The organism is Variovorax sp. V35 (genome assembly GCF_041154465.1).
Taxonomy (GTDB): domain Bacteria; phylum Pseudomonadota; class Gammaproteobacteria; order Burkholderiales; family Burkholderiaceae_C; genus Variovorax; species Variovorax boronicumulans.
Map to the genome: position 1 here is coordinate 1 of NZ_AP028666.1, position 56,292 is coordinate 56,292.

Sequence of the window (56,292 nt, forward strand, 5' to 3'; positions counted from 1 at the left end):
ATGTCGACTGACGGCATCGGCGAAAGCCTGTGGCAGGCCTGCGTCGACCAGCTCGCGCAGGAGCTGTCCGAGCAGCAGTTCAACACCTGGATCAAACCCCTCACCGCGCAGGTCGCCGACGACCTTTCGCGCATGACGGTGTTCGTCGCCAACCGCTTCAAGCTCGATTGGATCCGTGCTCAGTACGCGGGCAAGATCGCGGCCATGGCCGAGAAGATGTACGGCCAGCCGGTCACCATCGAGTTAGCGCTCGCTCCGCGAGAAACCCCCGTCCGCGTTGCGCCCATGGCCATCATGGCCGAAACGGATGTGCCGCGCGACGTGGCCGGCCCGGGCGAGGAACCGGCCGCCGCCGGCTTCAAGAACCGGCTCAATTCGGGGCTCACGTTCGACACCCTGGTCGAGGGCACGGCCAACCGCATGGCGCGCGCCGCGGCCATGCACGTGGCCGGCATGCCGGGGCACCTGTACAACCCGCTTTTCATCTACGGCGGCGTCGGCCTGGGCAAGACCCACCTGATGCACGCTGTGGGTAACCGGCTGCTGGCCGACCGGCCCGATTCCAAAGTTCTCTACATCCACGCCGAGCAGTTCGTGTCGGATGTGGTCAAGGCCTATCAGCGCAAGACTTTCGATGAGTTCAAGGAGCGCTACCACTCGCTCGATCTGCTGCTGATCGACGACGTGCAGTTCTTCGCCAACAAGGACCGCACGCAGGAAGAGTTCTTCAACGCCTTCGAGGCCCTGCTGGCCAAGAAGTCGCACATCGTGATGACCAGCGACACCTACCCCAAGGGGCTGGCCGACATCCACGAGCGGCTGGTGTCGCGCTTCGATTCGGGCCTCACGGTGGCGATCGAGCCGCCCGAGCTCGAAATGCGCGTGGCGATCCTGATCAACAAGGCCCGCGTCGAAGGCACCGAAATGCCCGAAGAAGTCGCCTTCTTCGTGGCCAAGAACGTGCGCTCCAACGTGCGCGAGCTCGAAGGCGCCCTGCGCAAGATCCTGGCGTACTCGCGCTTCAACCAGAAGGAGATCTCGATCGCCCTGGCGCGCGAGGCGCTGCGCGACCTGCTGTCGATCCAGAATCGGCAGATCTCGGTCGAAAATATCCAGAAGACGGTGGCCGACTACTACAAGATCAAGGTCGCCGACATGTACAGCAAGAAACGCCCGGCCAGCATTGCGCGGCCGCGGCAGATCGCGATGTACCTGGCCAAGGAGCTCACGCAGAAGAGCCTGCCGGAAATCGGCGAGCTGTTCGGCGGTCGCGACCACACGACGGTGCTCCACGCAGTGCGCAAGATTTCGGGCGAGCGCCAGCAGCTCACCGAACTCAACCAGCAGCTGCACGTCCTCGAACAGACCCTCAAAGGCTGAAGCCGAATGTCATCAAGAACGCCCCTCGCGACAGCGGAGAATGGCGTCCTGAAAGCTGATTCAAAGAGATAAGAGAAGAGGAAGAAGACATGATCGTTTTGAAGGCAACCCAAGACAAAGTTCTTGCCGCGCTGCAGTCGGTGGCCGGCATCGTGGAGCGGCGTCACACCCTGCCGATCCTGGCCAATGTGCTGATCCGCAAGACCGGCGGCCAGTTGCAGCTGACCACCAGCGACCTCGAGATCCAGATCCGCACCACCGCCGAGCTCGGTGGCGACGAAGGCAACTTCACGACCACCATCGGCGCGCGCAAGCTGATCGACATCCTGCGCACCATGCCGGCCGACCAGACCGTGAGCCTCGAGTCGAGCGCGAGCAAGCTCGTGCTCAAGGGCGGCAAGAGCCGCTTCACGCTGCAGTCGCTGCCCGCCGAGGATTTCCCGCTGGTGCAGGAAGCCGCCAATTTCGGCCCCGTGTTCAGCGTGCCGCAAAAGACGCTGAAAGACCTGCTCTCGCAGGTCTCGTTCGCGATGGCCGTGCACGACATCCGCTACTACCTGAACGGCATCCTGTTCGTGGCCGAAGGCAAGCAGCTGAGCCTGGTGGCCACCGACGGCCACCGCCTGGCGTTCTCCTCGGCCATGCTCGACGTCGAAGTGCCCCGCCAGGAAGTGATCCTGCCGCGCAAGACCGTGCTCGAAATGCAGCGCCTCCTGTCGGACGCCGAAGGCGCCATCGAGATGCAGTTCGCGAACAACCAGGCCAAGTTCAGCTTCGGCGGCATGGAGTTCGTCACCAAGCTGGTCGAGGGCAAGTTCCCCGACTACAACCGCGTGATTCCGAAGAACCACAAGAACACCGTCACGCTCGGCCGCGCGCCGCTCCTGGCCAGCCTGCAGCGCACCGCCATCCTGACCAGCGAGAAGTTCAAGGGCGTGCGCCTGAACATCGAGCCGGGCACGCTGCGCATCGCATCGAACAACGCCGAGCAGGAAGAAGCCCAGGACGAGCTCGACATCGACTACGGCGGCGACAGCATCGAGATCGGCTTCAACGTCACCTACCTGATCGACGCGCTGTCGAACATGGACCAGGACATGGTCAAGCTGGACCTGGCCGACTCCAACAGCTCGGCCTTGTTAACCATCCCCGAGAACGCATCTTTCAAGTACGTCGTGATGCCGATGCGCATCTAGACCCTGGAAAACACAGCGCCTTGCGCACACGACCCGCGGCCCCCCGCGGGTTTGCGCTTTCAAGAGGCGGCGAATTGAGCTTTTGAGAGCCCGAAAAATCACGGGAAACCCGTGAGAGACAGAGGAATATCCGAATGAGTGCAGAAGAGAACAAGCCCGACGTGCCGCACACCGAGCCGGTCTATACCCCCGAAATCCAGATCGTGGCGCCCGAAGGCGTCCCCGCCGACTCCAGCTACGGCGAAGGTGCGATCACGATCCTCGAAGGTCTGGAAGCCGTGCGCAAGCGCCCGGGCATGTACATCGGCGACACCTCCGACGGCACGGGCCTGCACCACCTCGTGTTCGAAGTGGTGGACAACTCCATCGACGAAGCGCTCGCGGGCCATTGCGACGACATCGTCGTCACGATCCACTCCGACAATTCGATCTCCGTCACCGACAACGGCCGCGGCATCCCGACCGGCGTGAAGATGGACGACAAGCACGAGCCCAAGCGCTCGGCCGCTGAAATCGCGCTCACCGAACTGCACGCCGGCGGCAAGTTCAACCAGAACAGCTACAAGGTCTCGGGCGGCCTGCACGGCGTGGGCGTCTCCTGCGTGAACGCGCTGAGCGTGAAGCTGCGCCTGATCGTGCGCCGCGAAGGCAAGATCCACGAGCTCGAATTCAGCCGCGGCTTCGTGCAGAACCGCCTGCTCGAAACCGTGAACGGCTTCGAAGTCTCGCCCATGAAGGTCATCGGCGACACCGACAAGCGCGGCACCGAAGTGCACTTCCTGCCCGACACGGAAATCTTCAAGGAAAACAACGATTTCCACTACGAGATCCTGAGCAAGCGCCTGCGCGAGCTGAGCTTCCTGAACAACGGCGTGCGCATCCGCCTGCTCGACGAGCGCACCGGCAAGGAAGACGACTTCTCCGGCGCCGGCGGCGTGCGCGGCTTCGTGGAGTTCATCAACAAGGGCAAGACCGTCCTGCACCCGAACTCGTTCTACGCCGCGGGCGAGAAGCCGGCCGACACCTACGGCGGCATCCCCGGCACCCACATCGGCGTCGAAGTGGCGATGCAGTGGAACAGCGGCTACAACGAGCAGGTGCTGTGTTTCACCAACAACATCCCCCAGCGTGACGGCGGCACCCACCTCACGGGCCTGCGCGCCGCGATGACCCGCGTCATCAACAAGTACATCGAAGAGAACGAATTCGCGAAAAAGGCGAAGGTCGAAGTCACCGGCGACGACATGCGCGAAGGTCTGTGCTGCGTGCTGAGCGTGAAGGTGCCCGAGCCCAAGTTCTCCAGCCAGACCAAGGACAAGCTGGTGTCCAGCGAAGTGCGCGCGCCGGTGGAAGACATCGTCGGGCGCCTGCTCACCGACTACCTGCAGGAACGCCCGAACGACGCCAAGATCATCTGCGGCAAGATCGTCGAAGCCGCGCGCGCCCGCGAAGCCGCCCGCAAGGCCCGCGAAATGACGCGCCGCAAGGGCGTGCTGGACGGCATGGGCCTGCCCGGCAAGCTGGCCGACTGCCAGGAAAAGGACCCCGCCCTGTGCGAGGTCTACCTGGTGGAGGGTGACTCCGCCGGCGGCTCCGCCAAGCAGGGCCGCGACCGGAAGTTCCAGGCCATCCTGCCGCTGCGCGGCAAGATCCTGAACGTCGAGAAAGCGCGTTACGAGAAGCTGCTCACCAGCAACGAAATTCTCACGATGATCACCGCGCTCGGTACCGGCATCGGCCGTGCCGGCGCGACCACGGCGGGCGGCGGCGCGGACGACTTCAACGTCGCCAAGCTGCGTTACCACCGCATCATCATCATGACCGACGCCGACGTGGACGGCGCCCACATCCGCACGCTGTTGCTCACCTTCTTCTACCGGCAGATGCCCGAGCTGGTCGAGCGCGGCCACATCTACATCGCGCAGCCGCCGCTGTACAAGGTGAAGGTCGGCAAGGAAGAGCAGTACCTCAAGGACGGCCCCGCGCTCGACGCCTTCCTGCTCAAGGTCGCACTGAAGGACGCGAGCATCGAAACCGGCGGCGCCGCCTCGACCACGCTGTCGGGCGACACCCTGGCCGAGCTGGCGCGCAAGCACCAGGTGGCCGAGGCCGTGATTGCGCGCCTGCGCAACTTCATGGACGCCGAAGCCCTGCGCGCCATCGCCGACGGCGTGGCGCTCGACCTCGACACGCCGGCCGCCGCCGAGGCCTCGGCCGTGGCCCTGCAGGCCAAGCTGCGCGAGCTCAACACGACCGGCGTGCCGGCCGAGGTGAGCAGCGAGTTCGACGCTCGCACCGACAAGCCGCTGCTGCGCATCAGCCGCCGCCACCACGGCAACATCAAGTCCAGCGTGATCTCGCAGGACTTCGTGCACGGCGCCGACTACGACGCGCTGGCGCAGGCTGCCAACACCTTCCGCGGCCTGCTGAGCGCCGAAGGCGCGCTGGTCAAGCGCGGCGAGGGCGAACGCGGCAAGGAAGAAAAGGTCGACGACTTCCGCCAGGCCATGAAGTGGCTGATCGGCGAAGCCGAACGCGCCACCTCGCGCCAGCGCTACAAGGGTCTGGGCGAGATGAACCCCGAGCAGCTGTGGGAAACCACCATGGACCCGACCGTGCGCCGCCTGCTGCGCGTGCAGATCGACGACGCGATCGAAGCCGACCGCGTGTTCACGATGCTGATGGGCGACGAGGTGGAACCGCGCCGCGAGTTCATCGAGCAGAACGCGCTGCGCGCGGCGAACATCGACGTCTGATCGATCGATGGCGCGGCACCGGCGGTGTCGCGCTGTTCACCAAAGGGGGCGCCTGCAAGCGCCCTTTTTTTTTGCCTCCTCCTACTGCTTGCGCTGCACGAACAGGTTGCGCTTCGCGTCCTCCGGGTACGCGAAGCTGATCTGCCCGTTGCGCACCACGCCCATCACCAGCATGTTGGGCGACAGCGCGTCCTTGTCGTTTTCCGAGAACGACTTGTCGTAGGTCGTGACCACGCCGTAGTAGGGCCGCTTGGGCTGCTCGAGCGCGGCCTTGATGAACGGGCCTTCGAGCTTGCCGCTGGGCACGTTGAACATCGCGTGGGCCAGCAGGTAGGTGGCGTCGTAGGCCTGCGCGGCGGCCATCGGCACCGGGATGCGCTTGGTGTTGAATTTGCGCGCGTAGTTGGAGAGAAACGACGAGCGGCGTTCGTTGCTCGGCTCGGCGATGAAGCTCTGCGCCATCAGCGCGCCTTCGGACGCTTCGCGGGCGCCCTCGATGAAGGATGGGAAGGACAGCGTCCAGGCGCCGACCTGCGGCACCTTCCAGCCAATGGCCTGCCGGCTGCGTGCGATCACGGCGTTCTCGGGGCCCACGGTGTAGCTGAAGATGACGTCCGCGCCGGCCGCCTTGGCCTCCGACAGCTCCTTCGTCAGGTCTTTCACCCCAAGCGGAAATCTCCCCACGTACACGGGCTTGAGGTGCTTGGCCGCCAGCGCCTTCTCGACATCCTTGGCGCCCGCCTCGCCGTAGCCGGTGCTGTCGTGCAACACGGCGACCCGTTTCCAGCCGCGCGCCAGCAGGTCGTCGACCACGAAAGGGGCCTGGATGCTGTCCTTGGGCGAGGTGCGAAACACATAGCTCGTGGCCGGCGGATAGGTCGACGTCAATGGCGAGCCGGTGGCGCAGGGCACGATCAACGGCAATTTCGCGTCATTGAAAACCGCCAATGAATTCATCGCCACGCCGGTGTTGCAGAAGCCGATGGTGGCGACCACTTTTTCATTGACGAGGGCCTGGGATTGCGAACGGCCGGTGTCCGGATTGGCTTGGTCGTCCTTGATCACCAGTTCGAGCGAGCGGCCCAGATACCCGCCCACGGCATTGATTTCGTCCACGGCCATCTTCACGCCGTTGAGCATGGGCAGGCCGAAATCGGCCGACGGCCCGGTGAAAGGGCCGATGACGCCGATGCGGATCGGCACCGGCTGCTCTGCGCTTGCCTGGATGGCCAGTCCCAAACCCATCAGCAAAAAAACGAATCGGCGATTTGAATGAAGCATTTGGTTTGCGCGCTTTGAAAGGAAGCGCCGAGCCTAATTTCTTTGCGCGCCCGCCAATAGCTAGGGAATGCCCAGTCAATTGCGCACCAATTCCGTCTTTTGTTGCCAATTCAGCACAGGCCGCGGGGCCGGCGACGGACCGAAAAGCGCTCGTTCGCGGCGCGCCCGCGAGCCCCGTCTCAGGGTTTCCGATGAAAGACTCCCGAAAAGCGGGACCGGCGCCCGTCACACGGGCGTCACCAGCTATGAAAACAATAGCATTCACCTGCGCAACGCAGAAGCTTCCTCGTAAACGCTATATCTAGCCCGACTCTTGCTAAGCAAAATTCCTGACGGATTTCCTGTCACGCAAGATCGAGGACACACAGAGCAATGAACCCCAAGCGTTTCCAACAGCCCGTGGCTGCACTGGTTCTGGGCGGCGCATCGATCGCCGCGGCCTTCCTCGTGGCCGTGTCGCCGGCCCATGCGTTCTCGAACCCGCCGATCCAAGTCGCGCAGGGCATCGAATACATGTGCGGCGGCGCCGCCAAGGGCGAAGCCGCCTTCCTGGAAATGGTGGCGCCCCGTTGGGCCGCGACCATCGACTTGCGCGTGAACGACGGCAAGGGCGCGCAGCAGGCGGGTTTCCCGGCCAAGGCGTCGATCCAGGTGCGCCAGAAGTACACGGGCCAGACGGTGATGCAAGTGCAGACCCAGGCGCCCTACATGCTCGCGCGACTCGAACCGGGCGCCTATGACGTCGACGTGACGCTGGGCGGGCTCACGCTCACGCAGCAACTGGTCGTGATCGCCGGCATTCCGGCGCGCGCCTCGTTCGTCTGGCCGTCGAACTTCGACATGGCCTCGGTCGCGCCACCGTTGCCCCAGGCGCTGGCACAAACCGCCGCGCGCTGACCCGACGCGGGCCGCTGCGGCCCGCGCGCAGTTAAGTCTTCCTTAAGTCGTGCCCGGCACAGTGCCTTCCTGCGTGGCGTGTCGCCACCACCGCCCGGAAAGGAAGGCTCCGATGTCTCTCACCACCAACCCCCTGTTTCTGTTCTCGCACGCCCGGCCCGTGGCTGCGGCGGCCGGCGCCGCCTTGCTGGTGCTGCTCGGCGGCGCGCTCTCGGCGCAGCCGGCCCAGGCCGCGATGAACCCGCCGATCCTCATGGCGCACGGCGTCGAGTACATGAGCGGCGGCATCGGCCAGGACGAGGCGCAGCTGATGGAAACCGTGTCGCCGCGCTGGCCCGCGAGCTTCGAATTCGCGATCAAGGACGGCCGCCGCGCCGATTTCGCGGCCGGCGTGCACGTCACCGTGCGCGACAGCCACGGCACGGCGCTGCTCGACAACGTGGTCTCGGGCGGACCGTTCATGGTGGCGCGGCTTGAGCCGGGCCGCTACGAAGTGGAGGCTCGCATCGGCGGCCAGACGCTGAAGCAAACGCTGCTGGTGTCGCCCGGTGCGCCGGCCAAGGCGCTCTTCGAATGGCCGGCGGGCACCGACATGGCATCGGCCGGCACGCGCACGGTGCGGTAAGCGCGGCGGCGCCGCGTCGCAGCCGACACCGAAACGTCACGCCCGAGGCGCCATAACGCCCGCTATCCGGTTGCCCTGCGCTATAGAAAAAATAGCGACCCAGGCAGCTTTCGACGCCTTGAATGCGCGGCATGCGCCTTGCAGATGACGTGTCCCGGGCAATGCCCGCGTCCCCCCAGTCCTCATGCCGATCCGTCCCCTGAGCGTCCTGACCGCGCTGCTGCACGTCTACATCGCGCTGCGCCTGCTGCCTGCGCTGGCGTCGCTCACGCCTGCGTGGCCGTTGGCGCTCGTGCTGCTGGCGGTGTCGGCGGTCACGATGCCGCTGCCCTTCGTGTCGCGCAGCCACCGCGCCGACCGCAAGGCGAAGCCCGCGGGCGAGACGCTGCACTGGATCGGCCTGATCAGCATGGGCTGGTTCTCCTCGCTGTTCGTGCTCACGCTGGTGCGCGACCTCGGCCTGCTGCTGGCCTGGCTGGCCAGCGCTATCGGCGGCCTGCAGGTGCCCTGGGACCGGGTGACGCCCTGGAGCGCGCTGTCGGTGCTGGCGCTGGCCACGGGCGTGTCGCTGGTCGGCTTCGTCAACGCGCGCCGCACGGCCGGCGTGAAGCAGGTCGACGTGCCCATTCGCGGCCTGCCCGCGGCGCTGGCCGGCTTCACGATCGCCCAGCTCAGCGACATCCACGTGGGCCCGACGATCCGCAACGGCTACATCCAGCGCATCGTCGACGCGGTGAACCGGCTCGGCGCCGACGCCATCGCGATCACCGGCGACCTGGTGGACGGCAGCGTGCCCGAGCTGCGCGAGCACATCGCGCCGCTGGCAGGGCTGCGCGCACGCCACGGCACCTTCGTGGTCACGGGCAACCACGAGTACTACGCGGGCGCGCACGCCTGGATCGACGAGCTGCGCCGCCTCGGCCTGAAGGTGCTGCTGAACGAGCACGTGGTGCTGCAGACGCGCAACGTGCGCGGCGCGCAGACCGACGAAGAGCTGTTCGAAAGCGCGCTGGTGCTGGCCGGCGTGACCGATTTCACCGCCGGCCACTTCGACGCCGCGCACGCGAGCGACCCGCACCTGGCGCTGTACGACGCGCCGCCGCTGGTGCACACGCGCGTGCTGCTGGCGCACCAGCCGCGCAGCGCGCCGGTGGCGGCCGCGGCCGGCTACCAGCTGCAGCTGTCGGGCCACACGCACGGCGGCCAGTTCTTCCCGTGGAACCTGTTCGTGCCGATGCAGCAGCCGTTCACGGCCGGCCTGCACAAGCTGCACGACATGTGGATCTACGTGAGCCGGGGCACCGGCTACTGGGGGCCGCCGAAGCGTTTCGGCGCGCCATCGGAAATCACGCTGGTGACGCTGGTCCCGGCGCCACCCTGAAACGCAGCGGCGTCAGGCCTGCAGTTCGGCCAGCAGTCGCCGCGCGTTCGACGTGGCGGCCGCGTGGATCGGCTTCAGGCCTTCGCGCGCAATGCGCACCGCCACCCCCGTGAGCTGACCCGCCGTGCTGGCACCGCGCGCCGTGGCCTGCACGAGCGCGTCGCCATGCGTGGCCGCCTGGGCCGGCGTGAAGCTGCCGGCCAGCGAGAAGAGCGCCGTGGCGCCCTGCAGCCATTGCTGCCATGCGCGCTGGGCCAGCGAGGCCTGGCTGCTGTGCCACTGCCGGGCCATCGCCAGGCCCGACTCGCTCGCCGCGGCGAGCTTTTCGTGGCCCATCAACTGGAACTCCGCGAGATCGGCGGCGCTGGGCGTGAGCCCGGCTTTCGCCATGCGCTCGGTGCGCATGCGGATCACCGTGCCGGACGACAGCAGGGTCTCGTGGGTCTTGAGGGCCAGGTCGACCCATTGCATCAGCGGGCTGGCCACGCGGGCGGTGGTACTGAAGGACGACATGGGAAGAGGGCACGTAGGGGAACAGAGGGCCACTATAGGCCTGCAAAGTGAAAATTGTTGCAGCGCAACAATTCCTGACCGTCATTTCACCGATCGATTGCTTTCTGCGGGCAATATTTAACGTTTGTTGTGGTTGTTGCCGGCATCTGCGCGCAAGCGCCGTGCACGCGCCTCGGTGACGAGGTAGGCGACCAGCGCCACGGCCAGCGGCAGCAGGTAGTACAGCGCGCGGTAAGCCAGCAGCGCCCCCAGCAGCCGGGTGCTGGGCACCTCGTGCGCCAGCAGTGCGACGAACACGGCCTCCAGCACGCCGAGCCCCGCCGGCACGTGCGTGACCACGCCCGCCACGGCCGCGACCAGCAGCACCGCGAGCACCTGCGGATATCCGACCTCGCCCTGCAGCAGCACCCAGATCACGCCGCCGATGAGCGACCAGTTGACGCACGACATCGCCAGCTGCAGCAAGGCCATCGGCAAGCTCGGCGTGCGCAGCGCATGGCCGCGCACGCGCCAGACGTGGCCATCGGAGAACGCGCACAGCGCCAGGTAGGCCAGCGACACCATGAGCAGCACCGCGCCGAGCATGCGCAGGCCGCCGCCGTCGATCTTCCAGTCGGGCGGCAGCGCCATCGGCCAGAAGCAGAACGCCGCACCCGCCACCACGAGGTAGCCGAGCCAGTTGGTCAGCATGCTGAAGCCCAGCACGCGCGTGATGGTCTCGTTGCCCAGCCCCAGGCGCGAATACAGCCGGTAGCGGAAGGCCACGCCGCCCACCAGCGAGCCGAAGTTGAGGTTGAAGGCGTAGCTGATGAAGGTCACGCCGACCACGGTGCCCGCGCCGAGCCGGTGCTTTGTGAGGTGGCGCCCCAGCAGGTCGTAGGTGCTGTAGAGCCCGAAGCTGGCGGCGGCCAGCGCGCCGGCCGCGAGCAGCGTGGGCGCCGGCAATGCGCGCAGCGCGGCGAACACCTCGGCCCAGTCGATGGTGCGCGCCTGCTTCAGCAGCAGCCAGGCGATGGCACCGAAGAAGGCCCAGATCGCCACGCGCCGCGCCCACGGCCACCAGGGCCGGTGCGTGAGGGCGAGGGACGCGCTCATGCCGTCTCCGTGCGCGCCGTGCCCTCGTCGCCGCGCTTCTTCTGCTGCGCCATGAGGTCGGTCGCCTCGGCCGGCGTCAGGCGCGGTGCGTGGCGCGGCAGGCGGTTCAGCCACGACGGGTACCAGCGCAAGAAGTGAAAGACGAAGAAGCTGCGCACCAGCCGCCAGCCGCTCCATTCGCTGGCCAGATCGTGCGTGCCGATCTGCTTGCAGCTGTGCTGCATGAGATGGTCCATGCGCTCCCACAGCACCTTGTTGAACGCGGTGTCGCGCACCACCACGTTGGCCTCGAGGTTGAGCGAGAGGCTCAGCGGGTCGAGGTTGCTCGAGCCCACAGTGCTCCAGCGGTCGTCCATGAGCGCGACCTTGCCGTGCAGCGGGCGGTCGCAGTACTCGTAGATGCGCACGCCCGCGTGCAGCAGGTGGTGGTACAGCATGCCGGCGGCCGTCTTCACGATGGGCATGTCGGGCTCGCCCTGCAGGATGAGCCGCACATCGACGCCGCGCCGTGCCGCGCGCCGCAGCTCCTTGATGAGCCGGTAGCCCGGAAAGAAATACGCGTTGGCGATCACGATGCGCTCGCGCGCGGCGCGGATCGCGGCGCGGTAGTGGCGCTCGATGTCGTTGGTGTGGCGGCGGTTGTCGCGCGTGACGAAGATCGCGTCGGCCTCGCCCGCCGCGGCCTGCAGCTGCGACACGGGCGGTGCCTGTTTCAGCCGTCGCCGGAACCAGCCCACGCCCTTGCCGCCGACTGCAATCGCGCGCAGCACGAACTGGTGGATCTCCGCCACGATCGGCCCGGCCAGCTCGACCGCGTAGTCCTGCTTGGCCTTGGGGCCGAAGTCGAGCAGGTGGTCGGCCGAGTAGTTGATGCCGCCCACGAAGGCGCGCTCGCCGTCCACCACCACGATCTTGCGGTGCATGCGGCGGAACACGTTGAGCCGCTGGCCCAGGAAGCGCTGGCCCGGGTCGAACACGCGCACCTTGACGCCGGCCGTGGCCAGGCTTTCGAGGTACTCGTGAGAGAGGTCGGGCGAGCCAAATCCGTCGATCATCAGGTCGACCTTCACGCCGCGCTGCGCCGCCGCGCGCATGGCCGCATGCAACGCCAGGCCCACCTTGTCCTCGAACAGGATGAAGGTCTCGATGATCACTTCGCGCCGCGCCGCGCCGATGGCTTCGAACACGCGCGGAAAGAATTCCTCGCCGTTCTCCAGCAGGTCGATGCGATTGCCGCCGGTCCAGTGGCCGGCGCGCTCGGTGGTGTCGCGCATGGGGGCCTCGCTGCTCACAGGTCGATGTCCGCCACCAGCGGGGCATGGTCCGACAGATGCGACCAGGGCCGGCGCGGCAGCACCACGGGCGCGTGCGCGCCCGCGTTGCGCACGTAGATGCGGTCCAGCGGCAGCAGCGGCAGGCGCGCCGGAAAGGTGCGCGCGGCGCGGCCGTGAGCATGCACGAACACTTCGCGCAGCGACGCGCCTTCGGCCAGCACGTCGTGCGCGCGGGCGCGCCAGTCGTTGAAGTCGCCCGCCACGATCAGCGGCGCATCGGCCGGTACTTCGTCGCGCACGATGTGGCACAGCAGCTCCAGCTGCTGCTGGCGGTGCGTCTCGGCCAGCCCGAGGTGCGCGCAGATCGCATGCACGTCGACCGTGCGCCCGGGCAGGCGCAGCACGCAGTGCAGCAGGCCGCGCTTCTCGGGGCCGCTCACCGACACGTCGTGGTTGCGGAAATGCACGATCGGAAACTTCGACAACACGGCGTTGCCGTGGTGCCCCTTCGGATACACCGCGTTGCGCCCGTAGGCGAACTGCGGCCACATGGTGTCGGCCAGGAATTCGTAGTGCGGCGCCTCGGGCCAGTTGTTCACGGTGCGCGAATGGCGCGCGTGCGTGCCCATCACCTCCTGCAGGAACACCACGTCGGCGCCCACCGTGCGCACCGCGTCGCGCAGCTCCGGAAGGATGAAGCGGCGGTTCAGCGCCGTGAAGCCCTTGTGGGTGTTCACGGTCATGACCTTGAGCGAGGCCGGTGCGGCGGCGACAGCGGCCTCGGGCAGCGGGGAAGTGATGGGGGAGGACATCGGTGTTCCCGTTGTACGTGGCCGCGCCCGCGCCGACTGTAGGAACGCGCCACCTTCTTCGCGTGCCTTTCACGCAAGGGCGGCGGGCTCCTACAGGCAGGCCTGCCGCACCCCCACACAGCGCCCGAAACGAGGCTCCTACGGTGGTTTCAAAGCCGATGCCGACGCGCTCGTGCTTTGTGCCTTTTTCCATCTGCAAAGGAGCTTTCCATGATGACCACCCTGCAACGCCTGACGATCCCCACCGCGCTGCTCGCCGCCCTGCTGGGCGCGGGCGTCGCCCAGGCCCAGAAACCGGCGCCCGTCGAACCGATGGCGGGCGACAGCTCGATGCCCGTCTCGCGCGAAGCCGTGAAGGCCGAGGCCCGCGCGCAGAACCGCAACAACGCCAACAGCGTGGTACCCAAGGGCGAGGCCAGCACCACCGTGAACCACCAGCCCAACGCGATGCCGTCGCCCACCGGCGAGCGTTCGCGCGCCGAGGTGCGCGCCGAGACGCAGCACGTGAAGCCGCGCTTCGGCCAGCCGGGTGAACGCCCGGCGGTGCCGACCAACCCGACCGAGAAGACGGGCACGCCGCAGTAACGTTGACTGCGCGCGCCCACGAAAAAGCCCGCGATGCTTCACGCATCGCGGGCTTTTTTCCTGCCCTTTCCTGGAGGCCGGCTCCCTTCAGCCGGCCACCTGGTCAGCCTCAGCTCTTGGCAGGGGCTGCACCGTGGTGGCCTTCATGCCCACCGCGATGGAAGCGATGGCCGTGGCCCGCGAACTTCGCGGTCTCGGCGTCGAAGGTCTTCTGCTGCTCGGGCGTCAGCGCGGCGTAGAAGGTCTTGGTCGCTTCGGCGCGCTTGGCGAACCGGGCGCTGCGCTCGGCCTGGCGGGCCTGCATGTGCTCCAGGCGCTGCGGCGTGGTCAGCTTGGCGAACTCGGCGCGGTCCATGCGCTGCGGGCGGGCGGCACCGGCCGGCGGCTGGCTGGCCTCGGTGAAGCTGCTCCACGCGCCTTCCTGGGCGCTGGTGAGCTTGAGCTTGTCCTTCAGCGCGGCCAGGCGCTTGGCACGGTGCTCCTTCATGCGCTCCATGCGCTGGGCCGGGTCCATGCGCTTGTGCTGCGCCTTGGGTGCGGCGGTGGCATCGGCGGGGGCCGTGGCGGCCGTGGGTGCAGCGGTCGACGGCGTGGTGGCGGCCGGCGCCTGAGCGAAGGCACCCGAAGAGGCGAGGGCGGCCGAACCCAGCAGGCTGGCCCAGACGATGCGTTGGCGAAGAGAGATCATGAGAGTCGCTTCCTTTCGAAGAAGTCCGCCACCAAAGGGCAGCGGGTGAGACGAAGTGTGGAGCGCCTCTGTAACGCGTCCGTGAGCCGAACGTGAGCGTGCGTAAAGAAGCATGAACCGCAGCGCGGGCCTGCCGCCTGCAGCGTGACTTATTTGGGCCGGGGCGCCTTCAACCCGCGGTCGGGCACCTGCAGCTTGCCGGCGCGCAGCGCGGCCACCGCGAGCACCACGGCGCGCGCGACGTTGCGCACCTCTTCCTGCACGTCGGCATCGGCATCCAGCGCCTCGTGGCTGGTGGCGTAGGGCGCGTAGTAGCCGATGTAGCGATCGAGCCGCGCCTGCGCGCCGGCGTCGACCAGGCCCATCCAGTCGAGCCAGTCCGTGAGGTTGCGGCGCAGGCCCTCGGGGCCGGCCACGTCGCCATGCACCACCACGCCGTAGACGCGGCCTTCCAGGTGCTTGGGGTAGCCCCAGCTCCAGCGCCTTGGCCTCGTCGGGCTTCTTGCCGTGCGTGCTGGTGGGGTCGGGGTTGCCGCCATCGGCGCACACGAGGCGGTCGATCATGAGCTTCAGCGGGCTCGCGGCCTGGTACCAGTGCGTGGGCGTGAGCACGATCACGCCGTGGGCGGCCACCCAGCGTTCGTAGATCTCGTTCATCCAGTCGCCGGTCTGGCGCAGCGCGTGGTTGGGGTAGCAGCTGCAGGGCCAGTGGCACAGCGGCATCGCGGTCGAGACGCAGCCCTTGCACGGGTGGATGTGGCGGCCGTAGTCCGAGGTGAGCCGGCTCAGGTCGAGCACGTCGACCTCGATGCCGCCGCCTTCGAGCACCTCGCGCGCGCACTGCGTGAGGCGCCAGGTCTTGGAGATTTCGCCGGGGCAGGTGCCGTCGTTGCGCGGCGAGCCGTTGACGAGCAGCACGCGCGAGCGCGTCTCGGGCCGGCCCCAGGCGTCCTGCGCCGCGTCGATGCGCGCGCGGGCGTCGAGCCAATCGACCGAGAGTTCGTAGTCGGGGTCGGCATAACCGGGCCCGGCGCGGCGCGTGACGGGCGCCTTGCGGCCTTCGTCGTAGGCTTTCCAGGCGATGTCTTCCAGGCGCCGCAACGCCTCGGACTCGGCCCGGAACGCCGGGTCGTGGAAGCTCTGCATGAAGCGGTCGTGGAACTCGGCGCGCTGCAGCATCGGCGGCGCCTGTCCCTTGCGTATCGTGGGAGGCATGACCGCAATCTAGGCCGCGCACCGGCCGGCGCGAACCGCACGCGACGCCGACTTGCGGTAGGCGAGCGACTACAGAGGCTTCGGGCTCAGCCCAGCTTGCCGTTCTGGAAGTCGTGCACCGCCTGCTTGATCTGCTCGGGCGTGTTCATCACGAAGGGCCCGTACTGCGCGATGGGCTCGTTCAGCGGACGGCCCGCGATGAGCAGCGCGCGCGCCGGGCTGTGGTTGCTGGCGCCGGCGCGCAGCACGGTGCCGTCGCTGCCGGGGTCGTTCGCCAGGATGGCCATGCGCCGCGTCGGCACCTCGCTGCCCGCGATCCACAGCGATTCGCGGAACACGTAGACCAGCGCGTTGTGGTCAGGCGGCAGCGGCTGCGCGAACTCGGCGCCGGGCGGCAGCGTGATGTCCAGGTACAGCGGGTGGGTGTGCGCGCGCTGCTCCGCGCCCACGACGCCGTGGCTGGTGCCGGCGATCACGCGCACATGCGCGCCGCCGGCGGTCGTGAACTCGGGGATCTCGCTGCTGCGGATGTCGCGGTACCAGGGCTCGCGCATCTTGTCCTTGGCGGGCAGGTTGAGCCACAGCTGGAAGCCTTCCATCAGGCCTTCTTCCTGCTCGGGCAGCTCGCTGTGCACGAGGCCGCGGCCGGCCGTCATCCATTGCACGCCGCCGTTCTCGAGCAGGCCTTCGTGGCCCGCGCTGTCGCGGTGGCGCATGCGCCCGGCGATCATGTAGGTGACCGTCTCGAAGCCCCGGTGCGGGTGGTTCGGAAAGCCGCCGATGTAGTCGCCCGGGTTGTCGCTGCCGAAGGCATCGAGCATCAGGTAGGGGTCGAGCCGCTTCTGCAGCGGCTGCTGCAGCACGCGGGTGAGTTTGACGCCGTCGCCGTCACTGGTGGAAACACCGGCCACGATGTGGTCGATGCCGCGCGGGGTGGCGACGGGATCGGTGGGGTGGTGGTGGGCGTGGACGTTCGTCATGCCGCCCATGGTGGCACCAAAGCCCCGACCGCGCCACCGGTGGGGGTGCCCGCCGCCCGGAGCCGTTCAGCTCAGCGCGGCCACTGCTGGCGCTGCCAATAGCAGTACTGCCAGCGCGTCTCGAAGCCCGCGCGGCGGTACAGCGCCAGCGCCGGCTGGTTCTGCGCATCGACCTGCAGGAACACCCGTTCGACGCCGCGTGCCAGCGCCGCCTGCGCCAGGCCGGCGAACACGCGCCCGGCCAGGCCGCGCCCGCGCTGCGACTGTTCGGTGCGCATGCCGTGCACGCTGGCCCAGCCGTGGCCGAAGGCCATGGCGCCGGCCGCCACGGTGGCGCCGTTTTCGCGCACGCTGGCAAAGAGCGAGCCCGTGGCGCGCGACAGCGAACGCACGCGGTGCACGCCGTCGACCGGGTCGAAGCCTTCGCCCAGGAACAGCGCGGCCCAGTCCGGATCGGGCGTCGCGTCGACGTCGGCCAGCCGCGCGTCCGCCGCGACGAGGTCGCGCATGCGCCGCGCCGAGCCGGTCTGCACGCAGGTCGGGCTGTCGGCCATGTAGTGCCGGCGCGCGAGTTCGGCGCGCAGCGTGTCGAAGCAGGCGGCGTCGGCCAGCCGCAGCGCGGGCGCGACCTGGCGGCTGTCATACCGGTCCTCGATGCGGTCGAGCGTGGCGGCCTCGACCGGGTCACGGTGCAGCGGCACGGCCGAGCGGGCGCGCTTGACGGTGCCGCGGTCGAAGGGCAGCAGCCAGCCGTCGAGTTCCTCGCAGGCCTCGGGGGCCACCGCGGCAACGGTGGCGCGTTCGATGGCCTCGATGTCGGGCGGGGCCACGTTCATCGTCACTGCACGGCCTCCGGTGGCGCGTACTTGGCGGCGGCCACGCTCTTGAGCAGGGCCTCGCGCTGGTTGCGGCTGATGCCGCGCACGCTCTCGGCCACCCACTTGGTGCGGTCGGCATCGATGTGGCCGTCGCGCCGCCATTGCTCGAGCACGGCCTGCGGCTTGTGCAGCATGGCCGCGAGCCAGACCGCCTGCGCCGGTTCGAGCGTGCGCGCGCTGCGCTTGAAGTAGCGCCGCGCCGCAGCCTCGCCGCCACAGAGGTTGCCGCCCCACGGGGCGTTGTCGAGGTACAGCTGCAGGATGCGGGCCTTGCCCAGCGTCTGCTCCATCTCGACCGCATAGAGCAGCTCGCGCAGCTTGCGCTCGGCCGTGCGGTCGCTGCCGGTGACCAGCAGCTTGGCCAGCTGCTGCGTGAGCGTGCTGCCGCCGCGCCGGGTCTGGCCGGGCTTCTGGTTGTGGTCGATCGAGGCGAGGATTTCGGTCAGGTCGTAGCCGGCGTGGCTGAAGAAGCGCTGGTCTTCCGCCGCGATGACGGCGCGCGCCAGCCAGCTGTCGTTGGCCAGCTTGGCCGACGGGCCGCAGCTGGTGCGCGCGCCCAGCATGGCCTCGGTGCCCAGCCCTTCGACCGTGAACTGGCCGATGGTCGGCTGCACCGCGAAGGTGGCATCGGGCAGCAGCAGCTGCGCCTGCAGCGCCAGCGTGCCGCCGATGCGGGCGCGCTGCAGCTCGGGCAGGGCCGGCACCAGCACGGCATACCAGCGGGCGATGGGCGCGTCCTGCACGCGAACGTCGAGCTGCAGGTTCTTCGGCGCGAGGCGGCCGGTCCAGGTGCCCTGCAGCAGGGCGTTGCTGTCGGCCGCCTGGGGCGTGGCCTCGAAGGTGCCGGCCAGCGTGTTACCGTCGCGCCGCACGGTGGCCACCAGCCGCTCGACCTTGATCGGCTGCGTGCCCAGCGCCGGCACGTCGGCACTGCACGGCGCGCAGCGCATCTGCTGCTGGCCGGTTTTCTCGTCCCAGGTGAAATGCACGGTGCCGAAGCGGGTGTCCAGCGCGTGGCCGTTCAGCCGCGGCGCGAACCAGGACGAGGTCGCCAGGCGCACCGCGGTGGGCACGCCGATCTCGAACGAGAGCGGGCCGGCCTTCACCGTGGTGCTCCATTCGCCCGCCGCCGGCGCAAGGGCGATCTTGGCGATCAGGAAGATGGCCACCAGGGCGGTCAGGACGAGGGCCAGCAGCCCGAAAAGCACGAATCGCAGGGTCTTCTTCACAAACACGTTCTCATCACATCGGTCTTGCCACGGTGACAGCTTGCCACGGACCGTGCGACTGGCCGCTGGCCGCCGCCCAGTACCAAGCCGAAGTGTCGGTGAAAGCCGTGCCTTGGGCATCGACGATGCGCTCGCAGACGCGGAAATTTGCCGTACCGTGCCGTTGCGCCACAAAACAGCGCCACATCCGCGCCTGCGCGTCGCGTTCCAGCCGCGCCTGCTCGATGCGGTAGCCCAGCGCGCGGTAGCAGTCGGCGGCCGGATGCAGCATGCGCGTGGGCCGGTTCACGGCGCGCATCACCAGCGTCTGGTGGCCGTCGGTCATGCGGCCGATGGCGCCCGGGAAGCGATCGGCAAAGCGCTGCTCCACCTCGCTCAGCGCCAGCGGGCGCAGCGGCACGCCGTCCCACTGGCTGGGCCATTCGTGGGAACCCACGGCGTCGGCCTCTTCAGCGGGCGCGCGCAGCGCCGCGGCGGCCGACCAGAGCACGCACAGCAGCATCGCCAGCGCGAAGGCGCTCTTGTGGCCCACGCGGTTGATGAAATGGTTGGCGAACCAGCGCTCAACGAACGGTATCGACACGGCGGCCTCCTTCGGCGGTGATCAGGCCCGGCAGCGGGCGGTCGAGTTCGATGCGCGGTGCGGCGCGCGCCGGCACCATCAGGCGCGCGATGGCGCCGCACACCACGGCCAGCAGCACCAGCCCCAGCGCGTTGTGCGCCCAGGGCGCGAGCGCATGGCCGGCGCCTTCGCAGGCGATCAGCACGCTGTTGCGCACGATGTTGCCGGCCAGCACCAGCAGGCCGACGGCCGGCAGGCGGCGCAGGAAGGCGCGGTCGCCGCGCCGCGCCCACAGCGCGACCGCGCAGGCCGTGAAATAGCCCAGCCACACCATCTGCACGCCCGAGCAGGGCGCGTCGACGATCACCAGGCGCCCGTCGACCACCAGCGTCGCGCCTTCGCGCGCCACCTCGAAGCCCGGCGCGAGCAGCCAGCGGCTGGCTTCGGCCGTCACCACGCGCAGCGGGTAACCGGCATAGAACTGCAGCGACGACAGCAGCGGCAGCGCCAGCACCGACAGCCCGGCCACCGGCAACGCCGCCACGCCGCGCGGCAAAAAGGCCAGCAGCCCGGCCGCGAGCGACAGCACCGCCACCAGGCCCGAGACCAGCGGCGGCAGCGCGGGCAAGCCACCGAGCCCCGTGCGCAGCAGCGTGGCGAGCACGGTGCCCGCGCCGGCCAGCGCCAGCCAGCCCAGGCGCGGCGAGGCGCGCAGCTCGCGCCGGCACTGCCAGGCGAGCGCGGCCAGGGCGACCAGCGCCACGAGCCCCAACGGATCGTCGGAACCGTCCTGCAGGCGGCGCGCCATCCAGGCCCAGGTGGGCGCGAGCGCGGCGCACTGCAGCGCGAGCCAGCCGAAGGCCGGCGTGCGGTCGATGCGGATGGCCCAGTCCACGACGCGCGGATGGTGGTGGGCCAGGGTTGCCAGAGACATGGTCGTGCGTCCTGTGTTCAAGCCGTGAAACGACGGGGGTCGTTGCGGCGCGCGCGGCGGCGCAGCATGGCCAGCATCGACAGCACCACGGCGATCGCGCCCAGCGTTTCCGGTTCCGGCGTGCTCGGCACCTCGGCGCCCAGTGCCAGGTCGCTCACGCCCTGGGGCATCGGCAGCGGCTGGTTCACGTCCACGCTGTGCTGCGGCGCGACGTTGCGCACCACCTTGTCCACCGCGATGAAGCTGGTGTACTGCGTGAGCAGGCTGTACTTCAGGCCCAACTCGGTGATGCGGTCCTTGAAGGCGGCGCTGCCCTCGAGCGCTTCCTGGTCGCTCAGGCTCTGGATGCGGTGGCGTGCCCACAGCGTGCGCAGCGCGGCGGTGTCCTGGCGCGTCTGCGGCGTGATGCGCACTTCCTCGCGGTACGGGCCGGTGGCGGCCTGGCCTTCGATGATCACGCGGCCCTTGGGTTCGCCACGCCACTTGCCGAACACGATCACCGGGCGCTCGCCCAGCACGTCGGGCAGCGCCTGCGGCTCCACGTCGTACACGTCCAGGCCGCCGAAGGTGGCCTTCACGTTCGTGAGCACGGGCGACTCCACCATGCGGCGAAAGCGCGCGGCCTGCTCGGGTGCCTGCACCGGGTCGGTGATGATGAAGGGCTCGCCCATGCCGGCGCGTGCAATGCCTTCCATGAGGCTGCGGTTCACCGACGAGCCGATGCCGAAGGCGAACACGTTGGCCTTCGACAGGTTGTTGCGCACCAGCTCGAAGGCTTCGCGCTCGACCGTCACGTAGCCGTCGGTCACCACCACCACGGTGCGCGACACGTTCGCGGCCTTGGGCTCGGCGTACACGCGCTTGAGCGCGGGGATCAGCTCGGTGCTGCCGCTGCCGCTGTAGTTCTTGATCGTGGCGAGCGCCTGCTCGATGTTGGCGCGCGTGGCCGGCACCGACTGCGGCGACAGCATCTTGTTGCTGCCCGAGAACAGCAGCACGTTGAAGGTGTCGCTGGGGCGCAGGCCGCCGATCAGGCGTTCGAGCACGGTCTTGGCGGTATCGAGCGGAAAGCCGTGCATCGAGCCCGAGATGTCGACCACGAAGATGTAGTCGCGCGGCGAGATGGCGCTGGCGGTCACGGCCTTGGGTGGCTCGACCATGGCGAGGAAGAAGTTCTCGGCGTTCTCTCCCTGGCCCTTGTAGAGCATGAGGCCCGACTCGATCTTTTCACCGGCCAGGCGGTAGTCGAGCACGAAGTCGCGGTTGTCGGCGGGGCGGCCGTCGGCGCTCAGCGTGATGTCGGCGTGCTGGTCTTCGTCGCGCTTCTTCACGTCGATGGTGTGCGTGGCGGAGCGGATTTCCTTCAGGCCCATCGGCGTGTCGATGCTCGCCGTGAGCTTGAAGCTGGTGCTGGGTGCCACGCCGGCGCGCAGCGTGGGCTGCGCCGGCCATGCGGCCTTGGCGTTCTCCGACTGCGGCGAGTTGTAGCGCGGCCCGACCACGGTCGGGAACACGAACTGGTAGTTGCCCGACTGCGGCACCAGCAGTTCGGTGTAGCGCAGCTCGACCTTCACGTCGTCGCCCGGCAGGATGTTGGCGACGTTCATCTGGAACACGTTGGGCAGGTGCTGCTCGAGCAGTGCGGCGGTCTTGCCTTCCTTCTTGGCGGTGTCGTATTCGATCTTGGCCTGCTGCTTCTCGCGGATCTGCGCCGTGATGAGCCGGTCGGCCAGGCGCACGTTCAAGCCGCTCACCGCCGCCTTGGTGGAACCGGGGAACACGTACTTCGCCTCGATGGCGCGCTGGCCTTCGTTGCGGTAGGTCTGCGTGACCGTGACATCGGCGATCACGCCCGAAATCTTGACCGAGACCTCGGTGCCCTTCAGCGGCAGGCGGTCGACCGAGGGGTCATCGCTCTTGACGAAGAAATACGGGCTCTCGGTCTTCAGGCGCGGACCGGCGGGCGCTTCCTGCGCGTGGACCGGGCGGGCGCCCATGGCGATGAAACCCACGGTGGCCAGGCTCACGGTGGCGAGCCAGAGCCAACGGCCGGGGCGTGGGGTGGTGGGGGTGTCCATGGCGGGTGTCCTTCTGCGTGCGAACTTGCACGGCCCTCACTGTCGTGAGCGTGCGAGAAGGCAGTTGGAAGGCGCGTTGAAGTCGCAACCCCCGCAGGCGCCGCTGTGTGAAGTCTGTGTGAAGTGCGCGGCGCCGCGGCTTCATACGGCCTTCGGATCGGCCGGAGAGCATCGGCGCCTCATCACGACAAAACCCGGAAAAGAGGGGAGAAACCCATGCTTCAACTGTTGAAGGCCCTGCAGGCTTCGGTGCTGGTCAAGGTGGCCGGCCTGTTCTTCCTGCTGCTGGTGCTGTGCATTCCGCTGGCGCGGATCGACGACCTGAACCACGCCCGCGGCGAAAGCCAGCAGGAGGCCGCGCGCGAACTGGCCGAGTCCTATGCCGGGCCGCAGGCCATGGTCGGCCCGCTGCTGCTGGTGCCGTACGTGGAGCGCTGGATGGAGCCGCTGCGCGACGCGCAGGGCAAGGTGATCGGCCAGGCCCCGCAGAGCAAGGAGATGGTGCACGCCGTGTTCCCCGACAAGCTGCACATCGAGGGCGACATGGCGCCGCAGGAGCGCTACCGCGGCATCTTCCGCATTCCGTTCTACACGCTCACGGCCGCGCTCGGCGGCGGCTTCGCGGGCTTCGACCCGCAGGCCGTGCCGCACAGCGAGAGCGGCTCGTCGATCGAGTTCCGCCCGCCGTTCGTCGCCTTCCACGTGAGCGACCTGCGCGGCCTGGACGGCTCGCCCGCGCTCACCGTCAACGGCGAGGCGCTGCGCTTTCGCCAGCGCGTGCCCGGCCTGCCCGACAACGCCACGTACGCCGACGGCATCCACGCGCCGCTCACGGGCGCCGCGCTCGCGGCCTGGCAGACGGGCAAGCCGCTGGCCTTCGACATGAAGCTCTCGCTGGTGGGCCAGGACACGCTCTCGATGGTGCCGATCGCCGAGGAAACCACCGCGCACCTGCGTTCGCCGTGGGCGCACCCCAGCTTCGGCGGGCGCTTCCTGGCCACGCAGCGCGAGGTGACGCCGCAGGGCTTCGACGCGCACTGGCGCGTGTCCTCGCTCGTGACCACGGCGCGCGAGCAGGTGCGCGCCGGCCTGTGGGGCGGCGAAGGCGATGCCGCGCAGAACGCCGCGGCGGCCGTCGTGCGGACGGCGCCCTCGGCGTCCATGTCGCGCCATGCCTCGGGCCCGCTGCAGACCTTCGACGTCTCGCTCGCACAGCCCGTCAACGTGTATTCGATGAGCACGCGGGCCGGCAAGTACGGCGCGCTCTTCATCGGCCTGGTGCTGATGGCAGCCTTCATGTTCGAGCTGTTCCGCAAGCTGCGCCTGCACCCGGTGCAGTACGGGCTGGTGGGCCTGTCGATCGCGCTGTTCTTCCTGCTGCTGCTCGCGCTGTCGGAGAAGTTCGCCTTCTGGATGGCTTACGCGGGCGCGGCCGGTGCCAGCGTGGCGCTGCTGGCCGTGTACTTCAGCGCGGTGCTCGAAGGCTGGCGCCGCGGCCTGTCGTTCGCCGCTTTCGTGGCGCTGCTGTACGGCGCGCTCTACGGCCTGCTGGCCTCGGAAAGCAATGCGCTGCTGCTGGGCGCGCTGCTGATCTTCGGCATGCTGGCCACGCTGATGCTCGTGACGCGCAAGGTCGACTGGTATGCGCTGTCGCGTCGCAGCGAACCCGCCCCGGCCACCCCGGTGGCCACGGTGGACGCATGAGACTGCTGCGCGCCATCCCCGGCGTGCTCGGCTGGCTGCTGCTGGCCGTGCTGTGCGCCTGGGCCTGGCACCTGAAGGACCCGCACCTGCGCTTTCTGCGCGAGGAGGAGCTGCCGCTGCTGCTCGCCGCGCTGTGCGCCGCCGCCGCGATCGCCTGGCGCAGCGCGCGCGGCGCACGCCGAGTCGTGGCGCTGGCCCTGACGGTGGGTGCGACGCTGACGGCGCTGGGCCACGAGCTGGCCTCGCGCCAGCACCGGCTGGAAGTGAATCCGGCCTCGGGCCCGGTGGCGCAGGCACTGGGCGCGCGCTTCATCGTCGGCTACGACGACGCGAACGACCTGCGCGAGCTGGCCCGCCGGGGCCTGATCGGCGGCATCTTCGTCACCGGCCGCAACGTGAAGGGCCGCAGCGCCGACACCCTGCGCGCGGAAATCGCCAGCCTGCAGGCGCTGCGGCTCGCGGCCGGCCTGCCGCCGCTGGTGGTGGCGACCGACCAGGAGGGCGGCGGCGTCTCGCGCCTGTCGCCGATGGTGCCCCGCCAGCCGGCACTCGCCAGCCTGCTGGAGGCCGACGTGCCCGCACACGAACTGTTGCAACGTGCCCGCGCCTACGGCGCGCAGCAGGGCGGGGCGCTCGCCGCGCTGGGCATCACGCTCAACTTCAGCCCGGTGGTCGACCTGCGTCCCGGCCGCGCCCCGGGCCGCTGGGACCTGCACACCCGCATCGAGGAACGCGCCATTTCGAGCGACCCCGACGTCACCGCGCAGGTGGCGCTCGCTTACGAGCAAGGCCTTGAATCGGCTGGCGTGCGCGGCACGCTCAAGCACTTTCCCGGCCTGGCCGGCGTGACCGAGGACACGCACCACATGGGTGCCGAACTGCGCACGCCCGTGGCCCGGCTGGCCGCGCACGACTGGAAGCCGTTTCAAGACGTGTCGAAACATTCGGATGCCGCGATCATGCTCGGCCATGTCATCCTTCGGGAACTCGACGCGGACGCGCCGGTCTCTTTCTCACGCAAAATCGTGCGGCAGGTGATTCGAGGCGAATGGGGCTTTCAGGGCCTGCTCGTCACCGACGACCTCACGATGGGCGGGGCCTACAACCGAGGTCTTTGCAACGCCACGCTGGGCGCACTCGACGCCGGGGTGGACCTGCTGCTCATCGCCTACGACCACGACAAGTATTTCGATGCCATGCACTGCGCGCTGGAAGGCGTGCGGCGCGGCGCGCTCGATCCCCGGGTGACGGAACGCCCGCGCGCGCCACGGCTCCAACCTCTTCGCTAGCCCCCATCCCATGTCCCAAGAACCTCGCCCTTCCCAACCCGCCGGTGCGCTGCGCCAGCTCCCGTGGAAACGCATCGCCGGCTGGAGCGCCATCGCGGCCGGTGCCGGCGCCGTCGCGCTGCTGGGCGCCGCCATCGTGGGGGTGGTCGCCATCTACCCGAAGCTGCCCGACATTTCCGAGCTGGCCGACTACCGGCCCAAGCTGCCGCTGCGCGTGTACACGGCCGAGGGTTCGCTGATCGGCGAATTCGGCGAAGAGCGCCGCAACCTCACGCCCTTCGCGAACATTCCGAAGGTCATGAAAGACGCCGTGCTGGCCGTGGAAGACGCGCGCTTCTACGACCACGGCGGCGTGGACTACAAGGGCTTCGCGCGCGCGGCCGTGGCCAGCTTCAAGGGCGGGCGCAAGCAGGGCGCCTCGACCATCACGATGCAGGTGGCGCGCAACGTCTACCTGAGCTCGGAGCGCACGCTCAGCCGCAAGGCCTCGGAGATCGTGCTGGCCTTCCGGCTCGAGCAGCAGCTCAGCAAGGACCAGATCCTGGAGATCTACCTGAACCAGATCTACCTGGGCAACCGCGCCTACGGCTTCGCCGCCGCCTCCGAGGCCTACTTCGGCAAGCCGCTGCAGCAGGTGACCATCGCCGAGGCCGCCATGCTCGCCGGCCTGCCGAAGGCGCCCGGCGCCAACAACCCGGTGGCCAACCCGCGCCGTGCACGGGCGCGCCAGCTCTATGTGATCGACCGCATGCACGAGACCGGCTTCATCACCGCCGAGCAGGCGGCCGAAGCCAAGAAGGAAGAGCTGCACCTGCGCGACGCCGCCGACCCGAACCGCCTGCACGCCGAGTACGTGGCCGAGACCGTGCGCCAGATGATGTACGCGCAGTACGGCGACAGCATCTACACCAGCGGCATGAAGGTCTACACCTCGCTGGTGGCGGCCGACCAGGCGGCGGCGTACAAGTCGCTGCGCAAGGGCATCATGGATTACGAGCGCCGTCAGGTGTACCGCGGCCCCGAGAAGTTCGTCGACCTGCCGGCCAGCGGCCAGAAGGAGATCGACGAAGCGGTCGACGAAGCCCTGGCCGAGCACCCCGACAACGGCGACGTGATCTCGGCCGTGGTGCTGGAAGCCAGCGCGAAAGAAGTGACGGCGGTGCGCGCCAACGGCGAAGCCTTCGAGATCTCGGGCGAGGGCCTGAAGCCCGCGCAGTCCGGCCTGGCCGCGAAGGCGCCGCCGAACATCAAGATCCGTCGCGGCGCCGTGATCCGCGTCGCGAAGACGCCCAAGAACACCTGGGAAATCACGCAGCTGCCCGAGGTGGAGGGCGCCTTCATCGGCATGGACCCGCGCACGGGCGCCATCACGGCGCTGGTCGGCGGTTTCGACTTCGGCAAGAACAAGTTCAACCACGTGTCGCAGGCCTGGCGCCAGCCGGGCTCGAGCTTCAAGCCCTTCATCTATTCGGCCGCGCTCGAAAAGGGCTTCACGCCCGCCACCGTGGTGAACGACGCGCCGCTGGTGTTCGATGCCGCCGCCAATGGCGGCCAGCCCTGGGACCCGAAGAACTTCGACGGCGGCTTCGAAGGCCCGATGCCGCTGCGCAACGCGCTCATGAAGTCGAAGAACCTGGTCACGCTGCGCGTGCTGCAGTCGATCGGCGCGCCCTACGCGCAAGACTGGGTCACCAAGTTCGGCTTCGACAAGGACAAGCATCCGGCCAACCTGCCGATGGGCCTGGGCGCCGGTTCGGTCACGCCGATGCAGATGGCGGTGGGCTATTCGGTGTTCGCCAACGGCGGCTACCGCGTGAACCCGTACCTCGTGACCCGCGTGACCGACCTCAAGGACAAGGTGCTGATGGAAACCGAGCCCCCGGTGCTCGACGAAAGCCGCCGCGCCATTCCCGCGCGCAACGCGTTCATCATGGAATCGCTGCTGCAGAGCGTGGTCAAGGGCGGCTCCGGCTTCAAGGCCTACCAGGCGCTCAAGCGCGACGACCTGTACGGCAAGACCGGCACCACCAACGACTCCTTCGACACCTGGTTCGCCGGCTTCCAGCCCACGCGCGTGGGCATCGCCTGGGTCGGCTACGACACGCCGCGCCAGCTCGGCGTGCGCGGCGAGACCGGCGGCAGCCTGAGCCTGCCGATCTGGATCGGCTACATGCAGTCGGCGCTGCGCGGCGTGCCCGTGACCCTGCCGGCCGAACCGCCCGGCGTGGTGAGCATCGACGGCGAGTGGTACTTCGACGACTTCACGCCGGGCCACAACGTGGCGAGCCTGGGCCTGGAAAGCGCCGAGCAGCCGATCCAGCCGGTGGAGGTGCTGACAGGCGCGCCGGTGGGTGCGCCGCCACCGCCTGAAGAGCGCAACCGCATCCTGGACTTCTTCCGCTAGAAAACAGCGAGAGCCACCCAAAGACGCGGGGGACGCGCGGTGCCTACACTCGGTGCCGCGGCCCCCGCTTCTTTTTTGTCTCTTCTCTTTTCTCCCCTTTTCTCGCATCCATGGAAATCCTCACCCTGGTGGCCCTGATCGCCGCCGGCTTCTACATCCTCAAGTCCAAGGAACAGCGCCAGCGCATCGCGCTGCTCGGTCGCCATCTGGGCCGCTACCAGATCGAGAAGCTGATGGAGAGCCTGACCCAGGGCTACCTGCGCTGCCTCGGCGAAGACGACGCCGAGCGCCGCCAGCAGATCTGGCACCTGCTCGACGCCACCGAGGAAAAGCTCGCGGGCCAGTTCGAGACCTTCGCCGCCGAGCTGGCACGCGAACCCGAAGCCGACACGCGCGTGAGCCGGCTGCCGGTGGCCCTGCCGTTCGCCACCACGCTGTTCCCCGCCGCCAGCTTCGACCTGCGCGAGGCACTGCGCATTCATGCGCGCGGCATCGCGGGCGTGGCGAAAAATGCCGCCGGCCGCTCGCCGAAGTCGAAGGCCTTCACGATGTCGGCCGAGCTGTTCCTGATGCAGCACACCTGCCACTGGTTCTGCAAGTCGAAGGCCGTGGCGTCGGCGCGCATGCTGGCGCGGCATCAGACTTCGTACGAGCAGCTGCTCGACGCTGTGAGCCCCGAGACGCGCGAGGCATATCGCGCGCTGGTCGGGACCTGAGGCTCTGCCATGCTGCTCGCGGGCCTCGATCACCATCGTGTCCATGCCGAGCAAGCAGCCTTCGTTCTTGAAGGGGACGTTCGCTACGCCCCCGGAAAATCACTCTGGTTTTCAAGCATGGCTGTGGCCGCGCTGGTCGGCGGCAGCCTGTTCTTTCGCTGGGATGCGGTGGCGCTGTTCGTTGTCAGCACCGGCTTCGTGCTGCTCTTCGGCCACTCGCTGGGCAGCCATCGCCAGCTGATTCACCACAGCTTCCAGTGCCCCCGGTGGCTGCGCCTTGCGCTCATCTATTGCGGGGTGCAGGTCGGCCTGGCCGGACCGCTGGGCATTCTTCGCCAACATGAGTTGCGCGACTACGCGCAGCGTCTGCCCGTGTGCCACGACTACCTGCGCCACGGGCGCGGTTTCTGGACCGATGCGTGGTGGCAGCTGCATTGCGAACTGCACCTGCACCGGCCGCCGCATCTGGAGATCGAGCCACTCATCGCGAACGACCGCGTCCTGCGGTGGCTGGAAAAAACCTGGATGCTGCAACAGCTGCCGCCCGCCGTTCTTTTCTACCTCTGGGGCGGCTGGTCGTTCGTCTTCTGGGGCGTGTGCGCACGCGTCACCGCCGGTGTGCTCGGGCATTGGCTGATCGGCTGGTTCGCGCACAACCACGGCGCGATGAACTACGAAGTGCGAGGCGCCGCGGTGCAGGGCCGGAACATTCCCTGGACCTCGCTGCTGACGATGGGCGAGAGCTGGCACAACAACCACCATGCCTTTCCCGGTTCCGCCCGGCTGGGGCTGGCGCCCGGCGAATGGGATCCGGGATGGTGGATGCTGAAGCTGCTCGAACGCTGCGGACTCGTGTGGAACCTGCGCTTGCCCGAAGCGCTGCCGCCGCGCCCCGAACTTGCGGTGCTCGCCCTGCGTCAGTGAGGTGACAGCAGCGGCAGCGTGAGCGTCGCCACGGCGCCGCCGCGCGTCGCGTTGCCCAGGTCGATGCGGCCCCGGTGCAGGGTCGCGATTTCCTTCACGAACGCCAGGCCCAGCCCCGTGCTCTTCTTCTGGCTGTGCGGCCGGGCGAGCGAATAGAACTTCTCGAAGACTTTTTCCTGCGCGTAGTCCGGAATGCCCGGGCCGTGGTCGCGCACGTTGATGCGCGCCAGCCGCGAGGTGGTTTCCAGCGTCAGCAGCACCTCGCTGTCGGGCGGTGAAAAGTCGAGCGCGTTGTCGAGCAGGTTGCTGATCGCGCGGCGCAGCAGGAACGGATCGCCTTCGACGCGCGCAGGCTCGCGGATGTTCACGATCAACCGGATGTTGCGTCGCGACGCAGCGGGTTGCGCGCTGGCGGCAATGTCCTCGATGAGCGGGCCCAGCGCCACGGGTTCGGTGCGGTCGAGGGTGCGCCGCGTTTCGAGCGCGGTGAGCTCCATCATGCGGTCGACGATTTCCTGGATGCGCTGGGTTTCGCGTTCGATGTTCTTCAGGAAACGCTCGCGCTGGTCGTGCGGCATCTGCGGTTCCTGCAGCAACTCGGCCGCGCCGCGAATCGCCGACAACGGGCTCTTCACTTCGTGCGTGAAGGTCTGCACGTAGTCGGCCACGTAGTTGCGCCCGGTGAGCGCGTCGCGCATTTCACCGAAGCCGGTGCGCACGGCATCGACCGCGCGCCGCGCCATGCGCGACAGGCTCAGGCTGCGCTGTGCGCGCACCCAGGTCCAGTAGTCGCGGATCAGGCCGAAGGGCCGCACCAGCCAGACCGAGACGATCACGGTGAGCAGCAGCAGCGCCAGTGCCGAGCCCACGCCGACCCAGATGGTGCGCACACGCGCGTCCTCGACGAACTGGCCGAAGCTCTGCACCGGCTTGCCGACGCTGACGACGCCGACGATCTCGTCGTTCCAGCGGATCGGCGCGCCGACGTACATCACGGAAGTGCGCGGGTCGCCGTCGACATCGCGCGAGGTGCGCGCGCCGTACAGGCCGCCGAGCGTGCGTTTCACGTCGCTCCACTGCGAGTAGTCGTTGCCCAGGTGGCGGCCGAGCGAATCGAACATCACGCGGCCGGTGCGGTCGGTGACGTACACGCGCAGCTCGACCCGGCTCTTGTGCAGGTTGTAGATCTGGGCCGAAAACTCGCGCGTGTAGACGCTGCGAAAAAGCGGCTCCAGCCGCGCGGTGTTGATGGCGCCGGCGATCACGTCCTGCTCGACCAGGCTGGCCATGAGCTGCGAGGTTTCGACCAATGATTCCTCGGCCGACTCGCGGTAGCGCGGGTCGATGTCGGAAACGACGCGGTACAGCAGGAAGGCGATGCCCGCCGTGTAGATCAGCAGGATGCCGATGAAGATCCGTGTCCGGCGCGTCATTCCCTGCTGGCGGGCAGATCTTCGTGCAGCGCGTAGCCGGTGCCGCGCAAGGTGCGGATCGGCTCCACCTCCGGCGCGATGGTCTTGAGCTTGGCGCGCAGCGTCTTGATGTGCGCGTCGACCGTGCGGTCGAAGCTGTCGCTGGCGTCGTCCCAGACGAGTTGCAGCAGTTCGTCGCGCGTGAACACGCGCCCCGGGCGCTGGACCATGAGTTTCAGCAGGCCGTATTCGTAGCGCGAGAGTTCCAGCAGCCGTCCGTAGTAACGGATTTGCATGCGTTCACTGTCGAGCGAAAAGGGCGTTGCAGGGGTCTGTGGCGCCGCTGGAGGCGGCGCCGGCGCGTTTTGATGGGGTACCCCATGAATCGGCGCTGCGGCCGCTGGCGGGCTTCCTGGGCCGTTTCTGGCGCTGCGCCGCAGGATGGTCCGCACGCGGGCGACCAGCTCGCGGGGTGAAAACGGCTTGGCAATGTAGTCGTCCGCACCCAGTTCGAGGCCCACCACGCGGTCTATTTCGTCGCTGCGGGCCGTCAAAAAGACCATCGGTACCTCCGGGCCGCCCATCGACTGGTTCAGCGCCTGGAGGCGTTTGAAGAGCTCGAAGCCGTTCAGGTCGGGCAATCCGATGTCCAGGATCGCGAGCGCGGGGCGCTCCTGCGCGAACTGCGCGATGGCTTCTTCGGCCGTGGCGCACCAGATCGGCTGGAAACCGTCGCTGCTCAAAACGTACTGGAGCGTGTCGGCGATGCCCGATTCGTCTTCGGCAATCAGGATCCGGGGTTTGAAGCTCATCCGGCGATGTTAGCGAGGGCCACGGACCACCCGTGCCCGGTTTTTCGCCCGAGGCGCCGGCGACCGGCGCGGCCTTTCGCGGCCTTTTTTTTCGGGCGCGGCTTTTCCTCTTCCTGTCTTCTTATTCTTCTTATTCAAATTAGTAGTAGTAGATAAGGGTCGCACCCGTCTGTGGAAAGGTCGCTTTTTCCTTGACGTGACAACGACTTGTCATGCCCGCGTCACTGTGCGCACCCGCGCTTCCGTGGTGTACCCGCAACTTGGACAACATGGGGTAACCCGCCGGCCCTGTGGATAACCGATGGCTTGTGCAAAAACTCTCCCCAGGGTTGTCCTTTGACAGCCTTCCGGAATTCTGCGAAAGACGGTTTTCGGGTCGAGAAATTCATTGCCTGTTAATTGAGCAGGTTGTAGATTTCCCTTGAAAATCAATGACTTGCAACGCCCCTACAGAGCAGTGCCGGGGTTATCCACAGAGTTGCCCCAGTTTTGTGGGGAGAACGCGTGGAGGAACCTTCGGGCGCCGCGCGGACCCAATCCGCTCCTTCACATGACGAAAAAACTCGAACATGACACCTTCTGAAACAAAAGCGATCGTCACCCTGAGCCTGCTGGCGGCCTTCGTCGACGGCGAGAAGCACGAACGCGAGCGCGCCGAGATCAAGCGCATCGCCGAGGGCCTGTCGCAGGCCGACGGCGTGAACCTGCCGACGATCTACCAGGACGTGCTGATGAAGCGGGTGTCGCTGGCCTCGGTGGCCGGCGAGCTGAAAAGCGCCGAGTCGCGCCAGCTGGCGTACGAGATGGCGGTGTGCATGTGCGACGCCGACGGCGTGCAGTCGGAGCCGGAGCGGCTCTTTTTGATGGACGTGCGCAGCTCGCTCGGCCTGGACGCCTCGGCGGCGCAGTTCTCGCAGCGGGCGGAAGACATTGCCGCCGCGGTGCCGGCGGCTGTGGCGGTAACGGCTGCAACGGCGGCGACCCCCGCGGCGCCGCAGGCGCCCGACAGCACCGAGCTCGACCGCGCGATCCTCAACGCCGCCATCCTCAACGGCGCGCTCGAGCTGCTGCCCGAGACGCTGTCGACCATGGCCATCATTCCGCTGCAGATGAAGCTGGTCTACCGCATCGGCCAGGCGCACGGCTACCAGCTGGACACCGGCCACATCAAGGATTTCCTGGCCACCGTGGGCGTGGGCCTGACCTCGCAGTACCTGGAGCAGGCGGGGCGCAAGCTGCTCGGCGGCCTGCTGGGCAAGGTCGGCGGCGGGTTGCTGGGCGGTCTCGGCAAGCAGGCCGTGAGCTCGGGCATGAGCTTCGCGTCGACCTATGCGCTGGGCCACGTGGCCAAGCGCTACTACGCGGGCGGGCGCACGCTCTCCACGCAGATGCTGAAGGACGCGTTCTCGAACGTGGTGAAGGAAGGGCAGGGCCTGCAAACGCAGTACCTGCCGGCGATCCAGGAACGGGCGCGCACGCTGGACACGAGCCAGGTGCTGTCGCTGGTCAAGAACGCCTGATCACAGGCTCGCCCCCAGGCTTCGCGCACTTCGTGTCGCTTCTCCAACCCCCTACCGGGGGCAACACCTGAGGCCCGGCAAAGCCGGTTCCTCGGTGTTCCACGAAGGGACCGCCGGCTAGACCTGGCTGAGGTCGTCGAGGATGGGGCAGTCGGGCCGCGCATCGCCGTGGCAGCAATGCACGAGGTGCGCGAGCGTGCTGCGCATCGACTGCATGTCGGCGATGCGCTGTTCCAGTTCACCCAGGTGCTTTTGCGCGATGCGCTTGACGCTCGCGCTGGCGCGGCGGCGGTTGTGCCACAGGCCGACCAGTTCGGCGATTTCTTCCATCGAGAACCCCAGGTCGCGCGAGCGCTTGATGAAGCGCAGCGTGTGGATGTCGGCGTCGTTGTACTGTCGGTAGCCGCTCTCGGTGCGTGCCACCGCGGGCAGCAGGCCCAGGCCTTCGTAGTGGCGCACCATGCGCGCCGACACGCCCGACAGCCGCGCGGCCTCGCCGATGGCCACCTGGCGGCCGTGGGCCGTGGTCGCCGTCATCATTGAACGGTGTAGCCGGCGTTCTCGATCGCGACCACGATGTCCTGGCGCGGCTGCTGGCTCAACACGTCCACGTGACCGGTTTCGAGATCGACCGTGACCTGCGCATGCGGGTCGACCGTCTGTACCGCGTCCTGCACCGCCTCCACGCAGTGGTTGCAGCTCATGCCGGAGACCTGGAATTTCTGGCTCATCGTCGTTGCTCCTTGTCGGAATGAATGAAGGGTGGAAGGATTGAACACCCGAATCGGGGACAACGCCAGTTTCAACCCTCTCACGATGTCAACGTCCAGCCAAGGGCTTTGAAGCCACCGCGCTTGACCTTGCCATGGTGTCAGGCTTTAGCCTCGGGACCATGGAACACATTCAGCCTCAACCTTCCGCGGCCGCCGCCACGCTGGACCTCTCGGTCGGCGGCATGACCTGCGCCTCGTGCGTGATGCGCGTGGAGCGCGCGCTCAAGAACGTGCCCGGCGTGCAGAACGTGAGCGTCAACCTCGCGACCGAGTCGGCCCGCATCGTGGCCACAGGCGGCGAGGACATGGCCCTGCTGCTGCGCCGCGCCGTGCGCGCCGCCGGCTACGAGCCGCGCGCCGAAAGCACCGCGCAGGACGAGGCCGCCGCGCTGTCGCCCTGGCACGGCTTCATGCCCGTGGCCATCGGCCTGGCGCTGTCGATTCCGCTGATGGCGCCGATGCTGGGCGACCTGGTCGGCCAGAGCTGGATGCTGCCGCCCTGGGTGCAGCTGCTGCTGGCGACGCCGGTGCAGTTCTGGCTCGGCGCGCGCTTCTACCGCGCGGGCTGGCATGCGGCCAGGGCCCGCACCGGCAACATGGACCTGCTGGTGGCGCTGGGCACCAGCGCCGCCTTCGGCCTGTCGCTGTGGCTGTGGTGGCGCGCCGCCACCGGCGAGCATGCGGGGCACGGCATGGTGCCGCACCTGTATTTCGAAGCCTCGGCGGTGGTGATCACGCTGGTGCTGCTGGGCAAGTGGCTCGAGGCGCGCGCCAAGCGCCAGGCCACCTCCGCGATCCGCGCGCTGCAGCAGCTGCGGCCCGAAGTGGCGCACCTGATCAATGCACGCGGCAAGGAAAGCGACGTGCCGCTGGCCGAGGTGATGGTCGGCGACCGGCTCGCCGTGCGCCCCGGCGAACGCGTGCCGGCAGATGCGCGCGTGCTCGAAGGGCAGTCCGAGGTCGACGAATCGATGCTCACCGGCGAACCGCTGCCCGTGGCCAAGAACCCCGGCGACAACTTGACCGGCGGCGCGGTGAACGGCGACGGCCGCATGGTGATCGAGGTGCGCGCGGTCGGCGCCGAGAGCGTGCTGGCACGCATCATCCGGCTGGTCGAGGACGCGCAGGCTGCGAAGGCGCCGATCCAGCGCATGGTCGACCAAGTGGCTGCCGTGTTCGTGCCGGTGGTGCTGGTGATCGCGCTCGTCACCTTCGCGGGCTGGATGGTCGCGGGTGCCGGCGTCGAGACCGCGCTGATCCATGCGGTGGCGGTGCTGGTGATCGCCTGTCCCTGTGCCTTGGGCCTCGCGACGCCGGTGGCGGTGATGGCGGGCACGGGCGTGGCCGCGAAGCACGGCATCCTCATCAAGGACGCACGGGCCTTGGAAATTGCACACCGCGTCGACACCGTGGCTTTCGACAAGACCGGCACGCTGACGGTGGGCCGTCCGGTGCTCACGGCACTGCTGCCCGCGGCCGGCGCGCTGGCGAAGGAGAACGACCTGCTCGCCACGGCCGCGAGCCTGCAAGGCGGCAGCGAGCATCCGCTCGCACGTGCTGTGCTCACAGCCGCCGCTGAACGCGGCGTGCAGGCACCGCCGCTCGGTGCGATGCAGGCGATGCCGGGCCGCGGCGTGCGCGGCGAAGTGAACGGCGCGACCTGGGCCATCGCCAGCCTGCGCTGGTGCCGCGAGCTCGACGCGATGCCGGCCGAGGCCGACATCGAGCGCCTGCAGTCGCAAGGCGCCACGGTCTCCGCGCTGCTGCGTTTCGATGATGCGGGTTCCGCGCATGTGCAGGCCCTGTTGGCCTTCGCCGACGAGCCGAAGCCGCAGGCCGCCGAAGCGATCCGCACCTTGCGCGGGCGTGGCCTGCGCGTGGTGATGATCTCGGGCGACAACCTGCGTGCAGCGCAGGCGATGGCGGCGCGCCTGGGCATTCCGGCCGAGGACGTGCGCGCCGACGTGCTGCCCGCCGACAAGGCCGAGCAGGTGAGCGCGCTGCGCAAGAACGGTCATGTGGTGGCGATGGTCGGCGACGGTGCCAACGATGCGCCCGCGCTCGCCGCGGCCGATGTGGGCATCGCGATGGCGCCATCGGGCGGCGGCACCGACGTGGCGATGGAAGCGGCCGGCATCACGCTGATGCGTGGCGACCTCGCGCTCGTGGCCGAAGCGCTCGAGCTCTCGGGCCGCACGGTGGCGAAGATCCGGCAGAACCTGTTCTGGGCCTTTGCCTACAACGTGGCCGGCATCCCGCTCGCGGCCTTCGGTTTGCTGAGCCCGGTGGTGGCCGGCGCGGCGATGGCGTTGTCGAGCGTGAGCGTGATGGCCAATGCGCTGTTGCTGCGGCGCTGGAAGCCGAAGCACCAACAACATTGATCCGACAGCGGATCAGTCGAACAGCAGCGCCATCAGGTGCTCGTCGACGAAGTCCGCTTCACCGGCCCGGCGGTAGAACTGGCGCAGCGTGCCTTCCTGCACGAAGCCCAGCCGGGCATAGAAACGCAGGGCCGTGGCGTTGTCGCTCTCGGCCATCAGCTCGACGCGGCGAACGCCTTCGGCCTTCAGCCGCGCGAGCACGTCGGTCACCATGGTCTGCGCGATGCCGCGGCCATGCAATGCGGGATCGACCGCGAGCGTGCCCAGGCTCGCCACATGCTGCGCACGGCCCGGGTAGCGCGTGACGCGGTAGAAGCCGGCGAGCTGACCATCGACTTCGAAGATGAAGAACGCACCGCTGTCGAGCAGGCCCTGGAAGATCGGGCGAAAGTCGTCGCGCGGCATCGGGTCGTAGCCCAGGTAGGGCACGACCCGCTCATGCATGTAGAGATCGAAGACGGCGTCGAAATCGGAGGGGGTGGCGAGGCGGTGCAGGGGCATGTCGCGCTTCTTCTATGAGGTCCGCAAGGATGGATGCGGCCGAGCATAGCCATGGCAAGGCGGTGCTGACAACCGCCCCGCTTTTTTCTCCCCCGAAGTTCAACCCTCCGGGAAGCGCCGGCTCGCCACGATCACCGCGTTGGTGCCGCCGAAGGCGAAGGAATTCGACAGCACATGGCGCAGCCCCCGCGCCTCGCGCGCCGCGCCGCGCACGAAGTCGACGTTGCCGAACGCGGCGTCCGGCGTGCGCAGGTGGGCGATGGGCGGCAGGGTCTCGCGGGCCAATGCGCGCAATGCGGCCACGAGTTCGATGGCGCCACCGCCGCCGAGCACGTGGCCGTGGATCGCCTTGGTCGCGCTGACGGGTGCCGCGTCGCCGAAAAATTCGCCGATCGATGCAGCCTCGGCGGCATCGCCGGCGCTGGTGGCCGTGCCGTGGGCGTTGATGTGGCCGATGTCCGAGGGCACGAGCCCGGCGTCGCGCAGCGCGGCACGCATGGCGCGCACCTGGCCGGCCGGGTCGGGGTTGGTGATGTGCGTGCCGTCGCAGTTGCTGGCGTAGCCGCTGAGCACGAAGGGCTGGGCGCCGGCGCCACGGGCGCGCGCATGGGCTTCCGATTCGAGCACCAGCGCGGCCGCGCCCTCGCCGATGGCGAAGCCCGTGCGGTCGCCCGAGAACGGACGGCAGGCGGTGGCGGGCGCATCGGCCGGCGGTGGCGCCATGACGCGCATCGCGTGCCAGCTGGCCATCACGCCGGGCGTGAGCATGGCGTCGTGGCCGCCGACGATGGCGATGTCGATCCAGCCGCCGCGGATGGCGCGCATGGCCTCGCCGATGGCCACTGCCGATGAAGCGCAGGCGCAGGCATAGGCCAGCGCTGCGCCGCGTGCGCCGAAGTGCAGCGCCAGTTCAGCGACCGCGGCGTTGGGCATCACGGTGAGCACGGTGGTGGGGCGCATGCGGCGCTGTTCGCCGTAGAGCGCGCGCGTGGTGGCGTCGAAGGTGCCGGCGCCGGCCAGGCCGCTGCCCCAGAAGATGCCGAGGCGGTCGCGGTCGAGGGCGTCGAGGTCCAGACCGGCATCGGCCGCAGCATCCTGCGCAGCGGCCAGGGCCATCGCGGTGCCACGGTCGAGCGGCAGGCGCGAGGCGCTGCGCACGCTGCTGGCATCGAAGTCGCAGGTGGCGGCGGCGATGGCCATCGGGTCCATGCCGGGAATCTCGAGGGTCTGCGCGCGCACCGCGGAGCGGCCGGCGAACAGTGCATCGTCGAAGGCTTCGATGCTGCGTCCGAGCGGCGTGATGAAACCGAGCCCGCTCACGTGCACGGGTGCGGCGGCGGTGTGGGCCGTGGCGGTGGCCGCCAGCACGGCATGGGCGGCGCCGCTGCTCATGCGGCCGCTGCCATGGGTTCGGCGCGTGCGGCGGCGGCTTCGCCTTCGGCATCGATCACCTCGCACAGCCGCTGCAGCGTGATGCCGGCTTCGCGCGGGTCGAGCCGGTCTTCGGGAATGCGCAGGTGGAAGGCGTCTTCCACGGCGAAGACGAACTCCATGAGCGCGAGCGAATCGAGGCCGAGGTCCGACAGCGCGGTGGCCGGCGAGATGGCCGTGCGCGCGACGCGGAAGTCGGTCTCGAGGATGGTGGCGATGCTGTTGAAGGTGGGAGAGGACGACATGAGGAGGTTCCTTTCTTTCAGGCGTGAAGAGCAAGTCCGCGGACGCGGAACACGGGTTCGGGCACCGGGCCGTGGGCCACGGTCTCGGCGAAGGCGAGGGTCTCGCGCACGACCTGCTGGCGGTCGTTGTCGATGCTGATCATGTGGTAGCTGTTGTTCAGGACCACGGTGCGCAGCGAGGCGCAGCGCAGCCCGCGCACCAGCAGGTCGAGGTTGGACAGGCTGGCCACCTCGTCCTCGCGCGCATGCAGCGCCAGCACCTGCTCGCACTGCACGTCGTTCAGGCGCCGCCGCACGTGGCAGATCAGCCGGTCGTGCTCGCGCAGGTGGCTCACGCCGATCACCGCGCTGCCGGCGCGCGAGACCTGGCGATGGCGCAGCTCGCGCTCGATCCAGGTGCGCACGCGCTCGTTCTTCACGCCGTAGGGCGGGCGCTCGCGGTACTGCCAGAAGCGGCCCAGTGGCGTGTAGAAAGCCAGCGGCAGCAAAAAGCGCGTGCGCGGCACGGCCCAGCCGTCGAAGCGCAGCGTGGTCGACATGAGCACCAGCGCGTCCACCTCGCGCCCGCAGCGGATGGCGCCGCCCAGGGCCAGCGAGGCGCCGGCCGAGATGCCGACCAGCATCACGCGGTCGTGCGTGCGGCGCAGCGCCTTCACGTGCGCCTCGAGGATGTCGAGCCAGCGCTCGAAGGGCACGGCCTGTTGCAGCGGCGCGGCGGCGTCGAACGAGTAGCCCGCGATGCACAGCGGCTGCACCGCATACCCGTGGCGCTGCAGGGTCGATTGCACGGTCAGCAGCTCGTCAGGCGTGCTGCATAAACCATGCAGCAGAACCACCGCGGTGCGCTGCACGGCGGGGGACACCAGGCTCAAGGGATCGGAGGGATCGCGTGCACTCATCGGGAGGTGTGTCGTATGCTCATGTCGCGTTTATCGCGGTGAGCGACTGACCGGCCGCTGACGCGTCCATCGCCAGGGCAGACCCACAAATCACCCACCACTCATTCACTCACCATGCGAATCCTGCTTGTGGAAGATGACACCGTGCTGCGCGACGTGATGCTGCGCAGCCTCGCCGACGCGGGCCATCGGGTCGACGTGTCGACCAACGTCGAAGATGCCGACCACCTGTGGCGCGTGCAGCCCTTCGATGCCGTGCTGCTCGACCTCAACCTGCCCGCCACCGCCAGCCCCACCAGCGGCCTGGCGAGCGGCCTCACGGCCTTGCGACAGGCGCGTGCGCGCGGCGACCGCACGCCGGTGCTGGTGCTCACGGCGCGCGGGCGCACCGAAGAACGCATCGCCGGGCTCGACGCCGGCGCCGACGACTACCTGGGCAAGCCCTTCGACCTCGCCGAGGTGGAGGCGCGGCTGCGCGCCCTGGTGCGGCGCGCCAAGGGCACCGAAGACATCGTGGTACTCGGCCAGCTCAAGCTCGACCGCAAGGCACGGCGCTTCGCGGTCGCGAACGCGCCGCTCGACCTGCCGGCGCGCGAGTTCGAGGTGTTGTGGGAACTCATGAGCCCGCCGGGCCGCACCGTGAGCAAGCGGGCGCTGTCGGACAAGCTCTCGGGTTTTGACGAATCGCTGGGCGACAACGCGCTCGAGGCCTTCATCTCGCGCCTGCGCAAGAAGCTTCTCGGCTCGGGCGCGGGCATCCGCACGCTGCGCGGCATCGGCTACCTGCTCGAAGCCGAGGTGTGAGAAGCGACCCGTGAGCGAGGCCACCACCCCACCGGTCACGCGCACTGCACCTTCGCTCACGCGGCGCGTGCTGCGCAACGTGCTGGTGCCGCTGGCACTGACCTGGATGGCTGGTGCGGTGATCGCACTCGTCATCGCCAACTATTTTTCGGAACAGGCCTTCGACCGCGGCATGCTCGACGACGCCTATGCGCTGTCGGCCAACGTGCAGGCCGGCGAACGCGGCATCGAGCTGCTGCTCACGCCGCGCGAGGTGGCGACCGTGCTGTTCGACCAGACCGACAAGGTCTACTTCTCGGTGCAGCGGCTCGACGGCACGCCCATCTCGGGCAGGGTCGACCTGAAGGCACCGCTGCCCGACGAAGGTTCGCGCTACCGTTTTTCCGACATCGACTACGACGGCAATGTGCTGCGCGCTGTGGTGCTCGACCACGACGCCGAGCCCGGCCTGCACATGCCCTACCGCGTGATCGTGGCCCAGACCACGCTGAGCCGCGCCGCGCTGGTGCAGCGGCTGCTGTTCTATGCCATGGCGCCGCAGGTGCTGCTGCTCGTGCTGCTGGCCGTGTGGCTCTGGCACGGCATCCGGCGCGATCTGCGACCGCTCGGCGAGTTGCAGCGCGCACTCGACACCCGCGACGTGCGCGACCTCTCGCCGGTGGCCGTGGCGCAGACCTCGAAAGAGTTGCAGCGCCTGGGCGATGCCGTCAACGCGCTGTTCGACCGGCTGCGCCACAGCGTGCGCGCGCAGCGCGAGTTCGTGGGCAACGTGGCGCACGAGTTGCGCACGCCCCTCGCGGGCATTCGCGCCCTGGCCGAGTACGGGCTCGCGCAGCACGACACCGAGGTGTGGCGCGAACAGCTCACGCGCGTGTCCGAGCGGCAGGCGCGTGCGAGCCATTTGATCGACCAGTTGCTTGCGCTCGCACTGGCCGACGAGGCGCGCACCGACCTGCAGCGCACGCCCGTGTCGCTCGACATGCTGGCCGAGCAGACCGTGCTGCGCCACCTGGCGCGCGCCGATGCGCGCGGCGTCGACCTGGGCGCGCGCGGCCTCGACGACGGCGTGACGGTGCTCGCGAACGAAGCGCTGGTGGAGGGCATCCTCGACAACCTGATCGACAACGCGCTGCGCTACGGCGGACGCACCATCACCGTCGAACTCGCGGGTCGCACGCTGAGCGTGATCGACGACGGACCCGGCATTCCGCTCGAAGCGCAGCGTGACCTCATGCAACGCTGGGCACAAGGCCCCGCGGGCCAGAAGCTGGGGCAGGGCGCGGGGCTGGGGCTGTCGATCGTGGCGCGCTATGCCGAGCTGCTGGGGGCAGAGCTGCGGCTCGATGCCGCGGAGCCCACGGGCCTGCGCGTGAGCGTGACCTTCGGGGACGACGCTTGACCGTTCACGCGCGTGTCAGTGGCTTGCGCAGATAGACGCGTGTGCGCCCGTCGAGGGATTCGCGCCGGAACTCGACATAGCCGATGCGCTGGTAGAGCGCGAGGTTCTCGGTCATCTTCTCGTTCGTGAACAGGTAGATCGATGCGTGGCCCTGGCGCAGCGCTTCGCGCTCGGCCAGTTCGAGCAAGGCGCGACCCGCGCCGCTGCCCTGGCGGTCGGGGTGGACCGCGATCACGTCGATGAGGAAGCCTTCGTCGGTGACGTCGAGCAGCAGCGCCGCGCCGATCTGTTGCTCCGGCCGCTCGGCCACCCAGACCTGCAAGTGCGCGATGGCCTGCGCGTAGTCGCGCGTCATCGGCCGCGGCGTGAGGCTCAGGCGCGGGATGTAGGTGCGGAAGGCCTCGACCGCGCATGCGGTGACAGTCGCCACGTCGTCGGCGGTGGCGCGACGCAGATGCCAGGGTGCAGCGTTGTCGCTCACGCGTCGAACTCGACCTCGCCCTCGATCTCCACCGGGATGCCGAAAGGCAGCTCGGCCATGCCCACGGCGCTGCGCGCATGGGCGCCGACCTCGGGACCGAAGAGCTCGAGGATCAGATCGGAAAACCCGTTGATGACCGCCGGCTGCTGTTGAAAGCCGGGCGCCGAGGCCACCATGCCGAACACGCGCGTCCATGCGGTGATGCGGTCCAGGTCGCCGAGCGCGCGCTGCAGGCTGCCGAGCATCGCGAGGCCGGTGAGGCGCGCGGCGGTGTAGCCCTGCTCGACGGTCAGTTCGGTGCCGAGCTTGCCCAGCGGCGCGGCGATGCGGCCATCGGCATCCAGCGGGCCGTGGCCCGAGACGATCGCGCGCCGGCCGATGAGACGGACGAACTGGAAGGGGAGGATGACGCCGGGAGGTGGCGTCACGGCAGGAGGAAGGACGAGGCCCAGGGCGTGGAGGCGTTCGGCAATGCGCGTCATGGTGAAGATGCGTGCGGCAAATGACCAAGGGTACGCGCGGCGTGCTGCGAAGGCAATTTGGGCGTTTTGCGGCTCACGGCGGGGAGACACTGCCGTGGGTGCGGCCAAGAGCACCGGCTATCGAGTGCCCATCCAGTTGCTGCCGAGTGACAGGTCCTTGCTGAAGATCAGGAGGGTGCCCCAAAGAAGAAAAGAGGCACAAAGCAGGCAGATGATGAAGATCAGAGCGCCTGCGAAGCTCGCAAATCCTGTCTTGTCTCGTGCCATCTTGAACCCGAGCACGATGCCACCCACTAGCAACCCAAGAAGAAGCCATGGGATGCCGCATAGAAGAAGGAAAAATGGATCTGCAAAGCAGCCAGTCATGTCGATTCGATGTGGCAGCCGTCGAGCTTGCACATGCCTATTCTTTTGGCGTGGGGGCGGTTCATTGCGGCAGCTTGATGTTGGAGCCGTCGAGCTTGAGACCGCTCAGCTTCTTCAGGTCGGTGCCACCGGTTTTCTTGAATTCATGGACCTGGGTGTTGGACAGGTCCAGGGTCAAGGCAAAGGCGGCCGAGCTCAGTTCCAGCTTGCCGATGCGGGCATCGTTCAAGCGCACGGAGTTCGCTTCGAATTCCTCCATAAGCAGATGCGCCGCATGGGCGTACTGCAGGTCAAGCCGGGTGAACTTGCTCTTTCGAAAAACAAGGGACTCGGTATGTGGGCCGCCGCCGATGTCCACGAGGATGTTGTCGCCAAGGATGGAGGTGTTCTCGATCAGAACCTCCTGGGCGTCATTGCTGGCGAGGGTGAAAGCGAACTTTCCGACTAATGCGGGAGGCGTGAACTGGCTATCTCGCACGGCGAGGCGTTTGGCGCCTTTGACTATCGCCTCGACGGTCCCGCCACGCACTCGCTCCATCGAGAGTCCCTCCTTGATAGTGGCGCCGGTCAAGTCGAGCGTGTCGATGACGGTGTCACGGATGATGAGAGATTGGATTGAACTCGCGACCATATTGAAGGTGCCGCGCAACTTGCTGCGTTCTATCAAAACCGGCGCATGCACATTGGCCACCTCTCTAGGGTCATGCTTGCTCGAAACGGCTTCGAATTCACAGTCCCGAATCATCAACTTGGTGAGTCCGCTCAAGTCAAACCATTTGCCCTTGCATCTCACGAACTCTGCTTCTCCATAGCCGCCCACTGCACCCCAGTGATTGCGGTTGCTGTCCGTACCGACGAAATCGCATCCATCGAACACTAGGCGCTTGCTGTCCGAGTAGCCCATCACATAGGTTTCTCCGCCAAAGGCACAGCGATGAAGGGTCACGTCCACCATGTCGCCAAAACCGTGGATGCCGACAAACTTGCAGTTCTCGAAAGTGCTCTTCTCGAGTCGATCGAGCTTGATTTCATAGGCACCCGCAAAGTCGCAGTTCACGAATTTCACATGGCGCCACACCAGTCCTTGAAGATTGAGTCCACTGAACTCCGCGCCTTCGATGGTCAGCAGCGTATCGCCCGTTTCACGAGTGCGTAGAGCCGGATCCTGCAGATAGCGGTAGATCCTGCTGAAATTCTTGATGTTGGGTTTGCTGCTCATGGAGCATCCGGTCAAAGGGAAGAAAAGGGAGGTTGCGGTCAAGCCGAAGGTAGAGAGGAAGTCGCGTCGTTGCATGGGCTATCTATCGCACGGGGTCCTTGTTGACCCAGATGGCGGACTTCTTGTCGACATATCCTTTGCTCAGGAAGTTATCGGACAAGAAATCCCAATCCGGCACTTCCCCACGCTCTCCCAACGGTCGTCCAAAGTGCCACACCGCGTTCTTCGGACGCGCCGGGTCCGACTTGTCCAGGCTGAACCCGCCCATGTTCACATTGCCGTCGATGAGTGCGATGTCCAGAGGAAACACCCACGGGTCTGCATGGAGCACGTCTTTGCCCCAGTTTTCGCCCGCGTCGGTCAGGCTGGGTTCTTTCAACGTCACTTCACAGAAGGCCTGAACCAGTCGCTGACGGAGCGTCACGTACTCGGTGTTGGGGTAGTTCTCGACCACTGATCGGGGACTCCACGCCATTGCCAGGGCACCGTTGGAACTCACAGTCTTGGAGCTCATCATCGACAACAGCATTGCCGTGTCTTCATCCTTGAAGCTCAGTGTGGTGCCGTTCAAGGTGGGCGCGATGGGATGCCAGGTCTTGGTTTCGCCGCGCGAACCATCGGGACGCTTTGGATTGTTCTTCTCGAACACCCACAACTTCACTTCTGTCACACACCCCAGCTTGCGCACTTGCTCGCTCAAGACCAGTTCCAGCTGACCGCTCTTGCCGAAGTACCCAGGCTTGAAGCGCAATGGCACACGGATGTTGCCTTTCTTGGGCAAGCCGCTCATGGCGTGCAGGTAGTCGAGTGCCACCGCCAACCGCGGCTTTTCATTGAAGCCCTTGCCCTGGAACTCGCTCTGGACATGACACCGATCGGTCTTCACCTGCCGGATCTCGCCCGTTGTGGGGTCGAGCGCGGTCCCCGCGGGCGGCCGGCCGGTCCAGGCGCTGAGTTCGCCGTCCAGGTTTTGGTAGCCGATGGGCCCGCCACAACTGGAGACGATCAGCGCCGTCACGGTGTTCGGTTTGACTGTTTGCGTGTTGTGGATGCCCGGGTCCTTGGCTTCTCGCACCTCGACGCGCCAGCCATCTGACGCATAGATGCCACGGGGGTCCCAACCGAGCTTGTAGACGCCCGAGCGATGGCTGTGGCCCGACAGGTGCCAATCCACCTTGGGGCGGCTGGGACTGGTCTTTGCCTGATCCATCGGCTGAACGTATTGGGCCAGGTAGGTGGCCTGGTTCTTTTCGCAAGTGCCCACGTTGACGTGGTTCAGCGCAGCCTTCATGCCCCAGACACCGGTGGCGCCATCGCGGGGGTGGAAGAAGACGCGTTCCTTCTTCTTGGCGAGGTTGCTGTAGGGCTCGGGCTCGTCGAAGCTCACGATGGTGAAGTGCGTGGCAACGGTGAGGGTGCTCTTGCTCGCGGCCTTGTAGTTTCGGGCCTGTGTCAGAAGCTTCAGCTGGTCATGGCTGAAGGACTCGGTGGCACGTGGAAGTATTCCCGACCCTTGGCGGTCTACCCCCGCCTCTGCAACGCCCAGCAAGTTCTTGAAGTTCTCGTCGATGCCCCAGCCCAGCGCGGCAATCACCTGTCCGGCTTTGACGCCCGGCTTGTCGGTGCTGTCCGCGCCGTAGGCAGCCATGGCGCCACATCCGCTGCATCGGGCATGAATGGCAATTCGACCAGCCAAGGTCCGATGCCAGCCGCGGCGGCTTCAGGTGTGTGAAGGAACAAAGGTGTTGCATCGAGTTGGTATCGCGCCACCAGACGCGCCACCCATCCGTCTTCCTGCCTGTCTTCTTCGACCCCCCCGCATCGGCTGGCGTCCACCAATGCGTGACAACGTTGACCGTTCTGGCGCGAGAGGCGGGCGAAAGTACCGATGTCTTGTGCGATGGTCTGCGAGATCTCATGCTCGACCGCCTCACGTTCGTACGCTTGAATTGCCATCGGTACTGGCCCTGTCAGATCCGGGGAGCCACAGGCGAGGCCTGACGTGCAGCGCGTGCCAGGCATTCCGAGCACACGCTCTGTGCCGTGGGCCCTGGCTTCTTGTCGGGGCCCGGCGTTCCGTGCATTGCCGCATGCTCGATCCACGTGCCCAACGTGCCATGTCGGATGCCGCCTTGGCTCCATTCGCTGAAGCTGGTACCGCCGTTGATCGTGACCTTTTTCTTGGCGGTGATATAGACGGTGTCTTCGGTGCTCACGATGTCGATGTCTTTCAAGGCGGTGGCCTCGATGGCGTCGCTTTGGGCTTCGATGCGGATGTCGCCCTGCGATGCAAAGGCCTTGATGCCGCTCTTGAGCGTGAAGATGCGCATGCCTTCCGCCACGCTGGCGAGGATGCGTTGGGCGGCGCTCAGTGAGGTGTGGCCGGCACTGGTGAGCTGGATGTGCGCGCCGGTGTGCGCATGCAGGTGCGTGGCGGTGGTAGCAGCGATGCCTGCGGGGCTGGCGAGCGCGAGATGCGGTGTGGCCAGTTCGGGAAAGCGGCCTTCGGTCGATGGGCTGCCGTGGCCCCGGAGGTCTTCGTTCTGCTGCTTGATGGCATGGGCGACGGTGGACTGGTCGTCGTTGTCGTCCTGGGCCTCGGCTGTGCGGGCCGCTTCGGCCAGGCCTTCGATCTGGTCGCGTGCGCTCGTCAGGCACTGGATGGTTTCGCCCATGTCCTTGGCGTGGCGAGCTGCATCGGGGCGGCCTTCAGTGGTGATGAGCATGCCGTCCTGCGCCCTGAGCACGCCGTGGGCATCAGTGCGCAGCTCGAACCCTTCGCCCCTGGGGTCCTTTCTGCCCGCGTTGTCCTCGATGCGCGTGATCGCCCCCAGGCTCAGGCTTGAACTCTGGTGATCACTCTTGAGCTGCGCCTGGATTTTCTCGGCCGTGTCATCCAGGATCAGGTGGTTCGACCTGCCCGCCGCACTGTTGCCTCCGCCCTCGGTCAGCTCCCGGCTCCTGAACCCGCTCAATGCGCTCTGGCCAGGGAGTTGCCACGGCGGCAGGTTCACCTGGTTGTGCACCCTGCCCATGCAGATCGGCAGGTCCGCATCTCCCGCGATGAAGCCCACGATGACTTCCTGCCCGATGCGCGGGATCTGGATGCCCCCGAGCTGGTTGCCCGCCCAGGGCGAGCTCACCCGCACCCAGCAGCTGCTGTGCTGGTTCTTCTGTCCCTGCCGGTCCCAGGGGAACTGCACCTTGATGCGCCCCAGCTCGTCCGTCCACAGGTTCTGGCCTTCGGGGCCCACCACCAGCGCCACCTGCGGGCCGACCATGGCGGGCTTGGGCTGGGTCGGCTCGGGTCGCAGGGGCTCTGTGACCGGGTGGGCTGTGAAGTCCACCTGCACGCGCCATTGCTGCTTGCGGTCAGGACTGGCTTCGCGGTTCTGGCTGTCTTCAGCCACGTCCTCGATGAGCAAGCGGGTGTCCAGGATCAGGTACTCGGCGTTGGCCGACTCCCTCGGGTGTTTCTTCAGCTGGAAGGTGCATCCGGGCACCATGCCTCTGAGGTTGCCACTGGCCTGGGCGCGGGCTCCGTGGGTGCGCAGTGCCTGCATGCGCAGCAGGGAGAGCAAGTGGCCTTCGCTGTGAGGATCAGTGCTTGCATCAGTTCCCGCATTGGGCTGGGCGTAGTGACTGCCCCCCGCTCCCGAGGCATGCCACTGGTAGACCTCGCCCTCGGCCTGCCCGGGCGGGCGTGGGTCGCTTCGAGAAACACTCAGATCAGCCCTGGGCCGGGTGTAGTCGTAGTCCCGGGTGGCGTACTTCCCACTGGTGAGCTGGTGCTGGGGAACGAAGCTGTGGATGTACTCGGCATCGATCTTCCAGCCCGGGGCGTGGTATTCCACATGCTCGTACAGCGGATCGCCAGCCGCATAGGCGCCCATGGCGTCCGAGAGCACCAGGCGGTGCTTACCGTCCGAATGTTCGAAGTGGTAGCTGATGCCCCATTCCTGGCACAGGCGGGCAAGGAAGGCGAAGTCGCTCTCGTTGAACTGGGTCTGGTAGTCGCGCACGGGGTAGTGCTCGATCAGGCGTTTGTCCACGGGGAAGGCGTAGCCGCCCAGGAGTTCGTCCAGGATCTGGACGACGCTGAGGTTCTGGAAGATCCTGCAGTCGGTGCGCAGGGTGGCCAGGTGCAGCCAGGGGCGCAGGGTGAGCTTGTACTGGGCGTGGCGCCCTTCCTCGCCCCACAGGGCCGCGTCAGTGATCAGGGCGTTGAGCTGGCGAGGCGAAGAGCCATCGAGTTCGATCTCGCAGCTGATCTCCTGGCCGATGAAGGCATCCAGGTCGAAGTCGGCGCCGGAGGAGACGCCGGACAGAGCCAGGGCATCCGGGGTCTTGAGAAAGAGTTCGTAGGCAAAGAGGCTGTTGACCCCCTCATGCCCTGACAGCCGCACAGGCGACAGCGCAGCCTGACCAAGAACAACAGGGATCGCAGCAGAAGAAACAGACAGCGTGCGCGGCATCGACGACTTCCTTGAAAGAAGGAGGAGAGGTCGGCGCAGTCTGCAGGGACTGCGCGGCGCACACTGCGAACAATCGTCACCTCACGCGCTGCCCGCCAAAAAGGGCGAAGCAAGCGCGAAGAAGTTGACGCTGAAGGGCCCGCTCAGCCCAGCGCCGGATAGTCCGTATACCCCTTCACCCCACCCCCATACATCGTCGCCTTGTCCAGCTCGTTCAGCGGCGCGTGCTCGCGCAGGCGGCGCACGAGGTCGGGGTTCGAGATGAAGGGCTTGCCGAAGGCCACGAGGTCGTCGCCTTCCTTCACGGCTTCTTCGGCCAGGGGGCGGTCGTAGCCGTTGTTGACCATCCAGGCGGCCTTGCCGCCGGCGGCGCGGTAGGCGGCCTTGAGGGCTTCGTAGTCGAAGGGGCGGTCGGCGATTTCGCGCGGGCCGCCGGTGGCGCCTTCGATGATGTGGATGTAGGCCAGGTTCAGCGGCGCGAGCTGCTGCACGACGTAGGTGAACAGCGGCTGCGGGTCGCTGTCGTGCGCGTCGTTGGCGGGCGTGACGGGCGACAGGCGGATGCCGGTCTTGCCGCCGCCGACGGCATCGACCACGGCGCGCGTGGACTCGAGCAGCAGGCGCGCGCGGTTCTTGATGGAGCCGCCGTAGTCGTCGGTGCGCTTGTTGCTGCCGTCCTTGAGGAACTGGTCGAGCAGGTAGCCGTTGGCGCCGTGCAGTTCCACGCCGTCGAAGCCTGCGGTCTCGACGGCGTTGCGTGCGGCTGCGGCATAGGCGTGGACGATGCCGGGCAGTTCGGCCGCGTCGAGCGCGCGCGGTTCCGACGTTTCAACGAAGGTGGGCACGCCGTCCTTGATGAGCACGGTCTTGGTCTTGGCGGTGATGGCCGAGGGCGCCACGGGCTTGCCGCCACCGGGTTGCAGTTCGGTGTGCGAGACGCGGCCCACGTGCCACAGCTGCACGACGATCTTGCCGCCCTCGGCGTGCACGGCGTCGGTCACGCGCTTCCAGGCGTCGAGTTGCTCGGTGCCGTAGAGGCCGGGCACGTCGGCGTAGCCCTGGCCCTGGTGGCTGATGGCGGTGGCTTCGGTGATGAGCAGGCCGGCGCTGGCGCGCTGGGCGTAGTAGGTGGCGGCGATGTCGGGCGGGATCGCGTTGGGCGAGCGGTTGCGCGTGAGCGGCGCCATCACGATGCGGTTGGCGAGCTGGAGGTCGCCGGCCTGGACGGGGTCGAAAAGGGTGGACATCGTGGATTGAGGGGGCAGAGTTGAAACAGGCGCAAGGCTAAGCCGCCCGTCTCAACCCTGCTGTCGCACGGTTGTCCCGATTGGTGCTAAGGAAGCAACCGCGCCAGCAGCGCCGGGCTCACGCGCACGGGCAGCGCCAGCAGGATCTGTCCCATGCCCTTGCCGAGCGGGTCGTTGCGCAGCGAGGCCATGCCGCCGCCGCCCAGCGCCTGCTCGCAGACGAAGTTGAAGGCGTGGATGCCGGGCACCTCGTGGCGCGTGACGCGGCCCTGCACCAGGTGCGCGAGCCATGCGGCCACGCGCGCCTCGGTGAGTTGCGCGCGCAGCAGCGGCAGCAGCTCGGGATGGCGCGCGATGACGCCGATGTTCGAGGTGTCGCCCTTGTCGCCGCTGCGGGCCCACGCGAGGCGGATCAGCGGGACCTCGATGGCGTCGTCGCCGGGCGTGGCCAGGGGCAGTGTGTCGATGACGCGCACGGCGGGCGGGCCGTCGCTGGTGGCGTGCGTCGCGGGCACATCGACGGCCTGCCCATCGACGCGCACCTGCGGGCTCACGCGCGCCTTGTCGAGCAGGAATGCGTACTGCCGGATCGACGGCGACACCGAGGCGCGCCCGCCGCCCGCGCCCGTGGTGCCGGGCGCCCACGAGGTGCCGGCCGGTGCGACCTCGCGCGCGAACAGCTCCAGCGCGTCCTTGCGCGGATGCGTCACGGCGAGCCGCAGCACGGCCTCGCGGATCTGCTGCGCCTGCGTCTGCGCGTGCGGGCCGTAGCAGGACTCGGCGCCGAGCACTTCGAGTTGCGTGCCGCTGTAGGGCCCGAGGCCCTGCTGCGCGAAGAGGGCGCCGGTGCGCGCGAGGATCGCTTCGCCGGTGCGCCGCGCCTTGGCCACCGCGTCGAAGCCGACGATCGTGAGCTGCGCCGCGGTCTTGAAGCCGTCGACGTAGGTGGCGCAGACCTTGTAGCTGCCGGTGGGTGCGCGGCCGCGCGCGCCGTGCACGCGCACGCGGTGTTCGCCCGCCTGTTCGATGCGCACCTGCGTGAAGTCGGCCACCACGTCGGGCAGCAGGTAGGCGGCGGGGTCGCCGATTTCGTAGAGCATCTGCTCGCCGACCACGGCGGGCGTGAGCTTGCCGCCGGTGCCCGCGGGCTTGGTGACGACGAAGCTGCCGTCGGCGGCGCATTCGACGATGGGGTAGCCGATGTTCGGCCAGTCGGGCACGGTGTCCCAGTCGGTGTGCAGGCCGCCGGTGGCCTGGCAGCCGCACTCGATGATGTGGCCCGCGAGGCTGCCCGCGGCGAGCAGGTCGTGGTCGCCGGGCTGCCATTGGAATTCGTGCATAAGCACGCCGAGCGTGACGGCCGAGTCGACGCAGCGGCCGGTGATGACGACCTGCGCGCCCGCGTCGAGCGCGGCCTGGACCGGGCGCGCGCCCAGGTAGGCGTTGGCGCTGAGCACGCGCTCGGGCAGCGGCGCGCCGCTCTGCAGTTCGCGCACGGGCGGCTGCGAAGCGCGCAGTTCGGGCAGCAGCGGCGACACGTCGTCGCCGCTGACCACGGCGATCTTCAGCGAGACGCCTTGCTCGGCGGCCAATGCCGCGAGCGCATCGGCGCAGCCTTGCGGGTTGACGCCGCCCGCGTTGCTCACGACGCGGATGCCTTGTTTCACGACGTCTTTCAGCACGGCCTTCATCGCGACGGAGACGGAGTCGGTCGCGTAGCCCAGCTCGGGCTTCTTGAGCCGTGCGCCCGCGAGGATCGACATGGTGAGCTCGGCGAGGTAGTCGAACACGAGGTAGTCGATCTGCCCGCTGGCCACGAGCTGCGGCGCGCCCACGCTGCTGTCGCCCCAGAAGCCCGAGGCGCCGCCGATGCGCACGACGCGATTGTTGTTGTGGTTGCTGCTGTTCATCGGCCACTCCATTGCGGTTTGCGCTTCTCGCGGAAGGCGAGCTGGCCTTCGGCCGCGTCTTCGGTGAGCGCGAACAGGCCGATCTGGCTTTCGGTGAACGCCATCGATTCCTCGAAGGCCATGGCCTCGATCTTCTTCATCGTGTACAGGCCGCGGCGGATGGCGGCGGGCGACTTGTCGAGCAGGCGACCCAGCAGCCAGTCGACGCTGTCGTCGACGTCGTCGCTCACGCGGTTGACCAGCTTCAGTTCGAGCGCCTGCGCGGCGTCGATCGGCTCGCCGGTGATGCACATCTCGGCCAGCACGCGGCGCGGCAGCAGGCCGCCGAGCACGCTGAGCACCTGCGCGGGAAACACGCCGACCTTCACCTCGGGTAGGCCGAACACGGCCTGGCGGCTGGCCACGGCCAGGTCGCACATCGCCATGAGGCCCATGCCGCCCGCCATGCAGGCGCCGTTGACGCGCGCGATCAGCGGCACGGTCGATTGCCGCGCCTGGCGAAAGAGGTTGGCCATGCCCTGGTAGGGCGCGGCGTAGTCGAACTTGAACGAGGTGCCGCTTTGCAGGTCGGCGCCGGCGCAGAAGGCGCGCGTGCCGGCGCCCGTGAGGACCACGGCGCGCACGGCGGTGTCGCGGTTGGCGCGGGCCAGCGCATCGGACAGGCCCTCGAGCACGGCCGCGTTGATGGCGTTGCGGCGTTCCTGGCGATCGATGGTGAGCCACATGACGGGCCCGCGCATCTCTTCGCGCAGCTCGACGGGGGACGGGGAAGAAGGGGGAGGGGATTCGGACATGGGCGGCTCGGCTTCCTGGTGACGGATGCCGTAGCGTCGCCCGAAAAAAAAGCCGCGGCATGCGGCTTGTGGCTGCGGTGATCCGGGTTTTCCCTGGGGTGGCCCGGATCGTCGCTGGCGTCGCGTTCTGCGCGCTTCGGCTTACTTCAGCAGGCCTTCGGCCTTCATCGCTTCCTGAACGGCGGGGCGGGCGGCGACGCGGGCGTGCCAGGCCAGCACGTTGGGGAAGTCCGAGATGTCCACGCCGGTGGGCTTGGTCCAGTTGGTCACGGTGAACAGGTAGCCGTCGGCCACGCTGAAATGCTCGCCCATCAGGTACTGCTTGGCGGCGAGTTCGCTGTCGAGCCACTGGAAGCGGGCCTTCAGCTTGTCCTTGGAGATGGTCTTGGCTTCCTCGGGCATGGCCGGGTTGAACAGCGGGCTGAAGCCCTTGTGCATCTCGGTGCCGATGAAGGTCAGCCATTCCTGCAGGCGGTAGCGCGGCATCGTGCCGTTGGCGGGCGCGAGGTTCTTGGTGGGGGCGAGGTCGGCAATGTATTGCACGATGGCCGGGCCTTCACGCAGGCGGGTGCCGTCGTCGAGCTCGAGCATCGGCACGTAGCCCAGCGGGTTGATGCCGTAGTAGTCGGTGCCGTCCTGCAGCTTGTGGCTCTTGGTGCTGGCCAGCACGGGCTCGAAGGCGATGCCCGCTTCGTGCAGCGCGATGTGGGGGGAGAGCGAGCAGGCGCCGGGCGAGTAGTACAGCTTCATTCGAAAAAACTCCAATGGATAGAAGGAAAAGATCTGTGCGACCGCAGGGGATGCTAGCGGGTTTGGCCGCATCGCGTTTTTGTCCTACGGCGGCTCGCGCGCGCCGACTATCGGGCGGCACGGTGGGCCTTCCTACAGTCCGGACACGGCGGCGCATGCCCGCCGCAAAGCAACCAAGGAGTGGTTCACCATGCTCAAGTACGCGATCATTTTTGCGGTCATCTCGCTCGTGGCGGGTCTGCTGGGCTTTGGCGGCGTGGCGGCCGGCGCGGCGGGCATCGCCAAGCTGCTGTTCGGCCTGTTCCTCGTGCTGGCGGTGCTGTTCGTGGTGCTGGCCGCACTTGGCGTGGGCGCGGTGAAGAAGGCGCTCGATTGACCGCCTTGCCCCATGCCATGCATCTGTCGCACGTCGACCTGCGCCTGGACTACGAGGTGGACGCTCCGGCGCACCTGCGGCTGAACATCGAGGCCGCGCGCACAGGTGCGCAGGCGGTGCTGGCCGAGACGCTCACCGTCGAGCCGCCCGCGCGGCTGCGGGTGGGCTGCGAGGCCGACAGCGGCAACCGCTTCGTGCGTTTCGACGCGGCGCCCGGGCCGCTGACCATCGCCTACCGCGCGACGGTGCGGCGCCCGGTGGTGCATGTGCCGGCCACCTTGCCAGAGGTGCCGGTGAGCCAGCTGCCCGACGCGGTGCTGGGCGACCTGCTGCCTACGCGCTACTGCGAGTCCGACCTGCTGGCGCGCTGCGCGCAGCAGCTCTTCGGCGACCTGCCGCCGGGCATCGGGCGCGTGCAGGCGATTGCCGACTGGATCCACGACAGCATCGTCTACGTGCCGGGCAGCAGCGACTCGACCACCACGGCGCGCGAGGTGTTCGTGCAGCGCGCGGGCGTGTGCCGCGACTTCGCGCACCTGGGCATCACCTTCTGCCGCGCGCTCAACATTCCGGCGCGGCTGGTGGTGGGCTATGTGTGGTTCGACGAACCGCCGCAGGACTTCCATGCCGTGTTCGAAGCGTGGCTGGGCGGGCAGTGGGTGCTGTTCGATCCGACGCGCATGGCGCCCGTCGACCGGCTGGTGCGCGTGGGCACGGGGCGCGACGCGAAGGACGTGGCCTTCTCCACAATCTTCGGCGCGGTGCGCATGACCGACAAGAAGCTCGCCGTGCGCGAATTGCAGGACGAGCGGGTCATTGCGCCGCGCACGCCGGCACCCAGTGGCGAGCTGCGGGGCATCGAGAAGCCCGAACCGGTGCTCTGACCCTCCGAAGTGACCGCCCGATGCGGGTTGTTTGCTATTAAATATATAGCATTCTGCGCAATGCCGACAAGGCTCCGGGCCGATTTTGGCGCGGCTCCCTAGCTTGTCCACACAGGGGTTGCGGCAGGGCATCGCCGCTTAAAATTAGTGCCCTTTTTTGCGCCGCGCACGCGTCTGTGGTGCGCCCCCTTTTTCCAATGCTGTACCCCGAAGAATTCGATGTGATCGTCGTCGGCGGTGGCCATGCCGGCACCGAAGCCGCGCTCGCTTCCGCACGCATGGGCGCCAAGACGCTTCTGCTCTCCCACAACATCGAGACGCTGGGGCAGATGAGCTGCAACCCGTCGATCGGCGGCATCGGCAAGGGCCACCTCGTGAAAGAGGTCGACGCGCTCGGCGGCGCGATGGCCATTGCCACCGACGAGGCGGGCATCCAGTTCCGCATCCTCAATTCGAGCAAGGGCCCGGCCGTGCGCGCCACGCGGGCGCAGGCCGACCGCGTGCTGTACAAGGCCGCGATCCGCCACCGCCTGGAAAACCAGCCGAACCTGAGCCTGTTCCAGCAAGCCGTCGACGACCTGATGATCGAAGGCGATCGCGTCGTTGGCGCCGTCACGCAGGTGGGCATTTCTTTCCGCGCGCGCACCGTGGTGCTGACCGCGGGCACTTTTCTCGACGGCCGCATCCACGTCGGCCTCGACAACTACCAGGCCGGCCGCGCGGGCGACCCGCCGGCGATCAGCCTGTCGGCGCGCCTGAAGGAACTCAAGCTGCCGCAGGGTCGCCTCAAGACCGGCACGCCGCCGCGCCTGGACGGGCGCAGCATCGACTTCTCGAAGTGCACCGAACAACCCGGCGACGGCATGCCCGGTGGGGCAGGGCCGATGCCGGTGTTCAGCTTCATGGGCAAGGTCGAGATGCACCCGCAGCAGATGCCGTGCTGGGTGACGCACACCAACCAGCGCACGCACGACATCATCCGCTCGGGCTTCGACCGCAGCCCGATGTTCACCGGCAAGATCGACGGCGTCGGTCCGCGCTACTGCCCGAGCGTCGAAGACAAGATCAACCGCTTCGCCGACAAGGACAGCCACCAGATCTTTCTCGAGCCCGAAGGCCTGACGACCAACGAGTACTACCCGAACGGGATCTCGACCAGCTTGCCGTTCGACATCCAGTACCAGCTGGTGCGCTCGATGCCGGGCCTGGAAAACGCCCACATCCTGCGTCCGGGCTACGCCATCGAGTACGACTACTTCGATCCGCGCGAGCTCAAGAGCAGCTTCGAGACGCGTGCGATCCGCGGCCTGTTCTTTGCCGGACAGATCAACGGCACCACCGGCTACGAAGAGGCGGCGGCCCAGGGCCTGTTCGCCGGCATCAATGCCGCGTTGCAGTGCCGGGGCGAAGACGCCTGGCTGCCGCGCCGCGACGAGGCCTACCTGGGTGTGCTGGTCGACGACCTGATCACCAAGGGTGTGACCGAGCCGTACCGCATGTTCACCAGCCGCGCCGAGTTCCGGCTGCAGCTGCGCGAGGACAATGCCGACATGCGCCTGACCGAAGCAGGGCGCAAGCTGGGCCTCGTGGACGACGCGCGCTGGGACGCTTTCAGCCGCAAGCGCGACGCTGTTTCACGTGAAACAGAGCGGCTCAAGTCGATCTGGGTGAACCCGCGCAACCTGCCGGCGACCGAGTCGGCCCGGGTGCTGGGCAAAGCCATCGAGCACGAATA

At 67.9% G+C, this 56,292-nt stretch carries 50 protein-coding genes and 1 pseudogene (1 of these 51 only partly in view); 19 read left to right on the forward strand and 32 right to left on the reverse strand.

All coding sequences use genetic code 11. The features are described 5' to 3' along the window. The 3 genes from dnaA to gyrB all read left to right on the forward strand — a co-directional run bounded on the left by dnaA (position 1) and on the right by gyrB (position 5,332). Positions 1-1,380 (forward strand): chromosomal replication initiator protein DnaA, encoded by a 1,380-nt coding sequence (dnaA, locus tag ACAM42_RS00005; RefSeq protein WP_062480418.1) that lies wholly within the window; start codon positions 1-3, stop codon positions 1,378-1,380. Between the two features lie 89 nt (positions 1,381-1,469). Then, complete coding sequence (gene dnaN / locus ACAM42_RS00010; RefSeq protein WP_056574900.1) at positions 1,470-2,576, forward strand: DNA polymerase III subunit beta; 1,107 nt, start codon at positions 1,470-1,472, stop codon at positions 2,574-2,576. Positions 2,577-2,710: 134 nt separating this feature from the next. Then, on the forward strand, positions 2,711-5,332 hold the full coding sequence (gyrB, locus tag ACAM42_RS00015; protein WP_062480420.1) for a DNA topoisomerase (ATP-hydrolyzing) subunit B: 2,622 nt from the start codon (positions 2,711-2,713) through the stop codon (positions 5,330-5,332). 81 nt (positions 5,333-5,413) lie between these two features. On the opposite strand, the gene ACAM42_RS00020 is transcribed toward gyrB, so the two are convergent. Further along, positions 5,414-6,577 (reverse strand): ABC transporter substrate-binding protein, encoded by a 1,164-nt coding sequence (locus ACAM42_RS00020; RefSeq protein WP_369630740.1) that lies wholly within the window; start codon positions 6,575-6,577, stop codon positions 5,414-5,416. A gap of 408 nt (positions 6,578-6,985) precedes the next feature. Here ACAM42_RS00020 and ACAM42_RS00025 point away from each other — a divergent pair, with 408 nt between their 5' ends. The 3 genes from ACAM42_RS00025 (at position 6,986) to ACAM42_RS00035 (ending at position 9,516) form a co-directional block, all read left to right on the forward strand. Then, a complete protein-coding gene (locus ACAM42_RS00025) occupies positions 6,986-7,510 on the forward strand; it encodes a hypothetical protein (RefSeq protein ID WP_369630741.1) in 525 nt (174 codons plus the stop codon). A gap of 112 nt (positions 7,511-7,622) precedes the next feature. Further along, a complete protein-coding gene (locus tag ACAM42_RS00030) occupies positions 7,623-8,135 on the forward strand; it encodes a hypothetical protein (RefSeq protein WP_369630742.1) in 513 nt (170 codons plus the stop codon). Between the two features lie 184 nt (positions 8,136-8,319). Continuing rightward, positions 8,320-9,516 carry a metallophosphoesterase gene (locus tag ACAM42_RS00035; protein WP_369630743.1) on the forward strand — a complete coding sequence of 399 codons (1,197 nt, stop codon included), beginning with the start codon at positions 8,320-8,322 and terminating at the stop codon, positions 9,514-9,516. A gap of 12 nt (positions 9,517-9,528) precedes the next feature. Here the strand turns inward: ACAM42_RS00035 and ACAM42_RS00040 are convergent, their stop codons facing one another. The 4 genes from ACAM42_RS00040 to ACAM42_RS00055 all read right to left on the reverse strand — a co-directional run bounded on the left by ACAM42_RS00040 (position 9,529) and on the right by ACAM42_RS00055 (position 13,210). Further along, positions 9,529-10,029: a polyhydroxyalkanoate granule-associated phasin gene (locus ACAM42_RS00040; protein ID WP_369630744.1), complete on the reverse strand. Its 501-nt coding sequence runs from the start codon at positions 10,027-10,029 to the stop codon at positions 9,529-9,531. Positions 10,030-10,146: 117 nt separating this feature from the next. Continuing rightward, positions 10,147-11,124, reverse strand: a complete 978-nt coding sequence (locus ACAM42_RS00045; RefSeq protein WP_139702962.1) for a lysylphosphatidylglycerol synthase domain-containing protein — start codon at positions 11,122-11,124, stop codon at positions 10,147-10,149. Next, positions 11,121-12,398 (reverse strand): cardiolipin synthase ClsB, encoded by a 1,278-nt coding sequence (gene clsB, locus ACAM42_RS00050; RefSeq protein WP_369630745.1) that lies wholly within the window; start codon positions 12,396-12,398, stop codon positions 11,121-11,123. The genes ACAM42_RS00045 and clsB overlap by 4 nt, the downstream gene beginning before the upstream one ends. Positions 12,399-12,412: 14 nt before the next feature. Further along, positions 12,413-13,210, reverse strand: a complete 798-nt coding sequence (locus ACAM42_RS00055) for an endonuclease/exonuclease/phosphatase family protein (protein ID WP_369630746.1) — start codon at positions 13,208-13,210, stop codon at positions 12,413-12,415. A 210-nt stretch (positions 13,211-13,420) separates the two neighbouring features. Here ACAM42_RS00055 and ACAM42_RS00060 point away from each other — a divergent pair, with 210 nt between their 5' ends. After that, a complete protein-coding gene (locus tag ACAM42_RS00060; protein WP_240531255.1) occupies positions 13,421-13,795 on the forward strand; it encodes a serine/threonine protein kinase in 375 nt (124 codons plus the stop codon). A 109-nt stretch (positions 13,796-13,904) separates the two neighbouring features. Here the strand turns inward: ACAM42_RS00060 and ACAM42_RS00065 are convergent, their stop codons facing one another. The 8 genes and pseudogenes from ACAM42_RS00065 to ACAM42_RS00100 form a co-directional block, all read right to left on the reverse strand. Beyond that, a complete protein-coding gene (locus ACAM42_RS00065; protein WP_369630747.1) occupies positions 13,905-14,483 on the reverse strand; it encodes a Spy/CpxP family protein refolding chaperone in 579 nt (192 codons plus the stop codon). Between the two features lie 149 nt (positions 14,484-14,632). Continuing rightward, positions 14,633-15,698, reverse strand: a pseudogene (locus tag ACAM42_RS00070) (flavodoxin family protein). Between the two features lie 86 nt (positions 15,699-15,784). Beyond that, positions 15,785-16,678, reverse strand: coding sequence for a pirin family protein (locus ACAM42_RS00075; RefSeq protein ID WP_369630748.1), 894 nt, complete (start codon positions 16,676-16,678; stop codon positions 15,785-15,787). Positions 16,679-16,749: 71 nt separating this feature from the next. Continuing rightward, positions 16,750-17,514, reverse strand: coding sequence for a GNAT family N-acetyltransferase (locus tag ACAM42_RS00080; protein WP_369632833.1), 765 nt, complete (start codon positions 17,512-17,514; stop codon positions 16,750-16,752). A gap of 2 nt (positions 17,515-17,516) precedes the next feature. After that, a complete protein-coding gene (locus tag ACAM42_RS00085; RefSeq protein WP_369630749.1) occupies positions 17,517-18,785 on the reverse strand; it encodes a biosynthetic peptidoglycan transglycosylase in 1,269 nt (422 codons plus the stop codon). A 13-nt stretch (positions 18,786-18,798) separates the two neighbouring features. Further along, the gene (locus ACAM42_RS00090; RefSeq protein WP_307582464.1) at positions 18,799-19,368 is read right to left on the reverse strand and encodes a hypothetical protein; all 570 of its coding nucleotides are present in this window, start codon (positions 19,366-19,368) and stop codon (positions 18,799-18,801) included. After that, positions 19,349-20,281, reverse strand: coding sequence for an exosortase Q (xrtQ, locus tag ACAM42_RS00095; RefSeq protein ID WP_369630750.1), 933 nt, complete (start codon positions 20,279-20,281; stop codon positions 19,349-19,351). The genes ACAM42_RS00090 and xrtQ overlap by 20 nt, the downstream gene beginning before the upstream one ends. A gap of 17 nt (positions 20,282-20,298) precedes the next feature. Next, positions 20,299-22,359, reverse strand: a complete 2,061-nt coding sequence (locus ACAM42_RS00100; RefSeq protein WP_369630751.1) for a VIT domain-containing protein — start codon at positions 22,357-22,359, stop codon at positions 20,299-20,301. Between the two features lie 216 nt (positions 22,360-22,575). On the opposite strand from ACAM42_RS00100, the gene creD reads away from it, so the two are divergent. The 5 genes from creD to ACAM42_RS00125 all read left to right on the forward strand — a co-directional run bounded on the left by creD (position 22,576) and on the right by ACAM42_RS00125 (position 29,396). Next, positions 22,576-24,063 (forward strand): cell envelope integrity protein CreD, encoded by a 1,488-nt coding sequence (creD, locus tag ACAM42_RS00105; RefSeq protein ID WP_369630752.1) that lies wholly within the window; start codon positions 22,576-22,578, stop codon positions 24,061-24,063. Beyond that, positions 24,060-25,352: a glycoside hydrolase family 3 N-terminal domain-containing protein gene (locus ACAM42_RS00110; RefSeq protein ID WP_369630753.1), complete on the forward strand. Its 1,293-nt coding sequence runs from the start codon at positions 24,060-24,062 to the stop codon at positions 25,350-25,352. Before creD ends, ACAM42_RS00110 begins: the two co-directional genes overlap by 4 nt. 10 nt (positions 25,353-25,362) lie before the next feature. After that, positions 25,363-27,756, forward strand: a complete 2,394-nt coding sequence (locus ACAM42_RS00115; protein WP_062473814.1) for a penicillin-binding protein 1A — start codon at positions 25,363-25,365, stop codon at positions 27,754-27,756. 110 nt (positions 27,757-27,866) lie between these two features. Beyond that, positions 27,867-28,472 (forward strand): hypothetical protein, encoded by a 606-nt coding sequence (locus ACAM42_RS00120; RefSeq protein WP_307582476.1) that lies wholly within the window; start codon positions 27,867-27,869, stop codon positions 28,470-28,472. 9 nt (positions 28,473-28,481) lie between these two features. Then, the gene (locus ACAM42_RS00125; RefSeq protein ID WP_307638456.1) at positions 28,482-29,396 is read left to right on the forward strand and encodes an acyl-CoA desaturase; all 915 of its coding nucleotides are present in this window, start codon (positions 28,482-28,484) and stop codon (positions 29,394-29,396) included. Here ACAM42_RS00125 and creC read toward each other — a convergent pair. Further along, positions 29,390-30,829, reverse strand: a complete 1,440-nt coding sequence (gene creC, locus ACAM42_RS00130) for a two-component system sensor histidine kinase CreC (protein ID WP_070063950.1) — start codon at positions 30,827-30,829, stop codon at positions 29,390-29,392. The two genes, ACAM42_RS00125 and creC, sit on opposite strands and share 7 nt — an antisense overlap. Then, the gene (gene creB, locus ACAM42_RS00135) at positions 30,826-31,620 is read right to left on the reverse strand and encodes a two-component system response regulator CreB (protein WP_369630754.1); all 795 of its coding nucleotides are present in this window, start codon (positions 31,618-31,620) and stop codon (positions 30,826-30,828) included. The genes creC and creB overlap by 4 nt, the downstream gene beginning before the upstream one ends. A gap of 569 nt (positions 31,621-32,189) precedes the next feature. Here creB and ACAM42_RS00140 point away from each other — a divergent pair. Further along, positions 32,190-33,140, forward strand: coding sequence for a YcjF family protein (locus tag ACAM42_RS00140; protein WP_369630755.1), 951 nt, complete (start codon positions 32,190-32,192; stop codon positions 33,138-33,140). Between the two features lie 117 nt (positions 33,141-33,257). Here the strand turns inward: ACAM42_RS00140 and cueR are convergent, their stop codons facing one another. Beyond that, entirely contained in the window at positions 33,258-33,677 is a 420-nt protein-coding gene (cueR, locus tag ACAM42_RS00145) for a Cu(I)-responsive transcriptional regulator (RefSeq protein WP_369630756.1), read from the reverse strand. Next, positions 33,677-33,871: a heavy-metal-associated domain-containing protein gene (locus ACAM42_RS00150; RefSeq protein WP_062473802.1), complete on the reverse strand. Its 195-nt coding sequence runs from the start codon at positions 33,869-33,871 to the stop codon at positions 33,677-33,679. The genes cueR and ACAM42_RS00150 overlap by 1 nt, the downstream gene beginning before the upstream one ends. Before the next feature lie 161 nt (positions 33,872-34,032). Here ACAM42_RS00150 and ACAM42_RS00155 point away from each other — a divergent pair, with 161 nt between their 5' ends. Next, a complete protein-coding gene (locus ACAM42_RS00155) occupies positions 34,033-36,294 on the forward strand; it encodes a heavy metal translocating P-type ATPase (RefSeq protein WP_369630757.1) in 2,262 nt (753 codons plus the stop codon). A 12-nt stretch (positions 36,295-36,306) separates the two neighbouring features. Here ACAM42_RS00155 and ACAM42_RS00160 read toward each other — a convergent pair whose 3' ends face one another. The 4 genes from ACAM42_RS00160 to ACAM42_RS00175 form a co-directional block, all read right to left on the reverse strand. Continuing rightward, positions 36,307-36,795 carry an N-acetyltransferase family protein gene (locus tag ACAM42_RS00160; RefSeq protein ID WP_369630758.1) on the reverse strand — a complete coding sequence of 163 codons (489 nt, stop codon included), beginning with the start codon at positions 36,793-36,795 and terminating at the stop codon, positions 36,307-36,309. A gap of 99 nt (positions 36,796-36,894) precedes the next feature. Beyond that, positions 36,895-38,187 (reverse strand): beta-ketoacyl synthase, encoded by a 1,293-nt coding sequence (locus ACAM42_RS00165; protein ID WP_369630759.1) that lies wholly within the window; start codon positions 38,185-38,187, stop codon positions 36,895-36,897. Further along, positions 38,184-38,471, reverse strand: coding sequence for a phosphopantetheine-binding protein (locus ACAM42_RS00170; protein ID WP_095948423.1), 288 nt, complete (start codon positions 38,469-38,471; stop codon positions 38,184-38,186). Before ACAM42_RS00170 ends, ACAM42_RS00165 begins: the two co-directional genes overlap by 4 nt. Positions 38,472-38,488: 17 nt before the next feature. Next, positions 38,489-39,370 (reverse strand): alpha/beta hydrolase, encoded by an 882-nt coding sequence (locus tag ACAM42_RS00175; protein ID WP_369630760.1) that lies wholly within the window; start codon positions 39,368-39,370, stop codon positions 38,489-38,491. 114 nt (positions 39,371-39,484) lie between these two features. On the opposite strand from ACAM42_RS00175, the gene ACAM42_RS00180 reads away from it, so the two are divergent. Then, entirely contained in the window at positions 39,485-40,174 is a 690-nt protein-coding gene (locus ACAM42_RS00180; protein ID WP_056574813.1) for a response regulator transcription factor, read from the forward strand. 10 nt (positions 40,175-40,184) lie between these two features. Next, complete coding sequence (locus ACAM42_RS00185; protein WP_369630761.1) at positions 40,185-41,573, forward strand: sensor histidine kinase; 1,389 nt, start codon at positions 40,185-40,187, stop codon at positions 41,571-41,573. Between the two features lie 4 nt (positions 41,574-41,577). Here ACAM42_RS00185 and ACAM42_RS00190 read toward each other — a convergent pair whose 3' ends face one another. The 11 genes from ACAM42_RS00190 to gstA all read right to left on the reverse strand — a co-directional run bounded on the left by ACAM42_RS00190 (position 41,578) and on the right by gstA (position 53,297). After that, a complete protein-coding gene (locus ACAM42_RS00190; protein ID WP_369630762.1) occupies positions 41,578-42,054 on the reverse strand; it encodes a GNAT family N-acetyltransferase in 477 nt (158 codons plus the stop codon). Further along, positions 42,051-42,536 carry a RidA family protein gene (locus tag ACAM42_RS00195; protein ID WP_369630763.1) on the reverse strand — a complete coding sequence of 162 codons (486 nt, stop codon included), beginning with the start codon at positions 42,534-42,536 and terminating at the stop codon, positions 42,051-42,053. The genes ACAM42_RS00190 and ACAM42_RS00195 overlap by 4 nt, the downstream gene beginning before the upstream one ends. A 117-nt stretch (positions 42,537-42,653) precedes the next feature. Further along, positions 42,654-42,902, reverse strand: a complete 249-nt coding sequence (locus ACAM42_RS00200) for a hypothetical protein (protein ID WP_369630764.1) — start codon at positions 42,900-42,902, stop codon at positions 42,654-42,656. 61 nt (positions 42,903-42,963) lie between these two features. Next, a complete protein-coding gene (locus tag ACAM42_RS00205) occupies positions 42,964-44,121 on the reverse strand; it encodes a hypothetical protein (RefSeq protein WP_369630765.1) in 1,158 nt (385 codons plus the stop codon). Positions 44,122-44,203: 82 nt separating this feature from the next. Next, entirely contained in the window at positions 44,204-45,769 is a 1,566-nt protein-coding gene (locus tag ACAM42_RS00210; protein ID WP_369630766.1) for a hypothetical protein, read from the reverse strand. Beyond that, positions 45,712-46,077, reverse strand: a complete 366-nt coding sequence (locus ACAM42_RS00215) for a hypothetical protein (protein WP_369630767.1) — start codon at positions 46,075-46,077, stop codon at positions 45,712-45,714. The genes ACAM42_RS00210 and ACAM42_RS00215 overlap by 58 nt, the downstream gene beginning before the upstream one ends. Positions 46,078-46,091: 14 nt before the next feature. After that, complete coding sequence (locus tag ACAM42_RS00220) at positions 46,092-48,596, reverse strand: type VI secretion system Vgr family protein (RefSeq protein WP_369630768.1); 2,505 nt, start codon at positions 48,594-48,596, stop codon at positions 46,092-46,094. A gap of 143 nt (positions 48,597-48,739) precedes the next feature. After that, a complete protein-coding gene (locus ACAM42_RS00225) occupies positions 48,740-49,843 on the reverse strand; it encodes an alkene reductase (protein ID WP_159279063.1) in 1,104 nt (367 codons plus the stop codon). 86 nt (positions 49,844-49,929) lie between these two features. Further along, positions 49,930-51,753 (reverse strand): acyclic terpene utilization AtuA family protein, encoded by a 1,824-nt coding sequence (locus tag ACAM42_RS00230; RefSeq protein WP_369630769.1) that lies wholly within the window; start codon positions 51,751-51,753, stop codon positions 49,930-49,932. After that, complete coding sequence (locus ACAM42_RS00235) at positions 51,750-52,547, reverse strand: enoyl-CoA hydratase/isomerase family protein (protein WP_369630770.1); 798 nt, start codon at positions 52,545-52,547, stop codon at positions 51,750-51,752. Before ACAM42_RS00235 ends, ACAM42_RS00230 begins: the two co-directional genes overlap by 4 nt. A 141-nt stretch (positions 52,548-52,688) precedes the next feature. Then, complete coding sequence (gene gstA, locus ACAM42_RS00240; RefSeq protein ID WP_139704705.1) at positions 52,689-53,297, reverse strand: glutathione transferase GstA; 609 nt, start codon at positions 53,295-53,297, stop codon at positions 52,689-52,691. Positions 53,298-53,487: 190 nt separating this feature from the next. Here gstA and ACAM42_RS00245 point away from each other — a divergent pair, with 190 nt between their 5' ends. The 3 genes from ACAM42_RS00245 to mnmG all read left to right on the forward strand — a co-directional run. Beyond that, positions 53,488-53,673 (forward strand): DUF1328 family protein, encoded by a 186-nt coding sequence (locus ACAM42_RS00245; protein WP_013538518.1) that lies wholly within the window; start codon positions 53,488-53,490, stop codon positions 53,671-53,673. Positions 53,674-53,690: 17 nt separating this feature from the next. Beyond that, on the forward strand, positions 53,691-54,557 hold the full coding sequence (locus tag ACAM42_RS00250) for a transglutaminase family protein (RefSeq protein WP_369630771.1): 867 nt from the start codon (positions 53,691-53,693) through the stop codon (positions 54,555-54,557). A 197-nt stretch (positions 54,558-54,754) separates the two neighbouring features. Further along, positions 54,755-56,292: the 5' portion of a tRNA uridine-5-carboxymethylaminomethyl(34) synthesis enzyme MnmG gene (gene mnmG / locus ACAM42_RS00255; RefSeq protein WP_159279061.1), read on the forward strand. It continues 448 nt past the right edge of the window; the window shows 1,538 of its 1,986 coding nt (coding positions 1-1,538); its start codon is at positions 54,755-54,757; its stop codon lies off the right edge, out of view.

Excerpts from the sequence above, each read along its gene's own strand:
- dnaA (WP_062480418.1), top strand. The coding sequence starts at position 1 with ATGTCGACTGACGGCATCGGCGAAAGCCTGTGGCAGGCCTGCGTCGAC.
- dnaN (WP_056574900.1), top strand. The coding sequence starts at position 1,470 with ATGATCGTTTTGAAGGCAACCCAAGACAAAGTTCTTGCCGCGCTGCAG.
- gyrB (WP_062480420.1), top strand. The coding sequence starts at position 2,711 with ATGAGTGCAGAAGAGAACAAGCCCGACGTGCCGCACACCGAGCCGGTC.
- ACAM42_RS00020 (WP_369630740.1), bottom strand. The coding sequence starts at position 6,577 with ATGGGTTTGGGACTGGCCATCCAGGCAAGCGCAGAGCAGCCGGTGCCG.
- ACAM42_RS00025 (WP_369630741.1), top strand. The coding sequence starts at position 6,986 with ATGAACCCCAAGCGTTTCCAACAGCCCGTGGCTGCACTGGTTCTGGGC.
- ACAM42_RS00030 (WP_369630742.1), top strand. The coding sequence starts at position 7,623 with ATGTCTCTCACCACCAACCCCCTGTTTCTGTTCTCGCACGCCCGGCCC.
- ACAM42_RS00035 (WP_369630743.1), top strand. The coding sequence starts at position 8,320 with ATGCCGATCCGTCCCCTGAGCGTCCTGACCGCGCTGCTGCACGTCTAC.
- ACAM42_RS00040 (WP_369630744.1), bottom strand. The coding sequence starts at position 10,029 with ATGTCGTCCTTCAGTACCACCGCCCGCGTGGCCAGCCCGCTGATGCAA.
- ACAM42_RS00045 (WP_139702962.1), bottom strand. The coding sequence starts at position 11,124 with ATGAGCGCGTCCCTCGCCCTCACGCACCGGCCCTGGTGGCCGTGGGCG.
- clsB (WP_369630745.1), bottom strand. The coding sequence starts at position 12,398 with ATGCGCGACACCACCGAGCGCGCCGGCCACTGGACCGGCGGCAATCGC.
- ACAM42_RS00055 (WP_369630746.1), bottom strand. The coding sequence starts at position 13,210 with ATGTCCTCCCCCATCACTTCCCCGCTGCCCGAGGCCGCTGTCGCCGCC.
- ACAM42_RS00060 (WP_240531255.1), top strand. The coding sequence starts at position 13,421 with ATGATGACCACCCTGCAACGCCTGACGATCCCCACCGCGCTGCTCGCC.
- ACAM42_RS00065 (WP_369630747.1), bottom strand. The coding sequence starts at position 14,483 with ATGATCTCTCTTCGCCAACGCATCGTCTGGGCCAGCCTGCTGGGTTCG.
- ACAM42_RS00075 (WP_369630748.1), bottom strand. The coding sequence starts at position 16,678 with ATGACGAACGTCCACGCCCACCACCACCCCACCGATCCCGTCGCCACC.
- ACAM42_RS00080 (WP_369632833.1), bottom strand. The coding sequence starts at position 17,514 with ATGAACGTGGCCCCGCCCGACATCGAGGCCATCGAACGCGCCACCGTT.
- xrtQ (WP_369630750.1), bottom strand. The coding sequence starts at position 20,281 with ATGTCTCTGGCAACCCTGGCCCACCACCATCCGCGCGTCGTGGACTGG.
- ACAM42_RS00100 (WP_369630751.1), bottom strand. The coding sequence starts at position 22,359 with ATGGACACCCCCACCACCCCACGCCCCGGCCGTTGGCTCTGGCTCGCC.
- creD (WP_369630752.1), top strand. The coding sequence starts at position 22,576 with ATGCTTCAACTGTTGAAGGCCCTGCAGGCTTCGGTGCTGGTCAAGGTG.
- ACAM42_RS00110 (WP_369630753.1), top strand. The coding sequence starts at position 24,060 with ATGAGACTGCTGCGCGCCATCCCCGGCGTGCTCGGCTGGCTGCTGCTG.
- ACAM42_RS00115 (WP_062473814.1), top strand. The coding sequence starts at position 25,363 with ATGTCCCAAGAACCTCGCCCTTCCCAACCCGCCGGTGCGCTGCGCCAG.
- ACAM42_RS00120 (WP_307582476.1), top strand. The coding sequence starts at position 27,867 with ATGGAAATCCTCACCCTGGTGGCCCTGATCGCCGCCGGCTTCTACATC.
- ACAM42_RS00125 (WP_307638456.1), top strand. The coding sequence starts at position 28,482 with ATGCTGCTCGCGGGCCTCGATCACCATCGTGTCCATGCCGAGCAAGCA.
- creC (WP_070063950.1), bottom strand. The coding sequence starts at position 30,829 with ATGACGCGCCGGACACGGATCTTCATCGGCATCCTGCTGATCTACACG.
- creB (WP_369630754.1), bottom strand. The coding sequence starts at position 31,620 with ATGAGCTTCAAACCCCGGATCCTGATTGCCGAAGACGAATCGGGCATC.
- ACAM42_RS00140 (WP_369630755.1), top strand. The coding sequence starts at position 32,190 with ATGACACCTTCTGAAACAAAAGCGATCGTCACCCTGAGCCTGCTGGCG.
- cueR (WP_369630756.1), bottom strand. The coding sequence starts at position 33,677 with ATGACGGCGACCACGGCCCACGGCCGCCAGGTGGCCATCGGCGAGGCC.
- ACAM42_RS00150 (WP_062473802.1), bottom strand. The coding sequence starts at position 33,871 with ATGAGCCAGAAATTCCAGGTCTCCGGCATGAGCTGCAACCACTGCGTG.
- ACAM42_RS00155 (WP_369630757.1), top strand. The coding sequence starts at position 34,033 with ATGGAACACATTCAGCCTCAACCTTCCGCGGCCGCCGCCACGCTGGAC.
- ACAM42_RS00160 (WP_369630758.1), bottom strand. The coding sequence starts at position 36,795 with ATGCCCCTGCACCGCCTCGCCACCCCCTCCGATTTCGACGCCGTCTTC.
- ACAM42_RS00165 (WP_369630759.1), bottom strand. The coding sequence starts at position 38,187 with ATGAGCAGCGGCGCCGCCCATGCCGTGCTGGCGGCCACCGCCACGGCC.
- ACAM42_RS00170 (WP_095948423.1), bottom strand. The coding sequence starts at position 38,471 with ATGTCGTCCTCTCCCACCTTCAACAGCATCGCCACCATCCTCGAGACC.
- ACAM42_RS00175 (WP_369630760.1), bottom strand. The coding sequence starts at position 39,370 with ATGAGTGCACGCGATCCCTCCGATCCCTTGAGCCTGGTGTCCCCCGCC.
- ACAM42_RS00180 (WP_056574813.1), top strand. The coding sequence starts at position 39,485 with ATGCGAATCCTGCTTGTGGAAGATGACACCGTGCTGCGCGACGTGATG.
- ACAM42_RS00195 (WP_369630763.1), bottom strand. The coding sequence starts at position 42,536 with ATGACGCGCATTGCCGAACGCCTCCACGCCCTGGGCCTCGTCCTTCCT.
- ACAM42_RS00200 (WP_369630764.1), bottom strand. The coding sequence starts at position 42,902 with ATGACTGGCTGCTTTGCAGATCCATTTTTCCTTCTTCTATGCGGCATC.
- ACAM42_RS00205 (WP_369630765.1), bottom strand. The coding sequence starts at position 44,121 with ATGAGCAGCAAACCCAACATCAAGAATTTCAGCAGGATCTACCGCTAT.
- ACAM42_RS00210 (WP_369630766.1), bottom strand. The coding sequence starts at position 45,769 with ATGGCTGCCTACGGCGCGGACAGCACCGACAAGCCGGGCGTCAAAGCC.
- ACAM42_RS00215 (WP_369630767.1), bottom strand. The coding sequence starts at position 46,077 with ATGGCAATTCAAGCGTACGAACGTGAGGCGGTCGAGCATGAGATCTCG.
- ACAM42_RS00220 (WP_369630768.1), bottom strand. The coding sequence starts at position 48,596 with ATGCCGCGCACGCTGTCTGTTTCTTCTGCTGCGATCCCTGTTGTTCTT.
- ACAM42_RS00225 (WP_159279063.1), bottom strand. The coding sequence starts at position 49,843 with ATGTCCACCCTTTTCGACCCCGTCCAGGCCGGCGACCTCCAGCTCGCC.
- ACAM42_RS00230 (WP_369630769.1), bottom strand. The coding sequence starts at position 51,753 with ATGAACAGCAGCAACCACAACAACAATCGCGTCGTGCGCATCGGCGGC.
- ACAM42_RS00235 (WP_369630770.1), bottom strand. The coding sequence starts at position 52,547 with ATGTCCGAATCCCCTCCCCCTTCTTCCCCGTCCCCCGTCGAGCTGCGC.
- gstA (WP_139704705.1), bottom strand. The coding sequence starts at position 53,297 with ATGAAGCTGTACTACTCGCCCGGCGCCTGCTCGCTCTCCCCCCACATC.
- ACAM42_RS00245 (WP_013538518.1), top strand. The coding sequence starts at position 53,488 with ATGCTCAAGTACGCGATCATTTTTGCGGTCATCTCGCTCGTGGCGGGT.
- ACAM42_RS00250 (WP_369630771.1), top strand. The coding sequence starts at position 53,691 with ATGCATCTGTCGCACGTCGACCTGCGCCTGGACTACGAGGTGGACGCT.